We start from the raw sequence: 57671 nt of genomic DNA, 5'->3' as shown, positions 1-57671 counted from the left end.
CCGGCAATGACGCATCGGTTTCAGCGGCCCGGGCTTCACATTCCAGCCCGCAGCGATAATAACCGACCTTGAGGGTCTGCCAAAGATAGGTAACTATAAAACGGATAAGCCCCAATCGTTCATACTGCTCAACATGCTTGAGTTCATGCCGCAGCCAGCGCTGATTCTGTAAAAACTGCTGCCGGGTTACGCCGTGCAAATAAATACTATGGCCTATGACAATCGCTACCTGTTCACTCTTCAGCTTGAAAGCCGCCAGTCGGGCAATCAACGCTTTTTCCTTTATGGAATAATAGCTCATTGAATGGAATCGATAATTTCCTGGGCATGCTGCTTGTTTTTTGGCCGCAGGAAGATCTTCTCGATATACCCCTTTTCATCAATGAGAAAAGTCGTCCGGTGCACGCCCATAAACTGGTTGCCGAACATCTGCTTCGGTCCCCATACGCCGTACTTATCCAGAATCTTGTGTTTGGGATCAGCCAGCAGGGGAAAAGGCAGGTGGAACTTTTTGGCAAAGGCCTCATGCTCATACAACTCATCGGGACTGATACCGATAACCGCAATGTTATTTTTTTTCAGCAGACTGTAATTATCCCGCAGATTGCAGGCCTGCACGGTGCAGGTAGGTGTATCGTCCTGGGGATAAAAATACAGGGCGACTTTCCGGCCCAGAAAATCAGGTAAGGATATTTTATTGCCTTGCTGGTCGATGCCGGTAAATCCGGGCGCTTTTTTTCCAACTTCGAGATGTGTTGCCATAAAGAATCTTAATCGGGTCCGGTCGCGGCAGCCCGGGTTAAGTTGCTAAAATACTTTAAAATTAAAAACAAGCAAATTATCTGTTCATGAATCCTCCATCAGGCCTACCGGATGAATGTCCAGCTTTTCCGGGCAATATTGCCCGCAATATCCGTTACCGTTACAGTGAGGGTATGCTTTCCTGAACTGACCCGGTCGTCAAAATAGTAAACCCAGGTCCGGCCTTTGTCATTGGTAAACCGCAACCATTTACCATCCAGTTCGGCCCGGAAAGAAGCAATGCCATAATTGTCTTTGGGTGTGAGGCTGATCCTGCGGGACTTGCTGAGATCGACGACGGAACCGCTACCCAGTGAAGGTATGACGGGCGGTACATTGTCTATAACCGCTTCAAAACTTCCAAAATCGCGGAACTGGGCAGTCAGCCAGTCACCCCGCCATTCTGCTTTCCTGACCGAAGTATTTTTGACCGTTCTTTTAATCAGGATTTTATCCCGGTCGGAGGCGCTGATCGGCCGGTCGGGTTTAATACGGACTTCAAAATTGGCATGTACCGGAATCGAAGCAGCTCCGAGCTGATGTTTGGCAGAGACGGCATTCAGGGCCACTGAAGCCTTAGCGGCATAACCGGTGTTCATCCGGTCGTATAGGGCATTGACGGGCAGGTAGGCTTCAAAAGCTTCCCTGAATAGTTTATTGGGACGGTTGGGTATCCAGTCATAGTTTCTGGCTACCGGCGGTTGGCTGCCGTCCTGTTGCAGGTCAAAACGGATTACCGAAAGGTTGCCGCGGGTATCCCGGACTTCAATGCGCACTTCATGTACCAGGGTGTCTTCCAGTCTGATAAGCGCTTTCTCGCCCAGATCATGATAAACACCGCTGCGATCGCCGGGCAGGGCGGTGGTATGCTGCAGCCAACTTCCGCTGATGCTATGGGCCCTGTAGTCAATCTGCGCATTCATATAACGGGTATCGGAATAGGATACGCTGTCGATGTAAAAACTACTCAGTTCCCGGTCATCCACAAACAGGCGGGCGCTGTAAATGCCATCCTGATTGGTCGTGCCATTTCTGGTATCGTAAGCCTGGATGGCAAAACTGAGCCGGTCAAAATTCGTACGGATCCGGCCGCCGGAAACGCTGTAGCCCTCCTGATGCTTACTCAAACGGAACATTTTAGGTGACTGATCGAATACCGAATTACCCCGGTCGTACATCGCCAGTTGTACCAGGGTGGGCGGACGGTCATCGGCAATCGGAATGCCAAACAGTGAGGGATTGAGCCGGATACCTGTATGGGTATCAATGACTTCAAAATGCACGTGCGGGCCACCGGAGCCCCCCGTTGTGCCGCTATAGGAAATAAAATCTCCCTTTTTTACCGGGAACCGGCCGGCCGGTATGTCGAGATGGGTTTCCCAGGACTGATTCTTATACTGTTGCTCCGTCACATATTTTTCCAGGTCCGGTCTGAAATTATTCAGATGCCCGTAGAGGGACGACAGGCCATTGGGGTGGTTGATAATGATCCAGCGTCCCCAGCTCAAAGGTTCAATACCCACAAAGGCAATATAACCATCGGCGGCGGCCACCACCCGCTGATTCACGACCTGGTTGGTTCTCACATCGAGACCCATATGCCAGTGATTGTTGCGTAGCTCTCCCATATTGGCTACGATATCCGGCTTCAGTTCGGTACACCACCGAAAATAATGCTGGGGATAAACGGGTGGCTGATACAACTGGGCTCCGGACATAGAACACATTCCTGATAGAATCCACAAAAACAAATAGCGCTTGAACATGCTTCAAAAGTAATTAATCGAATTTTTATGCTGGTACCGGCAATTTTCGTCCCTTGAGCCGGTTCATGTTTTAGGGAAGCTAAAATGGCCGCGAAGGTTGTATCGCCATCCCAGGCGCCCCCGGCAGTAGTAGGGGTGGGATTAATTTTCAAAAAAACCTCCGATGACAGAATTTCTCTCCCGATTTTTGGGCTCAATCCCGTAATTTTGCGCAATTTGTTTTTAAAACAGCAAGGAAAAATTAAAAATGCCCAGAGATACATCTATCAAATCTATCCTGATTATCGGCTCCGGCCCCATTGTTATCGGTCAAGCTTGTGAATTTGACTATTCCGGCACCCAGGCTGCCCGCAGTATACGTGAAGAAGGCATCAGGGTCACCCTGATCAACAGCAACCCCGCCACCATAATGACCGACCCCATGATGGCCGACAAGGTTTACCTGTTGCCGCTGACACCCGAGAGTATTGAACAGATCCTGACCGAAGCCAGAGAAGCCGGCCATCCGATTGATGCCGTACTACCCACCATGGGGGGCCAGACCGCACTTAACCTGGCCAAGGAAGCTGAAGAGATGGGCATCTGGCAACAATTTAATGTACGTCTGATCGGCGTGGATATCAAAGCCATCGATAAGGCAGAAGACCGGGAGAAATTCCGGCAGTGGATGATTGAAATGGGGATCCAGGTGGCCCGCGCCAAAACCGCCAATTCCTTCCTGGAAGGCAAGGAATTTGCCCAGGAAATCGGATTTCCGCTGGTCATCCGCCCTTCATTTACCCTGGGTGGTACTGGTGGCGGTTTTGTCCATGACAAAGAGGAGCTGGATGAGGCCCTGAACAGGGGATTGCAGGCTTCCCCGATACACGAAGTGCTGGTGGAGCAGGCGGTGTTGGGCTGGAAAGAATTTGAACTGGAACTATTGCGCGACAGTGCGGATAATGTTTGTATTATCTGTACCGTAGAAAATTTTGATCCCATGGGCGTTCATACGGGCGATTCCATCACGGTTGCCCCTTCCATGACCCTGAGTGATACCGGTATGCAGCTGATGCGGGATACCGCTATTCGAATGATGCGTGACCTGGGTAATTTTGCCGGTGGCTGTAATGTACAGTTCTCGATGAACCCGGCGACCGAAGAAATCATCGCTATCGAAATCAATCCTCGGGTAAGCCGCTCTTCGGCCCTGGCCAGCAAGGCCACGGGATACCCGATTGCCAAGATCGCCGCCAAACTGGCGATTGGCTATAACCTGGATGAGCTGGAAAATCAGATTACCAAAAACACTTCCGCATATTTTGAACCGGCCCTGGATTATGTGATCGTGAAAATCCCCCGCTGGAACTTTGATAAATTTAAAGGCGCTGATGATACGCTGGGCCTGCAGATGAAAAGTGTGGGTGAAGTGATGGCCATTGGCCGCAGCTTCAATGAAGCCATTCAGAAAGCCTGTCAGAGCCTGGAAAACAATGCCATCGGCCTGGGTTATTATGGTAAAAGTCTGATGCATGCCGAAGAGTTACTGGAATATATCAAGACCCCGAAATGGGACCGGATTTTCCGGATAAAAGACGCCCTGATGGCAGGTATTTCCGTAGGAACGATTTCCAAGGCCACCAACGGCATTGACCGCTGGTTCCTTTCTGAAATCCAGAAATTATGTGTCATTGAAAAGAAACTGACCGAGCTTGGTGCTGAGGCGCTGACCGAACCCTTATTGCGGGAAGCCAAGGTCAATGGCTTCAGTGACGCGCAGATCGCGACGCTGACCGGCCTGGCCGAAGACGATATCTATAGGAAGCGGAAGGAACTGGGTATTACCCGGGTCTATAAAATGGTGGATACCTGCAGCGCGGAATTTGAAGCCAAGACCCCTTATTTCTACTCGACTTTCGAAACGCCGCTGAAAGCTTCGGCGGCCATTGTCCAAAATGAGGCGGATACCATCAACAAAGAAGGCGCCCGCAAGAAAATCATCGTGTTGGGCAGCGGTCCCAACCGGATCGGTCAGGGCATTGAATTTGACTATTGTTGCGTCCACGGACTGATGGCCATCAAGGAAAGTGGTTATGAAGCCATCATGATGAACTGTAACCCGGAAACCGTGAGCACTGATTTCGATATGGCTGATAAACTGTATTTCGAACCGGTTTACTGGGAACATGTCCGGGAACTCATTGAATATGAGCAACCTGCCGGTGTCATTGTACAGCTGGGCGGACAGACGGCCCTGAAACTGGCCGAAAAAATCAAGGATATGGGCGTGGCCATCATTGGTACTTCCTTCGACAATATGGATATTGCGGAGGATCGGGGACGCTTTAGTGATATGCTCAAGGAGCTGGACATTCCCTACCCTGATTACGGCACGGCCTGGGATGTGGATCAGGCAGTTGAAGTAGCCAACCGCGTAGGCTATCCGGTATTGGTGCGGCCTTCCTATGTACTGGGGGGGCAGCGGATGCGGATCGTCATCAATGATGATGAACTGGAAAAAGCAGTTGTCAGCCTGCTGAAACATATTCCTGGCAATAAGATCCTTATTGATCATTTTCTGGATCGTTGCCAGGAAGCGGAAGTGGATGCCATTTTCGACGGTACCCATTTTCATGTCATGGGCGTAATGGAACATATTGAACCTGCAGGTATACATAGCGGAGACAGTAATGCCGTATTGCCGGCCTTCAACCTTTCCCCGCTGGAAGTGACAACCATGGAGCATTATGCAGAAAAAATCGCCCGGGCCCTGGATATCCGCGGACTCATCAATATTCAGTTTGCGATCAAAGAGGGTACGGTTTATGTGATTGAAGCCAACCCGCGCGCCAGCCGCACGACCCCCTTCATCGCCAAAGCTTATCAGATCCCCTATCTGAATATTGCCACCAAAGTCATGCTGGGTGCGGCCCAACTCACTGATTTTACTTTTGAAAAGAAACTGAAAGGTTATGCCATCAAGGAACCCGTATTCAGTTTCAGTAAATTTCCCAATGTGAACAAGGAACTCGGTCCTGAAATGAAGAGTACGGGTGAAGCCATCCGCTTTATCAAAGACCTGAAAGATCCTTATTTCCGGCAACTGTATAAGGACCGCAGCATGTTCCTGAGTAAATAATTTTCCCGGCTGCCACCGAGTTGGCGATCCGGGAATACCTGTCCGCCATCACCTGCACCCACGCAGCGGTTGGCGGATTTTTACTGCCGTAATATTTGGGAATGGATGCTGCTGCGACGCCGATCAGGACCTTCTTGTCCAGTAGAGAAGTGGGCCTGTTGCAACGGGAGCTGGCAGGACAGGCCGGAAGCGTTTCCTTAGCGAAAGCCCCGAATTTGATTTTGTCACCGGTTTCAAGGCGCAGGGACCGGGGTCGGCCGCTGGTAGACCCGGACATAGTCGACCTCCATTTTCAATGGAAAATCACGGTCGTTCACCCCTTTCTGGCCACCCCAGTTACCGCCTACCGCAATATTGAGCAGCAGGTACATCCTGTTATCAAAGGGCCAGTGCGCATAGTCCTTGTGTTCGTTTACAAATTTGAAATATGGTTGGTTGTCCAGGGTCACTACGATGGAATCAGCGTTCCATTCCACTGCATACAAATGAAAATCACCGAACGGGTCTTCCAGCCGGGTGGTGGCGGTTTTCTGGGTACCTATTACATGATTATACGCCTTGCAATGAATCGAAGCATGCACCACGCCGGGATCATAGCCCACATGTTCCATGATATCAATCTCCCCGTCATCCGGCCAGGCTTTCATCGGATCGGCCAGCATCCAGATGGCCGGCCAGGAACCCAGGCCCGACGGAATTTTTGCCCGTACTTCAATCTTACCGTACTGCCAGGAGGCTTTGCCCCGGGTCACCAGACGCGCGGAACTGTATTGTGCACTGTCCCGGGTTTCTTTAAGGGCCTCAATAGTCAGTAGGCCGTCCTCTACCCTTACATTCGGGGCTTCCCGGGTGTAATACTGCAGTTCATTATTACCCCAGCCATCGGCATTGCCCAGGTCATAATCCCATTTACTGCTGTCGGGGGCGCCACTGTAATTGAACTCGTCGGCCCAGATCAGGGTCCAGGTCTCCTGTTGAGCCGCCGCCCGGAACGCCAGGCTGCCCATAAAAAAACAAAGAATTATATACTTCATACACCAATGATTTAGCTGACCCGCCATCCTTTCCATCGGGCCGGTGAAGACCAACTTTAAAACTATTGAAATTTTTCTCAAGTGAACAAAAAAAACAGGTTTATCTTCACCCCCATGGTACAGCATATCATTTTTGATTTTGGCGGCGTCATTTATAACATTGACTTTACACGCAGTTTTGCCGCTTTTGAGCAACTGGGTTTTACCGGTTTCCGGCAGCTGTATTCACAGCATAACGCTTCGGATCTGTTCCGCAAACTGGAAAAAGGTCTGATCGAACCAGCGGCTTTTTATCAGGAGCTCCGGGACCATACCGGTGTATCAGTGAGCGATGAACAACTACGGCATGCCTGGAATGCGCTGTTGATTGACTACCGTAATGCTACGCTGGATTACCTGGACCGGCTGCAAAAAGACTACCGGCTCTACCTGCTCAGCAATACCAACCGCATCCATTATGATCATTTTTCTGCGGAACTGCAGCGGCTGAAGGGCCGCAGTCTGGAATCCTATTTCAGCCGGGCCTGGTTTTCTCATGAAATCCATAAAAGAAAACCCGACACTGAAATTTACGAATGGGTGTTGGCTGATGCCGGTATTGACGCTGCAGACAGCCTCTTTATAGACGATACCAGCTCCAACCTGCCCCCTGCTGCCGCCCTGGGCATTCATACCCACCTACTGTTACCGGACCAGCGCATCGAGACCCTGGACCTGTCGGCTTACTGAAGCTGACCTAAAAAAAATCCCGGAACCTGGGGCCCGGGATCGATATCTTTTTTGCTGCGGATTAATGCCCGCCGGTTTCGCCTTTGGGTGGTTCCGCAACAGGCGCTTCTGCCGGATGATGGGCCGGAGGTGTCGTAATTTCCTTATAATAAGGATCATAGGTATTTCTCAGATCCCTGAAAGAATTACCGTCAATCAGGAAAGCGGTGATAAACCAGATGAACAACAGCAGCGGCGTGACAATGGTCAACCGGAAATTACGGATTTCATCGCCCAGGTGCATGAACACCGAAACGATATAATAGGCTTTGGCCAAGGTCAGGATACATACCGCACCTTTCAGGAATAATACCAGAAAATATGGCGGCACCCCTTTATGCAGGAAATAAATCGTAAAGCCGATGGCCAGCTCAATAATGGTAACAATGGATAAAATCCAGGTAGTCCGGAATACCCTTTTTCTGAAAGTGGCGTCATCCACATGATGATGCGCTTCCGCTACTTCGGGGTATGCGGCCGATGGGGAAATATCTTTTGTTGGATCGTAATGTTGCGACATAAATAATTTATTCAGTAGTACGGTAATTTAGATAAGATAGAAACAAAGGAATACAAATACCCAGACCAGATCCACAAAGTGCCAGTACAGACCGGCTTTCTCGATCATCAGGTAATGCCCTTTTCTTTCAAATACATTGCATGATGTCATGATCAGCATGACAATATTGATCACTACCCCGCTGAATACGTGGAATCCGTGGAATCCGGTAATGCCGTAGAAAAATCCGCCAAAGGCTGCAGGACCTTTTCCATGCACTTTAAAATCAGGACTGCTGCTCAGTATCTGAATCAGCTGGTCTTTGGGGGTATCCAGTAACTGCTGATGGCTCAGTGATGAAAGATGGTTGTGTTCCACCAAAGCGGCCAGGGTATTATTGGAAGTCTGCTGCAGCGCGGCAGTCAGTTCATGTCCGGTGATCGGAAATCCCCAGGGGTTGCGCACTGTAGTCTGGGCAATCAGTTCAATCTTACCATCTACCAGCGTGGGATGGGTGGCCGTCAGCAGGTGATGCCATTCCAGTGCCTGGCAACTCAGGAAGGCCAGACCACCGATAATGGTCCAGATCAGCCATTTCTGTACGTCTTTCTTGTTCCGGTTATGGCCCGCATGTACCGCCAGCACCATGGTGACCGAACTGATGATCAGAATAAAGGTCATGATACTCACGAAGATCAGCGGCAGGTTCGCATGACCTGCGCCGGGCAGGGCGTTAAAAACCACGTTGGGATCCGGCCAGTAGTTGGCACTGAACCTGATGGTGCCGTAGGAAATAAGGAACGCCCCGAAAGTAAAGGCATCACTCATTAAAAAATACCACATCATCACCTTTCCATACTCGATATTAAAAGGGCTTTTTCCCCCGCTCCACCATTTGGTCCGATGTGTTGTTATTGTTGCTTCATTTGCCATTCCTGTGAATATTAAAAATTTTAACCTACTATTAAAAAGAATATCATCAGATATACCCAAAGTATATCTACAAAATGCCAGTACAGACTCATGACCTCAATCGGTACAGGGCTGTACACTTTCACGCGCCCGATCAGTGAGCGGATCAGAATGATGGTCAGTGCCACCACACCACCCAGAATATGCAGGGCGTGCAGTCCGGTAATTGCATAAAAGAACTGTCCTGCTCCCGAAGAACCCTTAAACCGGATATTCTGCGCCCAGAGATCGGTAAAACCGATAATCTGACAGACCACAAATACCAGTCCCAGCACAAAAGTGGTGGTGATCCAGACGCGGTATTTTCGCATATCACGTTCCTTGAAGGAGCGGACCGCCAGTTGCATGGTCAGGCTGCTGACGATCATCACCACCGTAGACACCCAGAAGATATCCGGCAGCACAATATTTCTCCATCCGGTCAGATTACTCTTTACGATAAAAGCACTGGTCAGACCGGCGAACATCATGGTCACGCTGGCCATGGCCACCCACATCATAAATTTATGCGGGTGAATTCTTTTATGTTGATCATTACTCACAAGTTCCACTATCTAGCTTTTTTTATTACTGTTGTCCTCAACTTTTTGCCAGCAGCAACGCCAGCAATACGACCGGCAGGTACATATAACTGCCGAACATGACTTTACGGGCGCTGGGAATATCCATTTTCTGGTACAGTCCCACTGATCTGGCAATCATAAAAATATTGGCCGCCCCAATCAGTACCAGCGCCAGTATGCCCTTGATATCCTCAAAACTGCAGATACCGGTGAAAAAAGGTGCCAGGGTTATCGGTACCAGCAGCAGGGAATAGACAACCGCCTGCAAGGCTGTGAACCGGGTCGGTCCCTTATCACTCGGCAGCAATTTAAAACCGGCATTGCTGTAGTCCTTATGGGCTACCCAGGCTATGGCCCAGAAATGCGGAAACTGCCATAAAAACTGGATGCCAAACATCACCGCACCGCCCAGCCAGTCTATCTGCTGTCCCGGAACAAAGCCGGCCACCCAGCCGATCAGACAGGGCAGCGCACCAGGAAAAGCGCCTACCAGGACCGCTATCGAATTGACTTTCTTCAGCGGTGTATATACAAAAGCGTATAAAAACAAACTGAATGCCGCCAGTAGGGCCGCCGTCCAGTTGAAACAATACCCCAGTATAAACACCCCCAACGCTCCGGTAAGTACCGCAAAGCCCCAGCCCTGATCCACACTGATCCGGCCACTGGCAATCGGCCTGTTCGCTGTCCGCTTCATCATCGCATCGGTGTCCTTTTCCACTACCATATTGATGGTATTGGCACTTCCTGTCACCAACATCCCGCCTGCAAAGAGCAAAAGTATCCGCCACCAATCGATCAGTACTTCCGGCACCAGCAGGTAACTGATTACGCTGCTGAAAACCACCATGATACTCAAAGAAGGTTTTATGAGTTGAATATAATCTTTCAGTCCACCTTCCTGTTTCAATCTTATCTTTTTTTCATTGATCAATGTCACGTCGCTCAGGAAATTCGGGCCGGCTGCACCTTAATGGGCCGACTCGTCTTTTCTGATCGGCTCTGTCTGCGGGATAAAATCCCGGTCATCCTTACCGTAATCGTAGGGCCAGCGATGCACTTCCGGAATTTCTCCTTCCCAGTTACCATGTCCCGGATGAATGGGTGTCGTCCATTCCAGGGTATTGGCACCCCAGGGGTTCTGACTGCGTACCCGACGGCCTTTATAGATCGAATAGACATAATTAAAAACAAATAACAGCTGTACCGCAAATACCATCACGGTCACTACAGTGATCATGGCGTCCAGTCCGTGGAACTGGCTGAAACTGACCCAGCTGCTTTTATCCAGGTACCTTCTGGGCATACCTGCGAATCCCTGGTAGTGCATGGGCCAGAAGATCAGGTAGGCACCGATCAGGGTCACCCAGAAATGGATATAACCCAGGGTATTGTTCATGTACCGGCCAAACATTTTGGGGAACCAGTGATAGATACCGCAGAACATACCGAAAAAGGCCGATACCCCCATTACAATATGGAAATGCGCGATCACAAACATGGTATCATGCAGGTGAATATCGATGGTAGAGTTCCCCAGAAAGATACCCGTCAGCCCCCCGGAGATAAACATGCTCACAAATCCGATCGCGAACAGCATCCCTGGTGTGAAACGGATATTTCCTCGCCAGAGTGTCGTCAGCCAGTTAAAGACCTTGATCGCTGAAGGCACGGCAATCAGCAGGGTCAATAGCACGAAGACCGATCCCAGGAAGGGGTTCATCCCCGTCACAAACATATGGTGGGCCCAGACCAGGAAGGCCAGTACACAAATGGCACAGAGCGAGAAGATCATCGCGGTATAGCCAAAGATGGGTTTACGGGCATTGACCGACATGACTTCAGACACCAGTCCCATGGCGGGCAGGATAATAATATATACTTCGGGGTGCCCCAGGAACCAGAACAGGTGCTGGAACAGGATGGCATTACCCCCTTCATTCGACAGTGCCTGACCGGCTACATAAATATCACTCAGATAGAAACTGGTACCCAGGTGACGGTCAAACAACAACAGGATCAGACCAGACAGCAGTACCGGGAAGGACAGGGCGCCCAGAATGGCGGTAAACAACAGGGCCCAGATCGTAAGCGGGACCCGGGTCATCGACATCCCTTTGGTACGCATATTCAGAATGGTAGCGATATAATTGAGGTTACCCAGCAGACCGGATACCACGAACAGCGCAATCGAAATAATCCAGTAATCCATCCCCGCCTTCGAGCCTTCTGTAGCCTGGCCCAGGGCACTGAGTGGCGGATAGACCGTCCATCCCCCCGAGGCCGGACCGGTCTGCAGGAACAGCGAGGCCAGCATCACAATACCTGCCACGAAGAAAAACCAATAGGACAGCATATTCATCAACGGAGAAGCCATATCCCGCGCACCGACCTGCAATGGAATCAGCAGGTTGGCAAATGTACCACTCAGACCAGAGGTCAGTACAAAGAAGATCAGCACCGTACCGTGCATGGTGGTCAGTGCATAATAGAATTCAGGCTTGATTTTACCGCCCTCTGCCCAACGGCCGAATATGGTTTCCAGTATCGGAAAATTCTGATCAGGAAAACCCAGTTGCAACCGGAACAATACCGAAAACAGCCCCCCGATAATCGCCCAGATGATCCCGGTGATCAGGAATTGTTTGGCGATCATTTTATGATCCTGGCTGAAAATGTATTTGGTAATAAAAGTTTCCTTATGGTGGGCATGCACATGATGGCCTTCGTGATGACCCTGTGCTGCCACTTCTGATGGGGTATGTAAAATGTCGCTCATAATACTAATTTTTTTCTTGCACCTCTTTAATTAATTAATTCACACTGGCACTGTCAGCTCCTGCTGCCTGTACACTGTCTGTTGCGGGCGTGGCTGCAGTCGTACTGTCACTTGCCGGCGTCGCAGCGGGTGCTGCTGCTTCCTGAACGGCGCCATACTTGGGCTGCTGCGTTGCCATCCACTGATCATACTCTTCCTGGGTTTCCACAATGATCTCACCCCGCATACCGGTATGACCCGCACCACACATCTGATCACAGGCGATCTCATAGACGAATTTGTCATTTCCTGTCTCCTGGATCATTTGTTTGGTTGTTTTGATAGGCGTAAACCAAAGGGTGGTCGGCGTGCCGGGAACCGCATCCATCTTCAATCTGAAATGGGGCAGGCCCACACTGTGGATTACGTCTTTGGCGCCAATGATCAGCTTAACGGGTTTGTTCACCACCAGGTGCATCGGTGCACTGCTGATGACGATATCATCATGGGTGGCCGGATCTTCCCAGATCAGCCCCAAGGTATTATCCGCGCCGGGATCAATTTTCGTATAATGTTTCTTTCCAAAAATACCGTCCTTACCCGGATAGCGGAACTCCCACTGGAACTGACTGCCCACGATTTCGATCTTCATCGCATTCTCAGGCGCTTTGCCGGTAATCTGATACCAGTAGATCAACCCAAAAGTAACAAGTATCGTTAAGACGATAGCCGGAACCACGGTCCAGATCAGCTCCAGCTTATTATTATGCGGAAAATAATAGGCTTTCCGGCCTTCTCTTTCCTGATAACGGAATGAATACCAGAACAATAAAATCTGCGTTACGACAAATACCACACCGGTGGCAATCAGGGTATACTTCATCATCCGGTCGACCTTCAAACCATGATCGGAAGCCGCCGTACCGAATTTCAATACCTTGTCGCCCAGGGTATGATGCGTCCAATACACACCAAATAATCCTACAATCAGGAACAGCAGCAACAGAAAAGCATTTACCCTGTTGGATTGCCTGCGGGTTTTTTCCTCACCCCTGATGATGGAGACAAACTCCGTTGCACGCGCAATCTGGAAGGTGATGATAAAACCTAATATTAAAATCGATATTAATAAAAAAGTATGCATGATGTGTTTTGTTCTGTTATTGTTCTATTCTTTTCGTTCACCTGTTATCAATTGCTTATAACGTGGGTCGGTAAGGTTTTAGGTATGATGTATTACGGTTTCTTTGGAGAACGGGTGGTTCTTAACCGCCAGCGGATACTTGCTTAAGCTCCGTCCTACCACGTACATGATCAGCCCTACAAATAAAAGTGCCACGCCCATATCGGCCAGGATAAAGGGTACTTTGCCGGGAGAAATAGCCGGGAATACCATCTGATAAAAATTCAGCCAGTGACCGAACAGGACGATGATGGATACAAAAGTGATAATGGTATAATTACGTTTGGAATCCCGGCTCATCAGAATCAGGATGGGCCCCACAAAATTAATGGTCAGCATCATCCAGAAAATACCGGCATAAGCGCCTAGTGCGCGGGGTTTAAAATAAACCGTTTCTTCAGGAATATTCGCATACCAGATCAACATGAACTGGGCAAACCAGAGATAGGTCCAGAAGATAGAAAAAGCAAAGATAAACTTACCCAGATCATGCAGGTGCTCTTTATTGACCACCGGCAGGTACCCGGAATTCTTCAAAAAGACCACAAAGAGCGTAATCAGCGCCAGGCCGGCCACAAAAGTACTGGCAAAAGTATACCAGCTGTACATGGTACTGTACCAGTGTGCATCAATGCTCATCAGCCAGAGCCAGGGCAGGGAAGACATGATGGTCAGTGCAAATACGACAATATAAATCGCGGCCACCACGGTATTGTTCCATAAAAACTTTTTGCGTTCTGCCACGGTAGTGGGAGGGTTGGTATCCAGACTGCGGGAACGTTGCCTCATTTTCCAGCCCAGCAGGGACCAGAGTCCGATGGTCAGGACCGTTACCGTAAGATAGAAGCCTCTGTTCAGGAATCCGGCTTTCTGGCTCAATATGGGATCATGGGCAACATGGTCCGTGTCCAGCCAGTGATAAATATTATGTTGTCCGGAGAAAATGATGGCCATCAGAATGATTAAGGTAAGGAATCCGATCACCGGTACAGCCGCCGATACCGCTTCGGTAACCCGGCTGAAACTGATTTGCCAGCCCCCCCAGGAAAGGGTAGTGGCACACATGAAAAACATGGCGGCATTTACCACCAACAGAAAATAGACGCTGTTTTGCAGGAGACTGGCCCAGAAACGGGCATGCTGTGCATGGGCTTCCTCTTCGCTGGCCACTGCCCCATGTGTGGCAATGTACAAGGCAATTATGGCTACCACACCTATGCCCATCAGCGCATAGGATATCGTATTGTATTTTTTCGTTGGTGTAAACTGTTCTGTAACTGACATTCCCTGTATCTTTTAATAATCTGTTTTCAATTTAGTTTGCTGATGCGGTAGCGACGGTTGTTGTTGAATCCGCTGCGACTGCCGGCGCCTTGTCTGCGGCCGGCGCCGCACCGCCCTGCTGGGCCTTGATATAGGCCACAATTTCCCAGCGTTGTCTGGGGGAAAGCTGGGAAGCGTAACTACCCATCTGTCCCTTACCGTAAGTAATCGAATAAAACATGGTACCCGGCGCCATGGCGATCATTTCTGCATCCTTAAAATTCTTGGGCGCAGCGGTAAAAGGACCGTCACCGCCATTGAACAGCGGACCATTCCCGTCCAGGCTGGCCCCGTGACAGATGCCGCAGTTGACCAGGTAGAGCCTTTCTGTCTCCTTCATATCGATGGAAGCCAGGGCCGTATCCAGCGGATTCTTCAGCTGGGCAGACTGGGCATAACCGGCAGAATCAAAGGGTAAAGTAAAATGAAAGGCCAGGTCCTCATCACGGGCTACGGTACCGGCAACCGGCATGCGGTTATAATAAATCCCGGAATCCCTCAGCGCATCCGTCGGCTGATAGGTTTCGTAAGCCCGGCTGTAAAACATGTCCGGCATATAAGCGATCCCCGGATCGGTATCCGCACCGCAACCTGCTACCGCCAGACTGCCCAATACGACTGCCGTAAATGCCAGACCCGAGAATAAGTTTGTATGTTTTTTTATGGAACTATTTTTATTCATATTCATGATTCTTGAAAATCGATACTTGATTGTAGATACCCGCCCCTGTATTCGGATGGCCGCTGCTTTTATTTAAACTTCCGGGACCCGCTTGCCAAACCTTACTGTTTCCACATCGTAACGTCCGATCCACCAATCCGCTTCCCTGTGTTGCACTTCCACGCCTTCGGCACCCATACTTTGCAGAAAAGCGATGGCCTCTGCCTCATTGGTCTTGTCGGTGCACTCAATTGCCATCGTAAACGTATCATCGGTACTGCGGAGGTTAAAATGGTCCTTCTTTACAAAAGGCGCCAGCTGGCAGAGCCAGCAGAAAGTCAGCACCATACCCACCGCTGAAAACAACACCGTCAGCTCAAACATAATGGGTATCCAGGCGGGCAGCGAAAAATAAGGTTTACCCCCGAAATTGATCGGCCAGTCCGTCGTCAGCATCCAGGTAATAAAACCAATGGCGGTCGAGGTACCGGTAATGCCGTAAATAAAGCCGGCGATGTGCAGATCGGTATCCTTAAGACCCATCGCCTTATCCAGACCGTGTATGGGAAAGGGGGTATACACATCGTGTATTTTGTATCCTGCACGGCGTACTTTGGTCACCGCAGGAAACAACACCGCTTCCTCATAAAAATTACCTACAATAAATTTTTTAACGTTCATATTTATCTTGTTACTGGATTCAGCTTCGGAAAGATCTTTCACTGAACCTTATTTTTTCAATTGTTACCCCTGCCGCTGACAACCGGATTAATGGTGATCGTCATGGGCATTATGTTCAAATGCTTCGAAGCTTTCCGATTCCTGAACGGTCATATTTTCCTTAAAGCTGTCACCGCTTCTTTTCAGAATATGTTTGATCTCTGCAATGGCGATAACCGGGAAGAATTTAGAGAACAGGAAATAACAGGTAAAGAACAATCCGAAGGTACCCATATAAAAGCCGATCTCCCAGATGGTCGGTGTATAATAGGTACTCCAGGAGCTCGGCAGGTAATCCCGGTAAATCGAAGTCACGATGATCACGAAACGCTCAAACCACATACCAATATTCACCAGGATACTCATGAAGAAGGTAACCAGCAGGTTTCTTCTCAGTTTCCGGAACCAGAAAATCTGCGGAGACAGTACGTTACAACCCATCATCAGCCAGTAGCTCCATCCATATGGACTGCTGAGATTCAACCGGTTCTCTTTAAATGCGAACCATTCGTAAGGTACCGCACTGTACCAGGCGATAAAGAGCTCGGTCAGGTAGGCGATACCTACAATGGAACCTGTCAGTACGATTACCTTATTCATTACATCGATATGCTCGATGGTAATATATTGTTCCAGTCGTAATACTTTCCGGGTAATCAGCAGCAGGGTCTGTACCATGGCAAAACCACTGAATACCGCCCCGGCCACAAAATAAGGCGGGAAGATCGTCGTGTGCCAGCCCGGGATGACTGAAGTCGCAAAGTCAAAGGATACAATGGTATGCACCGAAAGTACCAGGGGAGTAGACAGACCCGCCAGGACCAGCGACAGGGCTTCGTGACGCTGCCAGTGCTTGGTGCTTCCCGTCCAGCCAAAGGAAGCTACGCCGTAAAAGAATTTTCTCCATTTCAGTTTGGCACGGTCCCGAAGGGTCGCCAGATCCGGTAACAGACCGCAGTACCAGAACAGCAGGGAGACCGTAAAATACGTTGAAATCGCAAATACGTCCCAGAGCAGCGGCGAGTTAAAGTTCACCCATAAAGGGCCCCGGGTGTTGGGATAAGGCATGACAAAGAACGCGTTCCATACCCGACCCATGTGCCAGATCGGAAACTGTCCCGCACACATAACGGCAAATATGGTCATCGCTTCCGCGGCACGGTTTACCCCGGTACGCCATCCCTGACGGAACAGCAACAGGATCGCGGAGATCAGGGTTCCGGCATGACCGATACCCACCCACCATACGAAGTTGGTGATATCCCATCCCCAACCAACGGTCTTGTTCAGGTTCCACTGTCCGATCCCGTAGGTCACATCCATGTAGATGGACACCACACCAAAACCTAATAAACCAAGCGAAATGATAAATCCCACCCACCAGAGTTTGCTGGGCGTAGCTTCCACGGGACGGCAGATATCCACCGTAACATCATGGTAGGTCTTGTTTCCCTCAACCAATGGGTCTCTTGCCTGTGATTCGTATCTGATTAATGACATAATTATTTATAAAAATTCTAAAAGGTCTGATTCAATATTTGGGTCCCGCCGAGCACGAAAGCTGCTTAATGATGACTTTCGGCAGCCGGGGCCGCTTCATGTCCTGCTTCGTGTCCTGCACCATGTCCCTCTTTCTCGATCACTTCTTCTGTATTTCTGACTTTGGCCAGGTAGCTGACATTCGGCAGCACGTGCAATTGTTCCAGAGAATAGAAAAGACGCAGCGGATTTTCCAGTCTTTCCCTGGTGATACGTGCGTCCTTGTCGCCGATATTACCGAATACGATCGCATCGGCATTACAAGCCTGCATACAGGCGGTTTTTGCTTCGCCATCCCGCAAAGGCCTGTTCTGTTTCTTGGCTTCCAGTTTGGCATGCTGGGTCCGCTGAATACAGAAAGAACATTTTTCCATCACACCTCTGGAACGTACCGTTACATCAGGATTCAATACCATACGGGTCAGTGGATCATTCATCTGGAAGACCACGTCGTCCAGTTTACCGACCAGTTGCTGATCCTGATTGTCCGGGAAGCTGTCGGCTCCGGTATAATCCAGCCAGTTGAACCGGCGGACCTTAAACGGACAGTTATTGGCACAATAACGGGTACCGATACAACGGTTATAGGCCATCTGGTTGATCCCTTCTTCGTTGTGGTTGGTAGCGGCTACGGGACAAACATTCTCACAGGGGGCATTATCACAATGCTGACACATCATGGGTTGAAATACCACGCCCTTCAGCTGATCGGGATGCTGCTCATCGCTCACAAAATACCGGTCGATTCGCAGCCAGTGCATATCATGGAAACGCGCCACTTCATTTTTACCAACGATGGGCACATTGTTTTCAATATGACAGGCCACCACGCAGGCGCCACAGCCATAACAGGCATTCATGTCCACATTCATGCCCCATTTCAACCCATTTTTCTCATGCTCCCCGTACAGGGTACCATTTTTCCTGTAATTCAGGTTATTGGCCTGAAAATCATTGGCATTCCGGCCATAGGCTTCCTCCAGATGATCCCGGAATTCCTTGATCTCATTGGGATATTTGTTGAAAGTTGCCAGCGTGGTTTCGCGCACCACTTCCACCCGTCCTTCATAAGAATTATGAATCTGGGTCTGCGCAATTTTTTCTTTTCTGCCCGCATCCGTAATCGTCACATTGGGTGCTACAAAACTGATATTGGCACCGCTCAGTGAGGTAAAGGGGAAGGCATTCTCGCCCACACCGGCCGCAGATCTTCCCAGGCTGTCCGCCCGGCCGTAACCCAGCGGCACGGCAATGGTATTGGCATTCATACCGGGAATAACCAGGATCGGCAGTTCCACACTGTATTTGCCACTTTGTATTTTAATAACCGGCTTCTGCGGATAATATTCGTAATCCATGTCCAGCTCAATACCCAGTTCCGCTGCTTTGGGAAGCGAAATCAGGGCATAGTTGCCCCAGGTCGCCCGGGTAATGGGATCAGGCAGTTCCTGCAGCCAGGGATTGGTGGCACCGGTACCGGTTCCCACACCCACATTGCGGTAAACGATCAGTTCATCCTTACCACCGGCAGGAAGGGCAGCTACTGCTGCGGCTGCGGTTGCTGCCGCTGCGCCTGAATAAGTACCGCCGGAACCGGCAGCCGTTTCCAGGACACCGTCCTGCAGGGCTTTCAGGTAAGCGGTTTCACCGCCCAGCCGGCCTTCCCAGAAAGTCTTCAGGTAATCATGATATTCTGCCGGATTGCCGCTCCATTTCAGTAAGGCATCCTGATAGGCCCTGGTTTTAAAGAGCGGGTTGATGGTCGGCTGTACAAAAGCATACACCCCCGTCTTGGGTTCTGCATCGCCCCAGCACTCCAGATAATGGTGGGTGGGCAGCAGGTATTTGCAAAGCTGGGTGGTTTCATCCAGTCTTTCAGTAAAGGAAACCGTAGTGGCCACCTTTTTCAGTGCCGCCACCACTCGGGCGCCGTTGAAATAGTCATATACCGGATTGGCCCCGTAAATCAGCAGGGCTTTCACCTGACCGCCTTCCATTTGGGTCAGCAGGTCTTCAAATTCTTTATTGATGGATTTGGACAAATTGGAAGTCCGGGTTAGGTCGATGGTATTGCCGTAAGCACCGATGGCACTGTTGATGGCGTTGACCAGGGTCTGGATCCGGGCGTCATTGGAACCACAAACCACCAGGCCTTTGCCGCCGGCGGCCTGGAGTTGCTGGGCGACTTTGGCAATCCCTGCGGATAAGCCGGCTTCCAGCTGGGGCGCTGTCACGCCACCGCCCACTGCCGCCAGTAAGGCCAGCGCTACCGCGCCGGTCTGGGACGCACGGTGGGTAAAGCGTTCATCAGCATTGGCACCCGTCATGCTCAGGAAGCTTTCAAACTGATAATGCTTACTCATTTTGGGTGCTTTCTCATCGATCTTCCTGCCCCTGGTATAACCTGCAGCCTGTTCGATAGGATGCAGCCAGGTACCCAGGAAATCCGCTCCCAGGCTCACGATGACGTCTGCGTTTTCAAATTTGTAAGTAGGAATCACCCGGCCAAATCCGCTGGCTTCATTGGCTTCCAGCAGGCCGCTGTAGCCCAGGCTGTCGTAGGACACTACCCGCAGCTTCGGAAATTTCGAAATGATATCCAGGGTGGATGGCGAATTGATGGTACTGGTCAGAAAAACCACTTCTGCCGCACTGTTCAGTTCGGCCTGTATGGTTTTATCCAGGTGCTCGTAAGTGCTCTCTTCAAATTTATCGCCCACTTTACGCTGCGGATGCCGCAGCCGGTGGGTATCATAAAGATCCAGTACGGAAGCCTGTACCGCGGCAGAAGTACCGCCTTTGGTATAAGCATACAGTTCATTGCCTTCGATCTTGATGGGACGACCATCCCGTACTTTGGCCACCACCGGCACAGCATCACCACCAAACACATAAGTAGTGGCATAATATTTTGCTTCGCCGGGAATAATATTATCGGGTTTTACCGCATAAGGTATCGCATCGCGGACTTTGGTCTTACAGCTGGCGGCCAGTGTGGCGGCTGCCGTACTGAAGCCGAGGTATTTCAGAAAGTCCCTGCGCGGGGCCTTGGCATCCAGTAAACCTTTATCATCGAAATTTTCAAACGGCAGTTCATCCTGAAACTCATCAGAAACTTTTTTGTCAAAACCTTCTGGATCATTGATCTGTCCGAATCCTTGCCAGTATTTATTACTCATATGCTCTCTAAATGTGCTGATTTGCTAATATGCTGATTTCCTGCGGCGGCCCTCTCTACAGACTTTCTTTACCACACCGCTTTCTTTCCTTTTCTTAATAGTGACATTTCTGACACTCCAGTCCACCGATATCTTTTACGGTGACACTGTCCATCTTGCCCGACTTGATATCATTATGGAATTTCTCGTAAATGCTGTAGAACTGATTACCGGTAGAGTCCGAAGTATTGAAATTTACTTTGGTCTGACGGTGACAGTTCACACACCAGCCCATGCTCAGTTGCTCAAACTGATAAACTTCATCCATGCCGGTGATTTCACCATGACAGGTCTGACACTGTACATTCCCCACTCTAACGTGCTGACTGTGATTAAAATACACATGGTCGGGCAGGTTGTGTATTTTCACCCATTCGATGGGCTTGGCTTTAGAACCATCCCAGGCATCGGCATTTGCCGGATCAAAGCCTGCATATTCATACAGTTTTTGAATTTCAGCCGTACCGTCTACTACTTTGCCATTTTTGTCTTTGAGTTCCGGTCCGTTGTATTTCTGAATGGTCTTATGACAGTTCATACATACATTCACTGAAGGAATAGCGGCGGTTTTGCTTTCCCAGGCATTGCCGTGGCAGTACAAACAGTTGATCTGATTGATGCCGGCATGTACTTTATGGGAATAAAAAATCGGTTGACGGGGCTCGTAATGTTTCTGGCGGTTGACATTGATCATTGCCGTAGTCGTAAAATAGCCGCCGACCAGGAACAGGACGATGGCAAAAATTGCCAGATAGGTTTTATTGCGGTATACCGGAAGAGAAGGAGCGGCTTTCACGCCCTCGGCATCCCGGGAAGCTTTCTGCAGGTTGTAATTGACGAAAATCAGGATCAGGGCAGCCAGGGCCAGGATCATTGATACCACGCCATACATAATATTACTGCCACTGGAGCCATGTCCTTCTGTAGGAGCAGCGCCACCAGCAGGAGCTGCCGCAGCATCCAGTTTTCCACTACCCTTGGCGTCTACATACTGGAGGATCGCGTCGATCTGTTCGTCAGTCAGGTCCGGGAAAGTCGACATCGTTGTGGGCTTCTTTTTGGACACTTCCACCGCCAGGGGATATCCCGAGGCAATCAGCTTGGCGTTGTTTCTGATCCACTCATGCAGTTTGTCCTTATCCGACCATTCCTGAACGCCTGTATACAGGGCGGGACCGGTCATATCGGACAACATATCCGGGGCGTGACAGCTCTGACATTTGGAAACAAATAATGACTTACCCTCCTGCACAGCATCCTGGGCAACCGCAGCATTGGCAAATACAACAAAAAATGCGATCAGGAGTAAGGTTAGCCGGTTATACAAATGTTTTCGATTATTCATAAAACTCTTAAAATCTAAAATGTGGATAAAAACCTCTGACAGACTGCAAAAATAAGGCGCGGCGTTAACATAACAGCAACAAAATGAAAATTTTTTAAAGCCGCTACCAGCCTGCGTTTCAGCCGATTTCCAGATGCAAAAATTGAAAGCCAAAAATTGTTTGTCATTGGAAAGTCATCTGATTCTGACCTCTTTAAGATGTTAACATCTCCGTTTTGAGGCCGGAATTAAAGAAAATCGGGTTGCGGGTATTTCGCCAAATAGCTTTTATATTGCAGCAGTGGACGGGAGGCTTTCAGAAAAAGGGAAACCAGCAGCCGCCAGTCTGTAGCGACTATATATATATATAATACATGAAGAGATTACATCTGGCCATCATGGCCAGCGGTGCGGGTTCCAATGCACAGAAAATTATCGATTTTTTCCGAAACAGCGAACTGGCAAAAATCAGCCTGATCGCCTGCAATAAACCCGGGGCCGGTGTGCTCGATATTGCCCGCAGGGAGGGTATTCCGGAACTGCTCCTGGAAAAAAACGCTTATAAAACGGACGGTTACGCTTCATTTTTACAGAAAAATGGCATAGATTTTATAATACTTGCCGGTTTTTTATGGAAAATCCCGATTCCCCTGATCGAAGCCTACCCCCAGAAAATCGTCAATATCCACCCCGCCCTCTTGCCCGCCTATGGGGGTAAAGGGATGTACGGCGCCCATGTCCACGAAGCGGTCATTCGCAACCGCGAAACCGAAACCGGCATCACCATCCATTATGTGGACGAACAATACGATCATGGTGCTGTTATATTTCAGGCCCGGTGCCCGGTGCTGCCCGGTGATGATCCGGAGACCCTGGCCGCCCGGATTCACGCACTGGAGCACCATCATTTTCCACAAGTAATCGGCGGCCTGATCAGCGGCATCCAGCGGGACCTGAAGGCCTGAAACGGACCGGTCATCCATTTTACCAAACTATTTAGAATTTCTTTACTTGTTTTGACCCTGTGAATCTATCATTTTGAAGCAGATCGGCATCATACTGGCATTTATTGCAGGGGGACTCAGTCAGCAGACAGCGGCCCAGCAGGTGACCCTGAAAGGAACCGTCTTCGACAGCACAGGCACTTATCCCATAGAATTGGTATCGGTCATCAGTTCTGATGGCAGCGGAACAGTCACCAACCGTTATGGTGATTATAACCTGACCGTTCATGAATCGGACTCCATCTGGTTCAGTTACCTGAATAAACCCACCCGGAAATTTGCCGTAAAAGATATCAAAACCCCCTTTTCCTTTGATATATCACTGCAGACCTATATTCCGATTCTGCCGGAAGCACGGGTCCGCAATCCCAATTACCGGCAGGATTCGCTGCAAAACCGTCAGGATTATGCCAAAGTTTTTAATTACCGCAAACCCGGACTGGGTACCGTGACCAATAATGACGGAACCGCCGGACTGGACCTGGACGGCATTATCAATTCATTCCGGTTCCGGAAAAACCGGCAGATGCAATCATTTCAGGATCGGCTGATTTCTGAAGAACGGGAATCCTATGTCCGGCATCGTTTCAGTAAGGCCCTGATCAGGCGCATCACCCAGGAAGACCGGGACAGTGTGATCAATCAGTTTATCCTGCAATACCTGCCATCCTACCTGTTTACCTCGATGGCCAACGATTATACCTTCCATAAATATATCAAGGACTCCTACGAAAGGTTTAAAACCGGCCAGCCTGCTTCCCCTCTCTGGCGGGAGGGTGCCACCGGAGAAGAGGTCATGGTGGATCCCCGGGAGCCCTGACCTGTCCTTCTGCCCCGGATCCGGACGATTTTTTAAAAAAAGAATAAATTGCATCCATGCAAAAATTCTGGCCTGTCCTGCCGCTGCTGCTTGCCTCCGGTCTGCTGCAGGCGCAAAGCTCCTGTGATCTGTTGATCAAAAACGGAAAAATTATTGACGGAACCGGCAATAACTGGTATTATGGAGATATCGCCGTTTCCGGGAGCCGGATACTGGCGATGGGTCCGGCGCTCCGGGTTGATGCCGCCCGTACCATTGATGCCAGTGGGCTGGTGGTGGCACCGGGTTTTATTGACGTACACACCCATATTGAAGGCGATGAAACCGCCAATCCCACGGCGGATAATTTTATTTATGACGGTGTTACCACCGTGGTTGCCGGAAATTGCGGTTCTTCCAATGTGGATCTGGGCCGTTATTTTTCCTGGATCGACTCGCTGAAACTCTCGGTAAATGTAGCGAGTCTGATCGGCCATAACAGTGTCCGCCGTAGCGTGATGGGCCGGGCCAACCGCCTGCCTTCTGCTGCAGAACAGCAACAAATGGAAGCCCTGGTCAGAAAAGCCATGCAGGACGGTGCCGTAGGTATGTCTACCGGACTGATATATATCCCGGGCACTTATGCGGCGACTGCTGAAATCACGGACCTGGCCAAAGTGGTGGCGGGTTACCACGGTGTTTACGCCTCCCATATGAGAAATGAAGGTGATAAAGTCAGCGAGGCGATAGCGGAAGCCATTGGGATTGGCCGCCAGGCCGGTCTTCCGGTAGAGATTTCACATTTTAAAGTCAGTGGGCAGCAGAACTGGGGGCGCAGTCGCCAAACCCTCGCTCAGGTGATTGCCGCCAGAAAAGAGGGCATCGATGTCACGATCGATCAGTATCCCTATACCGCTTCCAGTACCTCGATCAGTACTTTATTGCCCGATGCGATCCTGGCCGATGGCCAGGACAGTGTACGTGCCCGGCTGACCAATCCCCGGATCAAAAAAGCAGTGATCGATGATATGGTACGCCGCCTGAAGAAAAGGAAACTCAAACATTACAGTTACGCGGTAGTGGCTTATTACGGCGCCGATACTTCCTATAATGGAAAAAGCATTGAAACCATCAACCGCCTGCTGGGTCGCAAACACAAGGCCCGGGCCGAAGCCCAGACGATTATTGACATACAGCTGAACGGCGGGGCCAGCGGTGTATTTCATGGAATGGGCGAAGACGATGTCCGGCGCATCATGCAGTTTCCTTTCAATATGTTTGCCAGTGATGCTTCGATCCGGATATTTAATCAGGGTATGCCGCATCCCCGGGGCTATGGAACCAACGCCCGGGTCCTGGGTAAATATGTCCGGGAGCAACAGGTCCTGGGTCTGGAAGAAGCCATCCGCAGGATGACTTCGCTTCCGGCACAAAAATTTCAGCTGAAGGACCGGGGATTACTTCGGAAGGGCCTCGCAGCCGATATCGTCATCTTTGACCCCGCCACCGTCAGCGATCAGGCTAGTTTTGAAAAACCACATGCCTATTCGAAAGGGTTCCATTATGTGCTGGTCAACGGAAAGCTCACGGTGGACCAGGAACGGCATACAGGCGCCCGTGCCGGGCAACCCCTGTACGGGCCGGGAAAAAGTCTGCAACCCTGAAAAAAAGCTCATTCGAGTCCGCTGAGAACCAAACAGTTGTTAGCAAACCGTAGGCATTTACGCCGGCCCTGATGGGCCTTCTCGGCGTCTTTTCACAAATAAAAGTTAAACAGATTACGAATTATTCGTAGTTCGTTGCTACAACTTATATTGTGGTTCAAATTCTAATTATGAGACGACCATTCCGGATTGCCTATGGATTGCTGTTGCTTTTGCCTATATGCTTATCTGCCCAGAAAAATATTTACCTGAATCCCGATAATGCGATTGGCGCCAAGTCTTCGCTGTTCTTCAGTGCTGTGGACCTGATCCCACTGGAAACCTCCAAAGCCTGTTCCTTTACCAATATGAGTGGCTTTCTGGTGACTCCCAGGTATTATGTGGTGCTGGATGGCGGTAATAACCGGGTACTGCTATTCGACAGGCAGGGTAAATTCCGTCATGCATATACCCGCAAAAGATTTAAGCTGGCTACGATACAATACATTCCCTCCAAGGATGCCATCTTTATTACCAGCCGGAATAAAAACTATACGATACCGCAGGGCCGGGCCCAGAAAATGATGCAGGAAGCGGGTGATCAGACAGATTTTTCCAAATACACCGGCCTGGACCTGCTGTACCTGAATAGTGAACCGGCTTTCCGGACCGAATCCCTACCCGTACCCCGCTTCGCCCTGAACGGCCTGTATTATTTCAACGACCATTACCTGGTGAATATCGAACGTTATAATAAATACCTGAAAGACAGCGTGGGCTATCATTTACTGGAAACCAGGGGCAACCAGGTGGTACGACGTTTTTTTCCTTTTCTGAATATTGAAAAACTGCCGCCTTATTACGAAGGAATGGAGATTTCTTTTGATCCGGATCAGCAGGAAGGGGCACTGCTATTGCATAAGAACTACGACAATACCGTCTACCGGCTGACCAAAGACTCGCTGTCGGTAGCCTACCGGTTTATTTTTCCGGCCACACATACCATGCCGGCCGATTTTCAGTCCACCCTGTTCAAGAACAATATCGAGTACACCAATTATACCAAAAAAAACGGCAAGGCCATTGACGGCTTTTACAATATGATCCCGTTCAGGAACCTGTTTTTTTTCTCCACCAGTGATAACAATCGCGGAGGCCATTCCTATCTGTTCAATGACCGCAATAATATGCTCTATGACCGTTCTAAAATTAATACCGACAGTACGATCTACTTCCTGCCCAATAGCATTTTTTCCCGCATCATGGAATTCGATGATCAGTACCTGTACAGTGCGATCAGTACGGCTGACCTGCTGAAGGAAAAGGCCAATATGCTGGAAAAAAACGAGGTCCTGCCGGCGCCCATCCGAAAACTACTGGAAGGCCTGGATAAATACGATAATCAGGTCATCATTCAATTAAAAGTCAATTCTACAGACCTATGAGAAACCTAATGCTGCTGTTATTACTGTCACTGCCGGTGGCTTTGATGGCCCAAAAGAATACCGGCTCGGTAAAAGGCACTGTCTACGATTCAATTAATGATTATGCCCTGTCGGCGGCATCGGTTTCTGTATTTAAACAGGCGGATTCCACTGTTACCGATTTCCAGCTCAGTGACGAAAACGGCGCTTTTACTATTGCAGGACTGGCGTTAAAGACCCCGTTTTATTTTATTATTACCCACACCGGCTACCGGCCTTTTGTACGGGCTTTTGCGCTGGACAGCAGCCAGTTGCTTCTGGACCTAGGGAAAATCAATATGCAGGTCCGCGGCGCCGATGAATTGGAAGAAGTGGTGATCAAGGCCGTGCAACCCCTGCGAATGAATGGCGATACCCTGGAAATCAATCCGGACGCCTTCAAACTGGACTCCAATGCCGTAGTGGAAGACATGCTGATGCGGGTGCCCGGACTGACGGTCTGGGGCGACGGGACCATTACGATGAACGGCCGGCAACTGGAAAAAGTCTATGTGGACGGCAAGCCTTTCTTCGGCGGCGCCACCCAGACAGCCACCCAGAACCTGCCCAAAAATGCAATTGAAAAAATACAAATCTACCAGGAAAAAGATCTTTCCAAAGTCCAGAGCACCGATGAAAAGACAGACTCGCTCTATTCAATGAATATCAAACTCAAGGAGGATAAGAAAAAAGGAATATTCGGCAAGATTGGTGCCGGCTATGGCACGGACGAACATTATACGGGCGATGGGGTACTGCAGGCTTACGACAAGCGCAACCAGTTCGGCATTGCTGTCGGCATCAACAATATCAATAAGGAAGAAGGAACGGGAGAAAATGCTTTTGAGCAGAATACCTTCAAATCCAATTTCCGGATATTCTACGGCGGACGGGGCAACGCCAATGACGGGATTACCCGGCGCAGTTATGCCAATCTGAAGTGGCAGCACAGTTTTTCTGAATCGGAAAATTCTCAGTTTTACAACCGCCTGACAACGGATTACGGCTACCTGAATACCCGGCAGAATATGCTATCTGATATCACCAATATAAAAACCATCGACGATTATTCCCTGTCCAGTTACAGTCAGAATCAGAATCTCAGGACCAGTACGGATAATAATGTCAAGTTCATGTATGAAAACCGCAAACAGTTCGGTAATTTCCTGAACCTGACGGCCAATTATACCAATCAGTTTTCCACCAATGATGGCCGGTCCCAAACCGATGTATATAAAAATGACAGCCTGGCCACCAGTACGGCCATTAATACCAATCATTCCGAGACCAGCAATGACAACCTGAATGTGTTTGGATTTGTTCGTTCCAACGATGCGGGCCAATTGACCGATCCCCGGAAAAACTTCATGCTGTTTTTTAACGGAGGTTATAATAACTCCCGTACCAATAGCAGTACCCAGAGCAATTTTATTTCCCATATCGATTCGATCCCTTCGGATTTGATTGATCGCCGCTACCAACGCGACAACCAGAATTATAATTTTTCGATGGACTTTAATTATGATGGGTTCCGTCCCCTGATTTTCGGCATCTACAATTTCTTTAATATCGACATTGCGCTTTTAAACGAGTTCTCGGTCAGCAGCCAGAAATACAATTCCATGGTTACGGACTATGATACCCTGACCGGCCAGTACCTGCAGAATGCGCTGCTCACCAATGACAACCAGGCCCTGAACCTGAATTACCGACCGGGACTGGCCTTTCGTAAAAACTTCAGTAAAAATGTCTGGGAACGTTATTACTACTGGTTTTCCGCCGGACTGGAACTCAAACAGCAATTTCAGGGGTTACAGAATGAATCCAGTATCGGGGAACGTAACCTGGACCGGACATTCTCTGCCTTTACCCCTTCGCTGTACATGAATTTCAACTATGAAAAGCATAATGCTTTCAGGATTAATACCAATCTCTGGAGCAACCTGACGATGGATCCACCTTCCATTGATGAATTGTACCCGATTGTAGACAGTACCAACCGGTACAGCATCACGGCGGGCAACCCGAACCTCAAACCTTCTCACAGGCAATACCTGAACTGGCGGCTGGATATCAACCGCAATAAGCGGGGCAGTAAAAGCAATTACAGCGCCGGCATTAATCTGAACTTTAACAATACAACCGACGCCATCGGTGATAATACCGTCTACGACAGCAGTGGCCGCAGTGTCCGCTACCTGATCAATGTGGACCGGCAGACCAGCTGGAATGGCGGCTTCAATGCCCGGTTCTCGACAGAACTGAACAAAAGAAATACCCTGAGTTTCTCCTATAGAAATTCTCTGTCCCATAGTTCGCAACCGGGTTTTATCAATTACCAGGCGGCCATTGCCCGGAACAGAACGATTTCCAATACCCTGAGTGCCACGTACAGCCTGATCGACAAATTCAATATTACCCTGGGAGAAACCATTTCCCATAACAGCAGCCAGCAGCGGGGATTGAATTCGGCTCCGGCTGAAATCCGTAATTATACCAGTTCGGTCAATGCGAACTATTTTATTACCAAGGCGATCAGCCTGAACAGTTCGCTGAACTATCAGAATAATTTCGCCGCCAATGGCAATTCCGTTAAAGCCAGTATCTGGAATGCCAATGCCGTGTATCGGTTTATGCAGCAGAAAGCGGAATTGACTTTCACGGCATTCGACTTGTTGCATCAGAATAAAAACATCAGCAACTTTGTCGCAGAAAACTCAGCTACCACTACGATTACCAATGGGTTGCAACAATATTTTATGCTGACTTTTTCCTATTATCCCAGAAAATTCGGCAGCAATAATAACCGACGTCCGGCCAGGCCGGGAGGCATGATGATTATACGCAACTAGGCGGCCCATCAAAAATAAGTCTGCTGTACCTGAATTATAGCCGAATATCTTACTTTTAATTCCAAGAACAGTAAGTATGTACAGCAATGAACAAATGGCGGCCCTGCGGGACAGCACCCGTGTATTTTTATCCGCAAAATCCGAAGCCCCTGGTACGCCTCAGGCAGCAGAAGCCCTCCGGGAGGTCCTGCGCTTTCATGAGTACCGGTATTACAACCTCAATGATCCCCTGCTCGCCGACACCGAGTACGACCAGTTGTATAAATTACTGGAAGCCGCAGAAAACCAGCATCCTGAATGGATCACTCCCGATTCTCCCACCCAAAGAGTCGGAGAAACCCTTAGTGGTAATTTTAAGACAGTACCACACCTAGTGCCGATGCTCTCACTGGATAATTCCTATAATGCCGAAGATCTGCGGGATTTTGACCGCAAAGCCCGGCAGGGCGCGGGTCAGAAGCAGCTCATTTATTGCGTCGAACCAAAATTCGACGGTGGCAGTATTTCGCTGATTTACGAAAACGACCTGCTGGTACGCGGCGCTACCCGTGGTGACGGCATCGCCGGTGATGATATTACCACCAATTTGAAACAGATCCGCAGTCTGCCACTTTCGGCCCGGTTCAGCCGGTACGGATTGCAGCAGGTGGAAATCCGCGGCGAAGTGCTGATGAACAAAAGCAGTTTTGCCAGTTACAATGCCGGGCTGATCGAAAAAGGACTGGCGCCCCTGGCCAATCCCCGCAACGCGGCTTCGGGCACTTTACGGATCAAGGATCCCGGCGAAGTGCGCAAAAGAAACCTCGACGCCTTTGTCTATCATATCAGCGATTATACCCTGTTGCCAGGTCATGACACCCCCGCAGCACTCCTGGCCCATGACAGTGCTTTGAAATTATTATGGGAGCTGGGTTTCCGAAGTCCGGTCAAAGAAATGCGGACTTTCGACCATATCGATGCCTTGATTGCCTATTGCCTGGAATTTGAACAACAGCGGGATGAATTGCCTTATGAAATCGATGGCATGGTCATCAAGGTAAACCGCATCGACCTGCAGGAGCAGCTGGGTATGACTTCGCATCATCCCCGTTGGGCAATCGCCTTTAAATTTAAGGCCCGGCAGGCCACCAGTAAACTGCTGCACGTGGAATTTCAGGTGGGCCGTACCGGCTCCATTACGCCGGTTGCCAAAACCGAACCGGTATATATTGGTGGGGTGACTGTTAGTTCTGTCTCCCTGTTTAATGAGGATGTCATCCGCGAAAAAGATTTGATGATCGGCGACACCGTTCTGGTCGAAAGAGCCGGTGACGTGATCCCTTATATCGTCAAACCCCTGAGCGAACTGCGTACGGGCCAGGAACAAAAAATCAGTTTCCCGACCCGTTGTCCGGTATGTGACAGTCAGCTCTTTAAAGAGGAAGGTGAAGCCGTATGGCGTTGTGTGAACATAGAGTGCCCGGCACAGGTGGTGGAACGGATGATACATTATGGCAGCAAGGATGCCCTGGACATCAAGGGTTTTGGGGAAGCCAATATCCGCAAGTTTTATGAACTGGGCCTGCTCCGGGATATTCCCGGCATCTATACCCTGGATTTTGAAGCCATCGGCCGGCTCGAAGGTTTTGGGGCCAGGTCGGTAGAAAAACTCAGGGAAGCGATTGAACAAAGCAAGACGCAGCCCCTGCACCGCCTGATTTTCGCCCTGGGCATCCGCTTTGTCGGAGAGACAACCGCCAAGGTCCTGGCACGCCGGGTCGATCACCTGCTGGATCTGAAAAATTTCACGACAGAGGCGCTGCAGGCCCTGGAGGATATCGGTCCAAAAGTCGCCGGCAGCATCCGTCATTTTTTCAGCAATGAGGATAACCTGCAGATGCTTCAGCAACTGGAATCCCTCGGGGTACAATTACAGCAATCCGGGACAGCACCAGCCGGCGGCGGAGACTTCGAGGGGATCAGTTTCCTGTTTACCGGTACCCTGCCCACGCTCAAACGCAGTGATGCCAAAGCCATGGCAGAAGCCCGGGGTGCCAAGATACTCAGCGGTGTAAGTGCCAAACTCAATTACCTGGTGGTTGGCGCAGATGCCGGCAGTAAACTGGACAAAGCCAAAAAACTGGGCAGTGTGAAAATCATTGATGAAGCCAGTTTTCTGAAAATGATCGAAGGCTGATCCAAACAGTAGCGTCCTGCTTTCAACCCGGCCCTAGTCCGGGTATTGAGCCGGGTTAAGAATTATTCCGGCCAATCTCAAACTTCAAACATTCTTTTACATTTGTAGCATGAACAGAGTGGTGATTACCGGTATGGGCATCTATTCCTGTATCGGAAAAAACCTGGAGGAAGTCAGCGCCTCGCTTCGGGCAGGCCGGTCGGGTATTATTTTCGATCCCGTCCGGAAATCCTTTGGTTACCGGTCAGCACTGACCGGCTGGGTGGACCGTCCTTCCCTGAAAGGGCTGCTGGACCGGCGTTCCCGGATCATGCTGCCGGAAGAGGGAGAATATGCCTATATGGCCACCATCGAAGCACTTCAACAGGCGGGTATCGATGCCGATTATATCGCTGCCGTGCAGCCCGGCATCCTTTACGGCAACGACAGTTCTGCCAAAGCAGTGGTAGAATCCACCGATCTGATCCGCGAAAAAAAAGATACGATGCTGGTAGGGTCCGCAGCCGTTTTCCAGACCCTGAATTCCACCATCACCATGAACCTGGCGACCATCTTTAAGCTGAAGGGCATTAACCTGACGGTAAGTGCCGCCTGTGCCAGCGGTTCCCATGCCATCGGCCTGGCCTATATACTGATTAAAATGGGCCTGCAGGAATGTATTGTTGCGGGTGGCGCGCAGGAGATCAATCATCTTTCGATGGGAACTTTTGATGCCCTGGGTGCTTTTTCGGTCCGGGAAGATGCGCCCGAAAAAGCCAGCCGGCCCTTTGACCGGGACCGGGACGGACTGATTCCCAGTGGCGGCGGCGCTACTGTGGTACTCGAAAGTCTGGAATCTGCCCTGAAAAGGGGTGCGCCAATTATTGGTGAAATCATCGGATACGGATTCTCTTCCAATGGTGAACATATCAGCAACCCCACCACAGAAGGGCCTGCCAGATCACTGGCCATGGCATTGAAAGATGCCGGCCTTCAGGCGGCCGATATTGACTATATCAATGCCCATGCCACCAGCACCCCTGCCGGAGATGCCAGTGAAGCCCGCGCCATACAAACCCTGTTCGGCGATTGCAAAACACCCGTAAGTTCCACAAAATCAATGACGGGACATGAATGTTGGATGGCCGGCGCCAGTGAAATTATTTATAGTTCACTGATGATGCAGGAGGAATTTATTGCGCCCAATATCAATTTTGAACACCCGGACGAGGACAGCAGGCATCTCAACATTATAAAAAACACTACAAAAAAGAATATAAATGTATTTTTGTCAAATTCTTTCGGATTCGGAGGAACTAATTCTACCCTGATTGTTAAGCGGTGGGCATAAATTTTTAGAATAACTACAACCTGAAACAACCGATTTTATCTGAGTTGTAGCCTGGAAGAATGCTTCCGTGAAAAAAGTGGAAATTATGGAAATGAAGGACATTATTGAAAAAACTAACGCTTTTCTCGTTGATGAATTTGAAGCGGACCCGACACTGATACAACCAGAAGCCAGTCTCAAGGAAGTACTGGATCTGGACAGCCTGGACTATATTGATCTGGTCGTCGCTCTGGAGAGTAATTTTCATTTCAAAGTGCAACCCGGCGATTTTCTGCCACTGGTAAGTTTCGCGGACTTCTACCAATACATCCAGGCCCAGATCGAGAAAAAAGTGGTAGCTTAAGTCAGGCTCAGGCCACGGCCTCCAAAAAATTTCTGATTGTTTTCTTGTAATAGCCGCACGGCCAATGCGCCCGGGCCGGTTTGCCTTTAATTACCTACAATGAACTGCGGGCACAGCCGACACGCTTTCAGGGGCTCTTTTATGCTCAAAAAAACATGCCGGTCCAAAGACGGGACCGGCATGTTGATATGCTTAACTGTATCTATTACTGTAAGCGCCCTGATCAGGGCTTGATTACTTTGATGGTTTTGCTGTAACGATGGGTGCCGTCCTTGTCCACCTGTTTGATACGCAGGTAAAGGTCCTGGCTATAGTCAATGCTTTCCGCATCACCTTTGGTGCAGGACACCACCACTACACTGGTGCCGATCAAGATCAGCAGGCCCAACATCAGGCGACGACGGCCTTTGACGAAAGTGCCTGAAAGCAGTAGCAGCATTCCGCCGCCCAGCAGGGCCAAACCGGAAGCCGCCATTTTAAATTCATAACGAATGGCAGTATCAGAATTGCCTTCAGTAGCCTGGCTCTTTACCTGACCTATGCTGGTGAAATCCACCGCATTTTTTGACAATTCTATATCGAAATACGCATTATTGGTTTCGCTGAGGGTGGTCCATTTTACCTGTAACGCACTGCCGTCGAACAGTGCGGAGAGCCCGGATAAAGTTACCGGCAAAATCGTGGCATTGATGCCAAAATCAACACCATTAATATCGGTGCCGCTGATGGGTCCGATTTCAATGATCCCGCTGCGATTGGCCGGATTGGCCGTACCATTAAAATTGGTGCCCGTATAACCAAAATCATTCAGGGGTGCATCGGCTGCGCTGAGTTGTTCCCCTTCATATTTTTCCGTATTGGTCAGGATTACACGGTAGTTTCCGGTACTGATATTGTTGTCGGCCACAAAAAGCCTGTAGTCTCCGGTGGAGCTAACTGCCACTGAACTGACCAGATTGCCGGCCGGATCCACCAGGTTGGCCCAGAGCCCGTTGGCCATGCCCGGTTCGGTACCGTTCTTGACGGCATTGACATCATCATCTCTCCAGACCGATCCGTTAATCAGGATGGCTTTGGTAAAAAAGCCACCGCCGGCCATAAAGTCCAGGCCGTTGCCCGCATCAGGGGTATTCGTCGGATAATTGGCAATATTTAATAATTGTGCCGGGGTCAGGTTGACGTCGTTGGCATACACGCTGATTCCATAAACGATACTTCCCGCAGTCACACCCAGTTGATTTAGGGGCACAAAAACACCGCTAACCGTTTGTAGACCGATATTCTGACTGGGTTTAAGATCCGTATCAATACCTGCTGTCTTCTGCAAAACTATGGACGAAAAAGAGGTAGTTGAAGCACCCCAGGCGCTGGAAGCCACCGCCAGAGAACTCGTGAGCTGGGTGACGGTACTGCCCGAAAGACCGGTAATCGCAGAAAGTTTAAAATTATCATTACCCCCCCTTTCCATCAACAGAAAGCCCGAAGTGGCCATATTAACGCCAGCTGTATTGATGGGCTGATCCAGTATCAGGTCAAATCGTTCAATATTATTGGTCGTACTACTGATGCCGTTTACAAATACATTATCCGTACCCCTGTTGACGATATAACTGTTAGTCAGCTCCTCCATACTTCCTACATAATCCGGTCGCAGGTATATACTATTGCCTATAATGAAGGTCGGCGCTACTTCAAAAAGGGCGGTAGTCTTTTCAACCGCACTATTACGGTGAATGATCACCGAACTGAAAGGTTTGGCACCCGGTACCGCTTTGGTGACACTAAAGGTTTCCCCGTCGACCTGAAAGAGTTTGACGATTGTATTAAAGCCATCCGTTGAACCATCAGATTTTCCATAGTTCATCGTATAGTTAAATGTGGTCGGATAAGTACCCCCGTAACCAGTAATGGGATAGCTCACCTGAGGCGTTGTTACGGGCAGCTGGCCCATTAAAAAATTAACCGGCTTTTTCTGTGCCGTTACCGGCAGGGAAAATCCTAAACAGAATAGCAGTAGCAGTCTGGTAGTTTGAGTAGTCATAGTTTTTATTATTAAAAAATTAATTTTCCAATTATGCTGCTTCGCTAAAAAACACAAAACCCCCAATCGGGATGACAAGGGTCATCCTGGCTGGAGGGATTCAGGGCGGTTTTAACCGTTCCTGACGCGTTTCTTAACTTAAATAACTGAATTGAAAATTACCATAGGTCCAACATGTTAGGTAGCTATTGCAGTCATTCTTAATGCAAATGTAGAGTGATTATCCATAATAACTGAAGAAACCCAGTATTTTTTTTAGTAATTCCGGATGGAGGGACATGGTCCGAACTCATTGTAAAAGAAACAGTTCAATAGTTTCTCCGGCAAACGGCTTTTTAGAATTGCCCCGGTCAGCATAGAATGCATCCGCCAGGCCCTGCAACGGAAACTGTTTCCCTGGAATCGCTGCTACATTAACATAACAGCCCGGACCGAAATCTGCCGGAAGCAGCCCTGTCACAGCGCTGCGCCAGCGTTGAAATCCGAAATTATTTTTACCGTCCCGATTTTTCTACACTTAGTTTTAGGAAATTTGCCATTCAAACGAACATGAGCAACAGAATATACCGGAAAGTCGACAGTTACCGGCAATGCCCGGTTCGCTATTACTTTCAACTTATTGAACCTTAAAGCATGAATTCGAGTACCCTCAAAGAAAGAACGTATACCCTGGAAGAACTGGATGAGCTGGCCGCTTGGATGCTGGAGCAGCTGAAAGGAAAAAGGGTCTTCGCCTTTAATGGCAATATGGGGGCCGGTAAAACCACACTGATCACGGCACTCTGCCGCAAACTGGGTGTGACAGAGACCATCAGCAGTCCCACTTTTTCCATCATCAATGAATATGAATACAAAATGGGTAATGCTACCGATCTGATCTATCATATGGACCTGTACCGGCTCAAAGACCAGGAAGAAGCGATCACTGCAGGGATAGAAGATTGTCTGTACAGCGGTCACTATTGCTTTGTGGAATGGGCAGAAAGGGCACCCGAGTTATTTGGTGAGGGCACGGTCTGTATTTATCTCTACCACGATAGCGACAGTCGGACCCGTAGCTTGGAAATCGAGCAGAAATAAGTATTTTTGGCATCCTGATGCCATTGAATATTTTCTAGTCTTATTAAATATCGCTTATACCTTAACCCCGTCAGCACATGAGTAAAAAGCCTCTGATCAGTACCTCTTTCAATTACGAAACGCTGGAAGAAACCCTGGATATTAAAACGAAGGGTGGGGGAATGAGCATAGGGATACCCAGAGAGATCGCTTTTCAGGAAAACCGGGTGGCTTTAACCCCCGATGCAGTCAGCGTATTGGTCAGTAACGGACATCAGGTCACATTGGAGCACAATGCGGGCGATGCCGCCCATTTCCGGGACAAGGATTACAGCGATGCCGGCGCCCGGATCGTTTACAGCCGCGAAGAAGTCTTCAAAGCACCGATTCTGGTCAAAAGTGCACCGGTCATTGAAGAAGACCTGCCCCTGTTGCAAATGCACCAGTCAATTATTTCTCCGCTCCATATATCCATGCTGCGCCAGGAGGTCCTGCATACCATGATGCAGAAAAAAATTACTGCACTCTCCTTCGAAAGCCTGAAGGACAGCAGCAATTCTTATCCCATTGTGCATGGCATGAGTGAAATTGCCGGAAGTGCCGTGATGTTGATCGCAGCCCAGTATCTCAGCTCTGCCAATCACGGGAAGGGCGTATTACTGGGAGGCATTTCAGGCATTGCGCCGGCTAAAGTAATCATTCTAGGTGCCGGTATCGTCGGAGAATATGCCGCCAGGGCGGCCCTGGCACTGGGCGCATCAGTAAAAGTTTTTGATAATAGTATCAGCCGCCTGAAGCGCATGCAGAATGCCATTGGTCAGCGACTCTGGACTTCCGTTATCGAGCCCAAGCTGCTGGCCAAACAGCTGCGTACCTGTGAAGTGGCGGTCGGTGCCCTGTCGAATCTTAGCGGCAGAACCCCCATGGTCGTAACCGAGGAAATGGTCAGTGGCATGCGGCCGGGTGCGGTAATTATTGACGTGAGTATTGACCGGGGCGGCTGTTTTGAAACTTCGGAGGTCACCACGCATGAAGCACCTATATTTATTAAATACGGCGTTATCCATTACTGCGTACCCAATATCCCTTCCGGTTTTGCACGTACCGCCTCCCAGGCGATCAGCAATGTACTGATGCCCCTGTTGATTGATGCTGGTGATGAAGGTGGACTGGAAGATCTGATCTGGCAAAGGATCCATCTGCGCAACGGCATTTATCTGTTCAAGGGTTACCTGACAGATTTCTACCTGAGTCAGCGCTTCAACCTGAAATTTACGGATCTGAATCTGCTGATTGCCAGTCAACGTTAAAAAAACAACGGGTCACCTACATATCCTGTATAGACGTACCATGGAAAGAATCAGACAGATTTTTCAAACCCTGGTCGATATTTCTGATGCCGACTGGGAAAACTTTGCCTCCCGGCTCAGCTGTGAGGACTATGCCAAAAAATCCATTATACTTCCAAAAGGAAAAACAGAACGGCATCTTTCTTTCATAGAAAAAGGCATCCTGCGGTTTAATATACCAAAACCGGATTACGATTTCACTTTCGGATTCGCCTTTGAAAACAGCTTTGTCAGCGCCTACGATTCCTTTCTGCAGCAAGCGCCCTGTATGTATAATGTTGAAGCTATTACGGACACGGTGCTCTGGCGCATCAGTTATACCGACCTGAACCAGATTTACAGCGAAACTTCACTGGGCGACCGTATTGGCAGAAAGGTGGCAGAAAATCTGTACCGACGGAAAATGAAAAGGGAGTTGTCGCTTTTACAGGATGATGCGACCAAAAGATACCTGGACCTGCTCGAAGAACAACCGGAACTGGTTCGCCAGATTCCGCTCAAATACCTCGCTTCCTATATCGGCATTCGCCCGCAGTCGCTGAGCCGGATCAGAAAATCAATTAGTTAACATTTGTTCATTGTTTCAAGGAAGGGGCACTGCTAATTTTGATCCTAAAAAATGAAACCCTTTTTTCTACTACTTATCGTTTTTGTCCTGGTATTGGCAGCTACCAGAATTTTCAGGTCGGAATCTGACCTGATGCTTGCCGGGCGGTTGGCGCTATCGGCACTATTGCTGTTCACCGCGCTGGGTCATTTCCTGTATCCAAAAGGAATGGCGCTGATGCTGCCCGAATTTGTTCCTTTTCGCACGGCATTGATTTACGGGACCGGCATGATTGAAATTGCAGCCGCCCTGTGCATCTGGATTCCCGCCCTGCGGGTACTGACCGGCTGGTTGCTGCTGGTTTTCCTGGTCCTGATCCTGCCGGCCAATATCTATGCCGCCTTCCGGCAACTGAATTATCAGACCGGCCAATATAACGGACCCGGCCTCGCTTATCTTTGGTTCCGGATACCCTTCCAGTTGTTATTGCTGTGCTGGACTTATTATTTTGTCATCCGTTGACCCGGTTTCGGCAGCATTGAAATCGGCTCCAAAAGATCCCAACGGATGTGATTCCCGGCCAAGAGCTACTTGGTGGGCTGGCCAGTAACTCAATCAGCTTGTACCAAACAGGCTTGGTTAAAAAGCAAAGAAAAATTTGCGTAGTTAAATAACTACACATATATTTGTAGTCAAATAGCTACACAATGAAACTCAGAAGAGATGTATTTCAGGCCATTGCTGATCCTTCCCGCAGGGCGATCCTGCTATTGGTGGCCAGTCAGTCGATGACAGCAGGTGCGATTGCGGCGAGTTTTAATACCGCCCGGCCTACGATTTCCAAACACCTGCAGATCCTCACTGAATGTGAGTTGCTCCGCCCGGAGCCTTCCGGTCGTGAGATCCATTATCATTTAAATGCAAAGAAAATGAAAGCGATTGCCGATTTCATCGAGCCCTTCCGGAAGATTTGGGATGACCGGTTCAACAAGCTGGAATCCATCATGAAAAATTATCAACCCAAAAATTAAAAATGGAACTAAAAACAAAAATTCAGGCCGAAGAAGGCCGCCAGGAATTAATCATCACCCGGGAATTTGATCTGCCGGTGGAATTGCTGTTCAGGGCTTATGAAGACCCCCGGATACTGGAACAATGGATGGGTACCCAGGTGATTTGTCTGGAAAACCACCGGTATGGTCAGTGGCGCTATGAAACGGCTCATGAAGGCCAGGTCGTCTTTGCTGCCAGCGGTGTTATTCTGGAATTTGAAGCCTCCCGGAAGATCACCCGGACCTTTGAAATGGAAAACGGCCCACTGCCGGTGCAACTGGAATTCTTTGAGTTCGAGGCGCTGACGCCCAAGACCAGCAAATTGACGATGCAACTACTTTATAAATCGGTGGCTTTCCGTGACCAGCAGTTGCAGATGCCTTTTGCCAAAGGCCTGAGCTGGGCCCATGACCGGCTGGAAACGACCCTTAAAACCTTAAACCCATCTATATGAATCCGAAAACCCAAAAAATTATCTATTGGATTATTACCCTTTTTCTGTCGCTGGGAATGTTGGCCGGCGGTATTCAACAACTCCTTCAGATCGGTGGCTATAATGAGATCGTCAGCGGACTGGGTTATCCCTTGTACCTGCTGTCCATCCTGGGCGCCTGGAAGATATTAGGAGTGGTAACCATTCTGCTCCCTGGTTTCAAATTATTAAAGGAGTGGGCTTATGCCGGTTTTTTCTTCGTGATGTCCGGCGCTGCCCTGTCCCACCTGATTACGGGCGGCGCTCTGGCTGAAGCGGTACCCTCCCTCACCCTGCTGACGGCTACCGTACTTTCCTGGTACCTGCGCCCGGCCACCAGGAAGCTGGTGCTGCGTCCCGCCTGAATAAGATGCCGGGGGATCCGGAAGTTTTCGTAAGTTAGTCGGTAAGATATTTCATGAACGATACGATCAAACTTCTTCTTAAACTGATTTGGGTCCTGCTATTGCTCTACTGGGGCCTGGCGGCCTTCAACAGCCACAGGGCACGGCTGCAGGAGCCGGCGCTGAAACAGTTCCTCCTGTACTGGACGCCCCTGCTCATCGCCGCATTGTTGCTGGGTCCCGGAAAATGGTTTGGGCAGAGCTGGTTACGGGAAAATTTTGTCGCACACAATAATACCGCCGGGATCATTGGTTTGGGCCTGGCATTTACCGGGGCAGCCATTGCCTGCTGGTCGCGCTATCTGCTGGGACGCAACTGGAGTCTGTCGGTACAGCAGAAACAGGGGCATGAACTCATAGAGCAGGGACCTTACCGGCGGGTACGACACCCGGTTTACGCCGGATTATTGCTCCTATTCGCCGGCAATGGGATCATTGTCGGTGATTACCGGGCCATTCTCGCTGTCCTGTTGGTTTTTGTGACTTTTTGGTTCAAACTGAAGAAAGAAGAAAAATGGCTTACGGATATTTTTGGCAGCGCGTACATCCGTTACCAGCAGCGGACTTCGGCGTTGATACCTTACCTGCTATAAGCAGTGGGTTCTTTGCGCTCCATGAATTTATGATGACCTCTTTTGTTAGAATATTTTTACTGGCCCATGGGCTGCTCACCCTGGCTGCCGCCCTGGTACTGATTGTGACGCCGACATGGATTCCGGCCGCGGTCCATATCCGGCTGCAACCGGACCAGTATCTGATGAGTTATTTTCTGGCCGCTGCGGAATTGGCCATTGCCTGGCTTTCCTTCTATGCAGTCAGGATCCGGAATGCGGCTGCCCTGAAAGGTATTCTTTACAGTTTTATGATTTTTCATGGCAGTACGGCCATCCTGGAAGTTTACGCCTGCCTGCAGGGAGCCGACCCTGCGATTCTGGTAAATATGGGGATGCGGCTGTTGATCATCGGACTGATCTGGTACGGTTTGCACCAGATGGCGGGCAGAAAAAAAAACCGGAACAATAGAGAGGACTAGACCCTGGTCGTCCGATAATTTTAACCACTGATTTACCCTACTATGACCCTCGAAATCATACCTGAAACGCGGCAGGATCGGGAAGCGATCCATCAATTGCATTGTCTGGCCTTCGGACAACCGGCAGAAGCCCGGCTGGTGGACCTGCTGCGACAGGATGCCGGTTTTATCCCGCCCCTGTCACTGGTAGCAAAACAGGCAGGCCATATTCGGGGGCATCTGCTGTTTACCCGAATTATCGTAGTCGCAGACGACGGCAGGGAACGGGAATGCCTGACACTCGCACCGGTAGCGGTGCTACCGGATTTTCAGCGCCAGGGGATTGGCGGACAATTAATTTTTGAGGGACTGGAACGGGCAAAACAGTTGGGTCATCAATCGGTCATCGTACTGGGCCATCCCGAATATTACAGTCGCTTTGGCTTCAGGGAGGCCGCCCTTTGGCAGATAGAATGCCCCTATCCCGTAGCTTCGAAATATTTTATGGCCCTTGAACTGGTGCCGGGTGGTCTCAAAGATATTACCGGCCGGGTAAAATATCCTGCGGCATTTGACCAGCTCTAAGATAGCGGCTGTCCACTGCATTATTCGATACGGCCAAACTTGCCTGCCTGGTAGTCGCTGATCGCCTCAAAAATCTCTTCCTTACTATTCATGACAAAGGGCCCGTGGCTGACAATGGGCTCCTGGATCGGCAATCCGCTCATCAATAAGATCACGGCATCGGTATCAGCAGTGATTTCGATGGTTTCACCCTCCTGACGGAATAAAACAAAACTATGCGGTGCTGCCTCCTGCCCGTTCACCTGGATCCGGCCATCAATAACCAGCAGGCCGGTATGATGGGCGGCCGGGATATCGGCTGAGAGCCGGTGGTCTGCCTTCAGCTGTATGTCCCAGAGATCGATTGGTGTATAGGTTTCGGCCGGACCCTTCTGTCCATCAAAAGCTCCTGCGATTACACGAACCCGGCCCCCTCCATCGGGCAGGGTTACCTGGGGAATGGTTTCGGTCGTCAGCGCCTGATAATGGGGCGTCACATTTTTATCTTTCCGGGGCAGGTTGACCCAAAGCTGTACCATTTCAAAAAAACCACCTCGGGCCGCCCATTCCCGCTCGTGGAATTCCTTATGCAGAATGCCCGAACCGGCCGTCATCCACTGCACTTCACCGGGATGGATCACCCCGCTGTTGCCGGCACTGTCCTGGTGGGCCACACTGCCCTGATAAGCGATGGTAACGGTTTCAAATCCTTTGTGAGGGTGTACATCTACGCCACGGGGCTGGTCTGTGGGTTCGAAACGAAAGGCGGCAGCGAAATCCAGCACAAGAAAAGGACTCATCCGCTCCTGAGATATACCTGCACGAGGAATATAATTATAGACCCTGAATCCGTCGCCGACCATGCCCGCATGGCCAGGACGGCTAACGATTCTTTCAATTTTTTTTTCCATAACCTGAAAATTTAGCAGCAAAGCTAAAGCAGGTTTTGCGGCCGGCGAATAATCCAGATTAAGCCGGCGGGAACCGATGCTATCTGCGGCTTAGTGCTTTTTCATCGGCTGGCTGAGCATTTTGCTCAAAAACTCCGGTGTAATCCCGATATAAGAAGCGACGTATTTCTGGGGCAGGTTCTGAATCAGCGAAGGATAGCGTTTACAAAAATTGGTGTAGCGTTCGACCGCCGTAAGACTTAACGCATCCATCAGCCTTTGCTGGAAGGTTGCCAGTGAGCGTTCTGCCAGGATCCGGAAATAGCGGTCGAGCGTCGGCACGGTATCCAGCAGGTTCTCCAGGTCGGTCTGTCGAATCTGCAAAATGGTGCTTTCCTCTACGGCGTCGATATTCAATGTGGAAGGCTGATTATATTTAAGGGCCTGCATATCCGTAATCCACCACTCACAGGGCGCAAACTGCAGGATATGTTCCACACCGTTCTTATCAATGGCATAACTGCGTAAACATCCGCTGACCACAAAATTCAGGCTTTGCACCATGTCTCCTTCCTGCAGTAGATAATGTTTCTTTCGGATTTTCTTTTCCTTTAAAAAATTCGTAATCAATTTCTTGTCGGTGTCATTCAGGTAGACTTTCCGTTCTATATTCTGTATCAGAAGTTCGTATGCCATAAAGTTGATCTTCGGTTTAATTAGAAATTCAGGAGCCGGGTCAGGGTCTGTTCGAGTCGGGCATGCGCCATATAATTCGCTTCCAGTTCTTTATTAAAAGGAATCGGGCTGTCCAATCCCCCACAACGCATTACCGGCGCATCCAGCATCGTAAAACAATGGGTGGCAATCCAGGCCGCAATTTCAGCCCCCAGCCCCATAAACAGGCTGTCTTCATGCAGGATCAGTACCCGCCCCGTCTTTTGTACAGTCTGGCGAATGGCGTCATAATCCAAGGGTAACAGGGAACGCAGATCGATGATCTCCAGTGAAACTTCCGGATGCGCCGCTGCGTATTCCTCGGCCCAGAGGACCCCCATCCCATAAGTAATGACCGAGGCATCATCTCCGGAAATCAGTTTCCGCGCCCTGCCCATCGGCAAGCTATAGGCGGCTTCGGGAACAGCTGCGGAAAGGCTGCGGTACAGACCCTTATGTTCAAAAAACAGCACCGGTCCCGGGTCATTGATGGCCGCCATCAGCAGCCCTTTGGCATCCGCAGGATCGGAAGGATAAAGAATTTTTAGCCCCGGTACATGAGCGAACCAGGCTTCAGGACTCTGACTATGGAAAGGCCCGGCACCCATACCACCACCCGCCGGCATCCGGATGACCAGGTCTGCACGCTGCCCCCAGCGATAATGAATTTTTGCGAGGTTATTGACAATCTGGTTAAAGGCCATGGTAACAAAATCCGCAAACTGCATTTCTATTACAGCCTTATAGCCTTCCAGCGAAAGGCCCAGACCCAGCCCTACCACCGCACTTTCACAGATCGGTGTATTGCGGACCCTTTGTGGGCCAAATGCATCCAGAAAACCTTCGGTGACTTTGAAAGCGCCACCGTATTCCGCAATATCCTGACCCATCAGTATCAGGCGGGGATCGGCCTCCATGGCCTGATACAATCCCTGTCGAACGGCATCCACAAACCGAAGATCCTGGGTGGGTCCGCTAACAGGCGGTTCGGATCCGGCAGCGCTGTCGACCGGTGCGTAAACATCACCCAACTCCTGCTCCGTATCCACCCGGATCGGCGAAGCTTTTTTAGACGCTTCCTCCAGTTCCGCATCGACCCGGCGACTGAGTTCCTTGCGGATCGATTTGCTGTCGACATCACGAAGCAGCCCCAGTTCTTCGAGGTATTGTTCGTAACGGTTCACCGGATCCCGGGCACGCCAGTACTGCAGCAGTTCCGCCGGGACATATTTCGTGCCGCTGGCTTCCTCATGCCCCCGCATTCTGAATGTCCGGCATTCCACCAGGTAAGGCTGTTGGTGCCGCAGACAATAATCGCGCACGCCGGTAAGGGTATCGATCACGGTCAGTATATTGTTGCCGTCAATCGTAACGCCTTCCATACCGTAGCCCTTGGCTTTATCTGACAGCTGTTCACAACGATACTGCTGCTCCACAGGGGTACTCAGGCCATAACCGTTATTCTCAATCAGAAATATGACCGGCAATCCCCAGACTGCCGCCAAATTCATCGCTTCATGAAAATCACCTTCGCTGGTACCCCCTTCACCACTGAACGCCAGCGCCACCTGTTGCCGACCCGAAATTCGGGCTGCCAGCGCGGTACCACAAGCCAGGGCCAGCTGGGGGCCCAAATGAGAAATCATACCGCATATATGGTGTTCCGTACTGCCGAAATGGAAACTGCGTTCCCGGCCTTTACTGAACCCGCCCGGATCGCCCTGCCATTGGAGAAACAGCCGGTGGAGTGGGATGTCCCGGGTTGTAAATACCCCCAGGTTCCGGTGTAGCGGAAAAATCCACTCCTCCGGGTTCAGGGCCAGGGTCGCACCAACTGCAATGGCTTCCTGACCCATGCCACTGAACCATTTGCTGATCCGACCCTGACGCAGCAATAACAGCATCTTTTCTTCTATAAGACGCGGGTATAACAGCCTTTTATAGATCTGCAGCAACTGTTCATCCGATAAATTTTTCCGGTCGAAAAGCATAACACAAACCTAACCAATTCAGGTGAGAATCAGCAGTACCAGGATCAGGACATGCGGGTTTAATAGTAAGGGCGGATCATTAAGTACACCGTCACACCGCTAAGGGCGACATAGAGCCAAAGGGGCCAGGTATAACGGGCCATTTTCTTGTGCTTTTCATAGGAACCGGTCAGACCCCGATAGACCGTAAACAGAATAAACGGCAGGATGCCGCCTGCCAAAGGGATGTGGGTAAACAGGACGATATAATACAGGGTTCTGGCGGTCCCTGTACCGCCAAACCGGGTATCGCCGGCAAATAGGTGGTGACAGATATAACTGATCAGGAATAAAAAAGAAAGCACCATCGCCGTCAGCATAATTCTCTTGTGCAGGGCATACCGGTGCTGCTTAACCGCAACCAGCGCGGCAACCAGCAACAGGGCTACTGTGCCATTGAGTATCGCATTGACGGCGGCAAAAATATGCACATCAAATCCCAGGTCTGTCTGCAGGTGCACCCGGCCCAGCGCCCCGATGACCAAAAACACAATCACCGAAAAAGATAGAATCAGCCAACGGGCTTTTTTATCATTTTTCTTCCAGACGGGCTGTAGCATTTTCTTTCTTTTTAAATAATATCATAAATAACCCAACAATGATGGCGGTTACCAGAAAAGCGATGGCCAGGGTTTTGACCGGCAGGCCGCTTTTCTTCGTCCGGTCCTTTTCCAGGGTCAGCAATACCGCATCTCTGGAAATACGTTTCAGGTCGGTGGAATCCAGTCCATGATAGTAGCCCCTGATCTGACGTTGGCCATCGATGAGAACAAAATGATCGGTATGGATAAAAGAGCTGTCCACACCTTTTCCGTCCACCAGCGCCAGTTTCATGTCCTTTAATGCCAGATCGTAAATCACTTTCTTATCTCCGGTAAGCAGGTCCCACTGTTCGGGATCCACCTGGAACCGATCAGCCCATTTCTTCAGTGCTGCCACCGAATCCCGCTCAGGATCGACCGAAAATGATAAAAAATGGACATTATGGTTGGTTTTATCACCCACCCGTTGAGCATTCACGATCGCTTCCTGCAGGGTACGCATATTGGTAGTCAATGCGGGACAAATCGTGGGGCAATGGGTAAAAAAGAAATCCGCTATGATAATTTTTCCTTTGTAATCGCTCAATCTGACCGGTTTACCCATCTGATTGACCAGGGCGATATCCGGCAACTGATGCCAGACGGTATCAGTGACTTTTTTACCGTTCTCGGTTCTAACCTTTACACTGTCTGCAAAATAATGTGCAGGCATCGACAGGGCCTCATCACTCATTGACCTGATGATCAGGTAACAGATAATCGGTAGTAAGGATGCCAATAAGACTGCATATAGACCTTTCTTGCTCAAGTTTATTTTTTATATTTACCGGACAGTTTACAGCTTTTGCATCCGGCTGTATTCTGTCGATGCAGAAATTTTTTGCAAAACTCGTGAATTTAAGCTTTGGAAAGGCAAGTTTCGGGGTTTTTCTTAAAATCCCTGCAGCAATGGTTCACAATGCACTTTAAATCATTCCATAAAAATCCTAATACACATGCATGTAAAAATCTCCTTTGCGTTTCTAATACTCACCCTGACCGCGCTGGGCGGCTGTAAACAGGATCATAAAGCACAACCCCTGGTTACCGGTGATCCGGTAGAAACCAAACCACCAAACAGTGATTATACGCCTGCATTTGCGGGTCAGACCCGGATTGGGAGTATTACAACAGAAACGCCGCTGGATATAAAGATCCTCTCTGAGGAACTGGTCAACCCCTGGGGTATAGCCGTATTACCCGACGGTCGGCTGCTGATTACCGAAAAAGGTGGTACCATGCGTATAGCCACCACCGAAGGTGCTGTTGGTGCCCCGATCACCGGTCTGCCGGAAGTAAATTCCAATGGCCAGGGCGGCCTGCTGGGCCTGACCATTGATCCTGATTATTTATCCAACCGGATGGTCTATTGGGTTTTTTCGGAGAACTATGATAACGGCACCCTTACTGCCGTGGCCAAAGGCCGGCTCTCCGAAGATGAGACCAAAATTGAAAATCCTGTGGTTATTTACCGGGCCACACCCGCCTTTAAGGGAACCCTGCATTATGGCGGCAGGATACTTTTTGATCAGAAGGGAAATTTGTTTGTCAGCACCGGGGAACGCTCTGATCTGGCAACCCGACCTAAGGCACAGGACCTGAGTACCGGACTGGGAAAAATTGTACATATCACCAAAGACGGCCAACCGGTCGCAGGCAACCCTTTTATCAATACAGTCAATGCGATGCCAGAGAACTATTCCTATGGTCACCGCAATGTCCAGGGGCTGGCCCTGCATCCTGAAACCGGCGACCTCTGGGAAACGGAATTCGGACCCAGGGGCGGCGATGAAGTCAACCGGGTAGAAGCAGGGAAAAACTATGGTTGGGCTACGATCACTTACGGGCTGGAGTATAGTGGTGAAAAAGTAGGCGAGGGGATTACCCAGCAGGATGGCCTGGAACAACCCGTGTATTACTGGGATCCGGTCATTTCACCCAGTGGGATTACTTTCTATGCCGGGGACGATATTCCGGAATGGGAAAATGATCTTTTTATCGGCGCCTTAAGTGGCTCCCATATCTGCCGTCTAAAAATCAGGGACAATAAGGTCGTGGGCGAGGAAAGGCTACTGGCCGATCAGCAACAACGGTTCCGAGATATCATACAGGGAAAAGATGGTGCGCTCTATGCTGTTTGTGACGGGGTGCATGGACGCTTATACCGCATTGGTAAAAAATAGGGAAGTATTGAACCAGCTTATTTTCATGGCTTCCGATTTACAACCACACATTTTTTACTTAGGCGGTCCGGATTTCCGGGCCGCTTTTTTGTGAAGCAGTAGCGAACTCCTGGCCCGCTGCAGTTTCTGAGCGATACTGTTTTTCGAGCCCGGCAAACAGCTGCAGCAGGGCCCTTTTATGCTGAAAATAAGCCATGGATAACAGTAAGGGAAAGGAAACTATGGCGTTATTTAAAAGCTGCACGGCTTCATTATGATAGGTAGTTCCTGAAAAATAGACCCTAGATTCCGTCATGTACTTCTCCAGGGTTGCCAGCACCTCCCTGATCCTGGCATTTTCGGGCTGGACCTTCGGTACCAGGTCCCGGATCAGTTCCCTGAAAAGCTGTTCCTGCTCCTTCAGAGAGACTAGATATTGCTGGATGACCTCAAAACTGTTTTCTTCAAACATGAATTCGGCGGCGGCGTTCAGGCTTTGGTATTTTTCCGCTATTTGCGCATAGTTTTTATCCAATTCCTGCAACTCCTTATAGCACTGGTCGAACTCGGCACGGCGCTGTTGCGCATCAGCCAGGTACTGAAAATAGCGGTAAATCCCAAGATCGTTATCCTGAATCCTTTGAACCGTCTGCTTCAGTTCGGCTTCCAGTTGAAGGATGACTGCAGCTGCTTCGCTGCCCCGGTATTTTTGACCGTCATAATCAAAACTTTTAACTTCAATTTGCTTATTCACAATTTGCTCCAATGTGGCAATATCTCCTTGTAATGAAATTGCGGTATATATCGTTTCAATCATTTCCGGTCCAAATAGCGTTTCGAAACCGGGAGAATCGGCAACCGTCTCCGCCGGGGTAATATCAAGCTGAACGTCTGGATGCTTGTCATTATAATAGGCATTAAAAATCGGGTCAAAAGTCTGCTCCAGCTGATCATTCCGGAATGCAGTTTCAAAATTGGCGTCAGTGATCTCCTGGACGGGCTGCTCGAAACTGACCTGCGCGAATATGTCTGCTGTTAATTGCTCCTGCCATTGCTCCGCTTCCTTAAAAACGGTAATTGCTGCCGCATTGTTCTCCGTTGCTGCATCAATACCAAGCGATTCCAGGTGGGCGATCCGCTGGTGTAAACTGGGATGGGACGCCCATTGATCCTTGATATTCAGTTTTGACTTGTTATAACGGTTTACATCTTCAAGCCCCACGACCGGCAGGCCGAAAGCCTGTGGCAACTGATGCCTGTTGGCTATAAACTGCAATACAAAACTGTGCTGGTGGTATAGATTTCGGGTGATGCAGCCTTCACTGATACGTATCGTATAAAATTCCAGTAGCTGGTCAAAAGAAGTCGTTGATAGTGTGGAACGGAGCAGTGATCGTATCAATGCTTTCGGACCTGCTATATGGGCCGCAGTTTGATCGGCATGATATTCCATTTCACGGGATAAGGCCAGATAACTGACATTCAACATGCCGTATACTTTTCTCAGCACCCATTGGATGCCGGAGACAATCTTCAGGCCTATTTCCATTATCAATGCAATAATCCCCCCATACTGGTCCACTGCGTTACCAACCGGTTATAGCCTTCATTTTCAAAAAGCATATCGTGAATGATCCTGTTCATATGATGAACATAGGAACCAACGCGCATGGAGCCCTGGGAAAAATGGCCGAATTCATGCGCCAGAATGGCCCGAAGTTCCGTTACCGTCGAAGTATTGATCAGCCCCATGCCGATGATCAGATTTTTCTTATCGGGCATAAACATAGACCAGAATCCGGAATTGAAAAATACAGCGGCATTGACATCCGCAGAGAGAAATAACTTATGAGGACGCGAAGTGCCGACTTCGTCGGCGACCGAATTAATAAACGTCATAAGATCCGGCGCCTGATTGGCAGTTACTTCGAAACGCATTCCTGCCCTTCGGTGGTCAGTTTTAAACGCAAATTTGATCAGAAAAAAGAACACCAGCAAGCCCATTCCTGCCAAACCCAGACCTGCCAGCAGGGTAAAAATTCCGGGGTAGGCTAAAACCAGGCAGTAGCCCCCGTAACAACATAAGGCCGCCAGTGCTATGCCGCATAAAATCAGCGACAAATAAACACCAACAAAAAACAAGACTGCTGTTATGGCCCTCAGCGCAAGCCGCCTGAACCGGGTTGAAATTTTTATCATAAACCGTTGTTTTGAATATGGCAATACGCCCTTCCTGTCCGGCCCGGCTTTTTCGAGTCAGGGCAGCTGTCCCGACAACTCAAAATGAGATAAACGCAGGCTGCATTACCTTCCAGGTTGCTTATTTTTCTGCCGCCTCCTGTTGTTTTTTGACCGATACACTATCGCCCACCATCACGATTGTCATCTTGTCCACCGGCAGGTATTTTTTGGCAAGCGCCGAAACCTGGCCGGGCGTGACGGCATAGATATTTTTTACCTGGTTGTTCAGGTAACTGTCATCGAGACCGTAGAGATCCATGAAATTGAGCTGTCCGATAATACCGGATGGTGTGGAATTCTGCAGTACAAAAATGCCGGCCATATACCGTTGAATGCCCAAAAGTTCCGATTGACCGGGGGCCTCGGTGGCCAGCAGGTTGATTTCTTTTTTAATTTCCCGGATGGCATCGATGGTATGTTCGCTGGTTACATCTGCGGTTTCATTCCAGGCAGCAGCCGTCGGATGCAGGGAAAGCCCGCTACCCGGAGAATACGTATAACCCTTGTCTTCACGAATATTGCTGGTAATCCGGGACGCAAAAGACCCGCCCAGCAGGGCATTCGTTACAGTCATTGCCAGGTAGTCCGGGTCCGAAGGTCCGATCGAGGGAAGCCCCATAATGATGGTTGTCTGGGGTGCATTGTCCCTATTGATCAGTGTGACGCCGGCCTGTGCTGTTTGTTTGTTGGATGGGTATAAGGGTTCTTTGCCCGGCTTCCAGTCCTTAAAAGAATTCTGGATGGCGGTGCCGGTTGCCTTTTCATCAAACTGGCCGGCTACATAGAGCACCGCTCGTCTGGCACCCAGCTCCTGCTCGTAAAAGTGACGGATATCTTCGATCGTATAACTGTCAATCATCGCTTCTGTCGGGTAGGTGACCGCATAGGGTGTATTGGCAAAAACCAGTTTATTAAATTGTTCAGAGGCAATAGAGCGGGGGCGGGTTTTCGACAGAGCGAGATTTCGCTTTAAATCTGCTTTCAGCCGGGGCAGTTCGGAAACAGGCAACAGGGGGTGCATGACCATATCCGCCAGCAGGGCCGTCAATTCAGGCGCAAACTCCGCAAGCGCATCTCCGTAAATTGTGAGCTGATCCGATCCCACACTAATTCCGACAGCACCGCCCATCGACGCCGCTTTAACCGCCAGTTCACGGGCGCTCAGACTCCTGGTACCCTCATTCATCAACCGTCCCAGCAAATCCGAAAGCCATATCTGATTTGCGCCTTCATGAACATTTCCGGTCTTAACGATGAGTCGTATGGATACTTTGGGAATTGCTCCGTAAGGAACCAGGACACTGCGCATGCCATTGGGCAGGCTGGCTGTATTCTTGGCAGGCAATTTAAAATCTTTTGGGGTGCCCCCTTCAGGTGGTGTCTGTTTCTGGGCAACGGCAGTAAGGGTAAGGAGCATCCCTGTTATCCCAAATATCATTTGCTGTAAAAACTGCTTCATATCTAATTTTTTATTTGTCCGGATTTGTAGAAGATCGGGGGCTGGTTAAGTCTCAGCCGGTTTCGGCAGGAAATCATTTAGACGCCTTGGGGTCCACTACCAGTATGGTCCGGTTGGCCGGACTCAGGTATTTGGCAGCAGTTTGACGAATCATCTCCGGCGTGACCTGTTTAAAATCCTGTTCCAGGTGATTAATCCTTTCGGGCGCATCATCGAATAAAGCAAAACAGGCCAACAGATCAACTTTCCCCAATCCGAAACTTCCACCAATCAGATCGTACAGGTCGGAACGCAATTTGATCAGTGCCAGATCCAGATCAGCCTGGCTGGTTTGCTGCAAATCGGCTACCGCTTTATCAAAAACGGCAACGATTGAATCTGCCGTTATCGTCGTATCATAAATACAGTCCGCCATCCATACCATGGGCCCGTTATAATTAAACATATTACCGAGGTAATTGATACCCCCGCTGATGTTGGCAGTATAGCCTTTTTCCTGTACCAGGTATTGATATAATTTACTGTCCTTTCCCTGAACCAGCATCTGATCGATCAGCCCCATGGCATAATATTCCGGTGTATTACGGGCCGGCATCTTATAAGCAACTGCGACAGCCGGCTTATTCGCCAGACTGTCAGCTTTCACAAATCGTTGTTCCTGCTCTTGTGGAGGTTCTGATATATCAGGCTTTTCAACCGCTTTTCCCGCTGGAATGGCGGCAAAATATTGATCAATCCATTTTTTGGCATCAGCGATCTCAAAATCACCCGCTACCACAAGCGCGGCATTATTGGGTGCATAATAAGTCGTAAAGAACTGCTGTACATCTTCCAGATTCGCGGCATCCAGATCTTTAAGATCTCCATAAAAATTATGCGCATTATGCCAGTTCTTATTAGCGTACTGTGGCATATCCAGCCAGGGGAAGCCGCCATAGGGCTGATTGAGTACATTCACTTTTACTTCATTCTTTACCACGCCCTGCTGATTGGTCAGGTTCTCCTGGGTAATATCCAGTCCCCGCATGCGGTCGGCTTCGGCCCAGAGGCCGGTTTCCAGTTTATGTGCCGGCAGCGCCTCAAAGTAATTGGTAAAATCAAAGCGGGTAGAGCCATTGAGGATGCCTCCATTTTGCTGTACCAGTTTGATAAATTCCATCTTGCCGAGGTTTTTGGACCCCTGGAACATCATGTGCTCAAAAAGATGGGCAAAACCCGTCCGGTTCCGGGGTTCTATCCGAAATCCGATATTATAATAAACTCCGATGACCGCAATGGGTGCGGTATGGTCCGGCGACAGGATGACTTTCAGCCCGTTCTGTAACTTATAATATTCGACGGGAACTTTTAATTGTTGCGCGTCCGCATTTGTGACAGCCATCAGCAGTAACAGGGCGATACACAGGCGGTGGCGCAGTAGTTCAATCTTTTTCATAAAACACTTTTTAAGCAAAGCAGGACCGTGCTGATCATGGAAATTACATCAACTAAGATAAGCATATTCCATTAAAAACTTAGAATCATCGAAGGCCAAAGCAAGACTTGCATCCGAAACTATCCAACCGTCCGGGAAAGAAAATAAGGGTCCGTAAACAGGAAAATCATTCTGCCGCCTAGCGCTGCCAGCTCAGGTTGGCGGATTGCAGGTCCCCGGAATTGCGACCTACCATAATTTCAAAATCACCGGGTTCCCAATCATATTGTAATGTACTGTTGTAAAATTTCAGGTCCTCCGTTGTAACGGTAAAACGAACCGTCTTTTGCTCGCCCTTCTTTAAAAAGACCTTCTGAAAATCTTTGAGTTCTTTTACCGGACGGCTGACAGAACCGACCAGGTCACGAATATATAACTGAACAACTTCAGCACCATCATAGGGCCCATCATTGGTCAACCCGATAGTTACAGTCAGCTGCTGATCGCCTTTCAGGGCCTGACTGCTCAGCTTCATATCCCCGTAGGTAAAATGACTGTAACTTAATCCGTATCCAAAAGGATAGAGCGGCTCATTGGTGACATCCAGATAATTGGATCTGAATTTCTGAAACCATTTGCCTTTTTCTAATGGCCGGCCGGTATTCAGGTGGGCATAGTACAGGGGAATCTGTCCAACCTTTTGAGGAAAACTCATGGTCAGCCGGCCCGAGGGATTTACGGCACCAAAAAGCAGGTCGGCAATGGCCGATCCGGCTTCTGAACCACCGAACCAGACGTTCAGGATGGCGGGCAGGTGCTGCTGTTCCCAACCCAGGGTCAGGGGCCTTCCGGTAAACAATACGAGGACGACAGGCTTTCCGGTGGCCAGCAACTGTTGCAGAAAATCCCGCTGAATCTGAGGAATGTCCAGGGAAGTACGACTACTGCTTTCTCCGGTAAATTCAGCCGATTCCCCCATGGCCGCCACAATCACATCCGCACGCGCCGCGATATCCAAAGCTTCCCGGGCCATGGTTTCGGGACTGCGGGGATCCCGGTTCAAAGTTTTACCGAACATGGTCGCTCTTTCCTCCAGCGCACTGTCAGCGGTCAGATTGCAACCCTTGGCATACAGCAGCTGACCCTGATTTCCCAATGCGGCTTTAAGGCCTGCCAGCAGGGAAACAGACTGATCCTGACGGGTAGCCACACTCCAGGTGCCCGCCATATTATTGGCGGCATCAGCCAGGGGGCCCACCAGTGCAATGGTACCGGATTTCTTCAAGGGCAAGGGTGCGGGGACTCCCGCTGCTGTATCCCCGTTTTTGAGCAGTACAAAACTTTCCGCAGCGATCTTCCTGGCTTCCTGCCGGTGTGCCGGCGTAAAGATTTCGGTGCGGGCCCGCTGCAGGTTGCAATACTTGTAGGGATCTTTAAAAAGGCCCAACCGGTATTTGGCTTCCAGGATCCGGCGGCAGGCTGCATCAATTGCTGCCAGACTGATCTTTTTCTCGGCCAGCGATTGCTGCAGGGTTTTCAGGAACCCTTCCCCAACCATATCCATATCGATGCCGGCTTTGAGTGCCAGTGCGGAAACGGTCTGAAGATCGCCCATTCCATGATCAATCATTTCATTGATGCCGGTATAATCCGTAACGATAAACCCTTTAAATTTCCATTGATTCCGTAACACTTCGGTCAGCAACCAGCGGTTGCCGGTGGCCGGTATCCCATCCACGACATTGAAAGAAGCCATTACGGAGCCGGCGCCGGCGTCGACGGCTGCCTTATAGGGCGGAAAATATTCATTATACATTCTGAGATGGCTCATGTCAACCGTATTATAATCCCGACCGCCTTCCGCCGCACCATATAGAGCAAAATGTTTCACACAGGCCAGAATCTGATCCGGTCGGGTCAGGTCGCCCTGATAACCCCGGACCATTGCCTGTGCAATCTGCGATCCCAGATAAGGATCTTCGCCACTGCCTTCCGAAACCCGGCCCCAGCGGGGATCCCTGGAAATATCTACCATCGGGCTGAAAGTCCAGCTGATTCCATCTGCACTGGCTTCTATCGCCGCAATACGGGCAGATCGCTCAATAGCTTTCATATCCCAGGTACAGGAAAGGCCCAATGGAATCGGAAATGTGGTTTCATAGCCATGAATAACGTCCATACCGAAGAGCAATGGAATTTTCAGCCTGCTCTCTTCCACCGCAATCTGCTGCATGGCACGTATTTTCGCAACCCCTTTAATATTGAACAAGCCGCCGACCCTGCCTTTTTTGACATTCTGTCCGATATCCGAATTGGTGGCGGTCCCGGTGGTAAATTCACCCGCACTGGGCAGGTTCAACTGGCCAATTTTCTCTTCCAGGGTCATCCGGGCCATCAGTTGGCTGATAAAGGACGACATTCCGGCCGCTGTTTGCTGACCGGTACTCAGCCCTGTCATAAAAACGATCAGGCCCCAGGAAATAAGCAATCTTCTGATCATAACTGGATGTTTTTTTGTGAAAGAAATTGTATCACCTGACATTCCTGGCCATGGTTATTCGGGCCGAAGCAGGTGCGGTTCCAGCGCCTTCTTCCAGATCGAATATCCCTTGGCGTTCATATGTAATTTATCTTCAATAAATATGTCCTCCCGAATCCGCCCCCCGGTATCAAACATCAGTGCATAGACGTCCACAAATGTTGCATGACCATCGGATTTCAGCAGCCGGGCAATGCCTTCATTCGCTGCCCGGAATGCCGGCCATAAATGTTTTCGGCTGATGCTGGGTTTAATAGCAACATACAATAACGGGATACGGGGATATTTATCCCTAATAAAGCCGAGCAGTACCTTAAAGCGGTCCACAACGGTCTCCACACTGGGATGATCCCCTGCAGCCAGGTCATTTTCTCCGCAATAAATAACGATCTGACGGGGCGCATAAGGATAGATAATATCATAGCGGTAACAGATCAGATCCAGTAGTCTGGACCCCCCGAAGCCGCGATTCAGAATATGATAGCCCGGAAAATAATCATTCACGTCGGTCCATTTGGTAAAGGAGGAACTCCCGATAAACAGTATCTGTCCGGACGGCGGAAATGCGGTGCTGTCGGCGGTTTTAAAATGCTGAATATCCTTCCAGAAATCAAAGGGTGGGCTGTCCTGCGCCATGGCGGTCCAGTAGCAAAAAAACGAAAACATCAACAGTAAAACTTTCTTCATATCTATCTTTATTAATCGTTGCTATTTCAACATTGAAACCGGGAAGGAGCCCCGTTTGCCTTATCCACCTGTCAGCACCTACAGGGATTTCGTCTCCAGCTTTTCCAGAAACATCCGGTCCATACGCGGTCGGCTGGCATACAGGACATTCTCATGCAGCTCATACTGACTGATCACATTAGAAGGTTCGACATGGCCGATAATATAACTGTTCCAAAACCCATTCTTCTGTTTAGATAAAACGGCGTAATAACCATCAGCTGAAAAATGCCAAAGCTCCGGTTCTCCATTTTCTGAGCCGCCAAAAAAGGAATACCAGCCGGCATTCACCTTTTTGAATATCGTCCTTTTCTGAAATTTTTTTAGTTGCAGATCACTGCTATAACTGTATCCTTCCATACCATACTGCCGGTCAGCCGCCTTAGAACTGGCAAAAATAGTAATCCGGGCTTCTGCGGTGTCGATCAACAGACAGGGCAACATGTCCTTGACGCAATCAGCCGAGGTATAGAGTTTTGTATCCAGCACCTGTCTTTTACGGCCCAGCGTCCGGCGCGTAACCAGTGCCAGAGAAGTGCGGTAATACCGGGTGCCAT

Annotated in this window: 50 protein-coding genes (2 of these 50 running past the window's edge); 21 read left to right on the top strand and 29 right to left on the bottom strand. The window is 49.7% G+C overall.

Going from position 1 to position 57671, the window contains the following annotated elements; all coding sequences use genetic code 11:
• From ACYVI9_RS09140 to ACYVI9_RS09130, 3 genes are all read right to left on the bottom strand, one after another.
• On the bottom strand, window positions 1–301 hold the 5' portion of the coding sequence (locus ACYVI9_RS09140; protein WP_460763649.1) for a DUF4157 domain-containing protein. It extends 26 nt beyond the left edge of the window; only the first 301 of its 327 coding nucleotides appear in the window; its start codon is at window positions 299–301; the stop codon falls past the left edge of the window.
• Window positions 298–762 (bottom strand): thioredoxin-dependent thiol peroxidase, encoded by a 465-nt coding sequence (gene bcp / locus ACYVI9_RS09135; protein ID WP_460763647.1) that lies wholly within the window; start codon window positions 760–762, stop codon window positions 298–300. Before bcp ends, ACYVI9_RS09140 begins: the two co-directional genes overlap by 4 nt.
• Before the next feature lie 104 nt (window positions 763–866).
• Complete coding sequence (locus ACYVI9_RS09130; protein WP_460763644.1) at window positions 867–2519, bottom strand: peptidoglycan DD-metalloendopeptidase family protein; 1653 nt, start codon at window positions 2517–2519, stop codon at window positions 867–869.
• 295 nt (window positions 2520–2814) lie between these two features.
• Here ACYVI9_RS09130 and carB point away from each other — a divergent pair, with 295 nt between their 5' ends.
• Window positions 2815–5685 carry a carbamoyl-phosphate synthase large subunit gene (carB, locus tag ACYVI9_RS09125; protein WP_460763642.1) on the top strand — a complete coding sequence of 957 codons (2871 nt, stop codon included), beginning with the start codon at window positions 2815–2817 and terminating at the stop codon, window positions 5683–5685.
• Between the two features lie 233 nt (window positions 5686–5918).
• Here carB and ACYVI9_RS09120 read toward each other — a convergent pair whose 3' ends face one another.
• Window positions 5919–6719 carry a glycoside hydrolase family 16 protein gene (locus tag ACYVI9_RS09120; protein WP_460763639.1) on the bottom strand — a complete coding sequence of 267 codons (801 nt, stop codon included), beginning with the start codon at window positions 6717–6719 and terminating at the stop codon, window positions 5919–5921.
• Between the two features lie 81 nt (window positions 6720–6800).
• On the opposite strand from ACYVI9_RS09120, the gene ACYVI9_RS09115 reads away from it, so the two are divergent.
• Entirely contained in the window at window positions 6801–7448 is a 648-nt protein-coding gene (locus tag ACYVI9_RS09115) for an HAD family hydrolase (protein WP_460763637.1), read from the top strand.
• Window positions 7449–7509: 61 nt separating this feature from the next.
• Here ACYVI9_RS09115 and ACYVI9_RS09110 read toward each other — a convergent pair whose 3' ends face one another.
• The 12 genes from ACYVI9_RS09110 to ACYVI9_RS09055 all read right to left on the bottom strand — a co-directional run bounded on the left by ACYVI9_RS09110 (window position 7510) and on the right by ACYVI9_RS09055 (window position 22268).
• A complete protein-coding gene (locus tag ACYVI9_RS09110) occupies window positions 7510–8007 on the bottom strand; it encodes a cytochrome C oxidase subunit IV family protein (protein WP_460763635.1) in 498 nt (165 codons plus the stop codon).
• Between the two features lie 27 nt (window positions 8008–8034).
• The gene (locus ACYVI9_RS09105) at window positions 8035–8919 is read right to left on the bottom strand and encodes a cytochrome c oxidase subunit 3 (protein ID WP_460763632.1); all 885 of its coding nucleotides are present in this window, start codon (window positions 8917–8919) and stop codon (window positions 8035–8037) included.
• 20 nt (window positions 8920–8939) lie between these two features.
• Window positions 8940–9509 carry a cytochrome c oxidase subunit 3 gene (locus ACYVI9_RS09100; protein WP_460763630.1) on the bottom strand — a complete coding sequence of 190 codons (570 nt, stop codon included), beginning with the start codon at window positions 9507–9509 and terminating at the stop codon, window positions 8940–8942.
• A gap of 28 nt (window positions 9510–9537) precedes the next feature.
• A complete protein-coding gene (gene cyoE / locus ACYVI9_RS09095; RefSeq protein ID WP_460763627.1) occupies window positions 9538–10431 on the bottom strand; it encodes a heme o synthase in 894 nt (297 codons plus the stop codon).
• A gap of 60 nt (window positions 10432–10491) precedes the next feature.
• Entirely contained in the window at window positions 10492–12300 is a 1809-nt protein-coding gene (locus tag ACYVI9_RS09090) for a cytochrome c oxidase subunit I (protein ID WP_460763624.1), read from the bottom strand.
• Window positions 12301–12334: 34 nt separating this feature from the next.
• Window positions 12335–13423, bottom strand: a complete 1089-nt coding sequence (locus ACYVI9_RS09085) for a cytochrome c oxidase subunit II (protein ID WP_460763621.1) — start codon at window positions 13421–13423, stop codon at window positions 12335–12337.
• Between the two features lie 78 nt (window positions 13424–13501).
• Window positions 13502–14746 carry a quinol:cytochrome C oxidoreductase gene (locus ACYVI9_RS09080; RefSeq protein WP_460763618.1) on the bottom strand — a complete coding sequence of 415 codons (1245 nt, stop codon included), beginning with the start codon at window positions 14744–14746 and terminating at the stop codon, window positions 13502–13504.
• A gap of 31 nt (window positions 14747–14777) precedes the next feature.
• The gene (locus ACYVI9_RS09075; RefSeq protein WP_460763615.1) at window positions 14778–15467 is read right to left on the bottom strand and encodes a c-type cytochrome; all 690 of its coding nucleotides are present in this window, start codon (window positions 15465–15467) and stop codon (window positions 14778–14780) included.
• A gap of 72 nt (window positions 15468–15539) precedes the next feature.
• The gene (locus tag ACYVI9_RS09070) at window positions 15540–16127 is read right to left on the bottom strand and encodes a DUF3341 domain-containing protein (RefSeq protein ID WP_460763612.1); all 588 of its coding nucleotides are present in this window, start codon (window positions 16125–16127) and stop codon (window positions 15540–15542) included.
• 87 nt (window positions 16128–16214) lie between these two features.
• Window positions 16215–17666 carry an NrfD/PsrC family molybdoenzyme membrane anchor subunit gene (nrfD, locus tag ACYVI9_RS09065; protein ID WP_460763609.1) on the bottom strand — a complete coding sequence of 484 codons (1452 nt, stop codon included), beginning with the start codon at window positions 17664–17666 and terminating at the stop codon, window positions 16215–16217.
• A 65-nt stretch (window positions 17667–17731) separates the two neighbouring features.
• Complete coding sequence (locus ACYVI9_RS09060) at window positions 17732–20884, bottom strand: TAT-variant-translocated molybdopterin oxidoreductase (protein ID WP_460763606.1); 3153 nt, start codon at window positions 20882–20884, stop codon at window positions 17732–17734.
• 94 nt (window positions 20885–20978) lie between these two features.
• Window positions 20979–22268 carry a c-type cytochrome gene (locus ACYVI9_RS09055; protein WP_460763603.1) on the bottom strand — a complete coding sequence of 430 codons (1290 nt, stop codon included), beginning with the start codon at window positions 22266–22268 and terminating at the stop codon, window positions 20979–20981.
• Between the two features lie 353 nt (window positions 22269–22621).
• Between ACYVI9_RS09055 and purN the strand changes: the two genes are divergently transcribed.
• The 8 genes from purN (at window position 22622) to ACYVI9_RS09015 (ending at window position 33857) form a co-directional block, all read left to right on the top strand.
• Complete coding sequence (gene purN / locus ACYVI9_RS09050) at window positions 22622–23212, top strand: phosphoribosylglycinamide formyltransferase (RefSeq protein ID WP_460763601.1); 591 nt, start codon at window positions 22622–22624, stop codon at window positions 23210–23212.
• Window positions 23213–23285: 73 nt separating this feature from the next.
• Window positions 23286–24071, top strand: a complete 786-nt coding sequence (locus ACYVI9_RS09045; RefSeq protein ID WP_460763599.1) for a hypothetical protein — start codon at window positions 23286–23288, stop codon at window positions 24069–24071.
• Between the two features lie 56 nt (window positions 24072–24127).
• Window positions 24128–25714 (top strand): N-acyl-D-amino-acid deacylase family protein, encoded by a 1587-nt coding sequence (locus ACYVI9_RS09040; protein WP_460763596.1) that lies wholly within the window; start codon window positions 24128–24130, stop codon window positions 25712–25714.
• Window positions 25715–25884: 170 nt separating this feature from the next.
• Window positions 25885–27138 (top strand): 6-bladed beta-propeller, encoded by a 1254-nt coding sequence (locus tag ACYVI9_RS09035; RefSeq protein WP_460763594.1) that lies wholly within the window; start codon window positions 25885–25887, stop codon window positions 27136–27138.
• On the top strand, window positions 27135–30008 hold the full coding sequence (locus tag ACYVI9_RS09030) for a TonB-dependent receptor (protein ID WP_460763591.1): 2874 nt from the start codon (window positions 27135–27137) through the stop codon (window positions 30006–30008). The genes ACYVI9_RS09035 and ACYVI9_RS09030 overlap by 4 nt, the downstream gene beginning before the upstream one ends.
• Before the next feature lie 76 nt (window positions 30009–30084).
• Complete coding sequence (gene ligA / locus ACYVI9_RS09025; protein WP_460763589.1) at window positions 30085–32184, top strand: NAD-dependent DNA ligase LigA; 2100 nt, start codon at window positions 30085–30087, stop codon at window positions 32182–32184.
• 109 nt (window positions 32185–32293) lie between these two features.
• On the top strand, window positions 32294–33514 hold the full coding sequence (locus tag ACYVI9_RS09020; protein ID WP_460763586.1) for a beta-ketoacyl-[acyl-carrier-protein] synthase family protein: 1221 nt from the start codon (window positions 32294–32296) through the stop codon (window positions 33512–33514).
• An 85-nt stretch (window positions 33515–33599) separates the two neighbouring features.
• The gene (locus ACYVI9_RS09015) at window positions 33600–33857 is read left to right on the top strand and encodes a phosphopantetheine-binding protein (RefSeq protein ID WP_460763583.1); all 258 of its coding nucleotides are present in this window, start codon (window positions 33600–33602) and stop codon (window positions 33855–33857) included.
• A 223-nt stretch (window positions 33858–34080) separates the two neighbouring features.
• Here the strand turns inward: ACYVI9_RS09015 and ACYVI9_RS09010 are convergent, their stop codons facing one another.
• Entirely contained in the window at window positions 34081–35898 is a 1818-nt protein-coding gene (locus ACYVI9_RS09010) for a hypothetical protein (RefSeq protein ID WP_460763580.1), read from the bottom strand.
• Window positions 35899–36531: 633 nt separating this feature from the next.
• Between ACYVI9_RS09010 and tsaE the strand changes: the two genes are divergently transcribed.
• The 10 genes from tsaE (at window position 36532) to ACYVI9_RS08960 (ending at window position 42379) form a co-directional block, all read left to right on the top strand.
• On the top strand, window positions 36532–36978 hold the full coding sequence (tsaE, locus tag ACYVI9_RS09005; RefSeq protein ID WP_460763578.1) for a tRNA (adenosine(37)-N6)-threonylcarbamoyltransferase complex ATPase subunit type 1 TsaE: 447 nt from the start codon (window positions 36532–36534) through the stop codon (window positions 36976–36978).
• A 77-nt stretch (window positions 36979–37055) separates the two neighbouring features.
• On the top strand, window positions 37056–38267 hold the full coding sequence (locus tag ACYVI9_RS09000; RefSeq protein WP_460763575.1) for an alanine dehydrogenase: 1212 nt from the start codon (window positions 37056–37058) through the stop codon (window positions 38265–38267).
• Window positions 38268–38307: 40 nt separating this feature from the next.
• Window positions 38308–38874 (top strand): Crp/Fnr family transcriptional regulator, encoded by a 567-nt coding sequence (locus ACYVI9_RS08995; RefSeq protein ID WP_460763573.1) that lies wholly within the window; start codon window positions 38308–38310, stop codon window positions 38872–38874.
• Between the two features lie 51 nt (window positions 38875–38925).
• Window positions 38926–39375 carry a DoxX family protein gene (locus tag ACYVI9_RS08990; RefSeq protein WP_460763570.1) on the top strand — a complete coding sequence of 150 codons (450 nt, stop codon included), beginning with the start codon at window positions 38926–38928 and terminating at the stop codon, window positions 39373–39375.
• 185 nt (window positions 39376–39560) lie between these two features.
• A complete protein-coding gene (locus ACYVI9_RS08985; protein ID WP_460763567.1) occupies window positions 39561–39884 on the top strand; it encodes an ArsR/SmtB family transcription factor in 324 nt (107 codons plus the stop codon).
• Window positions 39885–39886: 2 nt separating this feature from the next.
• Window positions 39887–40360: an SRPBCC domain-containing protein gene (locus tag ACYVI9_RS08980; RefSeq protein WP_460763564.1), complete on the top strand. Its 474-nt coding sequence runs from the start codon at window positions 39887–39889 to the stop codon at window positions 40358–40360.
• Window positions 40357–40743 (top strand): DoxX family protein, encoded by a 387-nt coding sequence (locus ACYVI9_RS08975; protein ID WP_460763562.1) that lies wholly within the window; start codon window positions 40357–40359, stop codon window positions 40741–40743. The genes ACYVI9_RS08980 and ACYVI9_RS08975 overlap by 4 nt, the downstream gene beginning before the upstream one ends.
• A 53-nt stretch (window positions 40744–40796) precedes the next feature.
• On the top strand, window positions 40797–41375 hold the full coding sequence (locus ACYVI9_RS08970) for a methyltransferase family protein (RefSeq protein ID WP_460763559.1): 579 nt from the start codon (window positions 40797–40799) through the stop codon (window positions 41373–41375).
• A 29-nt stretch (window positions 41376–41404) separates the two neighbouring features.
• Window positions 41405–41815 carry a hypothetical protein gene (locus tag ACYVI9_RS08965; protein WP_460763556.1) on the top strand — a complete coding sequence of 137 codons (411 nt, stop codon included), beginning with the start codon at window positions 41405–41407 and terminating at the stop codon, window positions 41813–41815.
• A 42-nt stretch (window positions 41816–41857) separates the two neighbouring features.
• Entirely contained in the window at window positions 41858–42379 is a 522-nt protein-coding gene (locus ACYVI9_RS08960) for a GNAT family N-acetyltransferase (protein WP_460763554.1), read from the top strand.
• A gap of 20 nt (window positions 42380–42399) precedes the next feature.
• Here ACYVI9_RS08960 and ACYVI9_RS08955 read toward each other — a convergent pair whose 3' ends face one another.
• The 5 genes from ACYVI9_RS08955 to ACYVI9_RS08935 all read right to left on the bottom strand — a co-directional run bounded on the left by ACYVI9_RS08955 (window position 42400) and on the right by ACYVI9_RS08935 (window position 47342).
• Window positions 42400–43269: a pirin family protein gene (locus ACYVI9_RS08955; protein ID WP_460763551.1), complete on the bottom strand. Its 870-nt coding sequence runs from the start codon at window positions 43267–43269 to the stop codon at window positions 42400–42402.
• Between the two features lie 90 nt (window positions 43270–43359).
• Window positions 43360–43944: a Crp/Fnr family transcriptional regulator gene (locus ACYVI9_RS08950; RefSeq protein ID WP_460763549.1), complete on the bottom strand. Its 585-nt coding sequence runs from the start codon at window positions 43942–43944 to the stop codon at window positions 43360–43362.
• A gap of 20 nt (window positions 43945–43964) precedes the next feature.
• Window positions 43965–45917: an alpha-ketoacid dehydrogenase subunit alpha/beta gene (locus ACYVI9_RS08945; protein ID WP_460763546.1), complete on the bottom strand. Its 1953-nt coding sequence runs from the start codon at window positions 45915–45917 to the stop codon at window positions 43965–43967.
• Window positions 45918–46012: 95 nt separating this feature from the next.
• Entirely contained in the window at window positions 46013–46552 is a 540-nt protein-coding gene (locus tag ACYVI9_RS08940; protein ID WP_460763543.1) for a DUF420 domain-containing protein, read from the bottom strand.
• Window positions 46524–47342, bottom strand: a complete 819-nt coding sequence (locus tag ACYVI9_RS08935) for an SCO family protein (protein ID WP_460763540.1) — start codon at window positions 47340–47342, stop codon at window positions 46524–46526. Before ACYVI9_RS08935 ends, ACYVI9_RS08940 begins: the two co-directional genes overlap by 29 nt.
• A gap of 187 nt (window positions 47343–47529) precedes the next feature.
• On the opposite strand from ACYVI9_RS08935, the gene ACYVI9_RS08930 reads away from it, so the two are divergent.
• Window positions 47530–48756 carry a PQQ-dependent sugar dehydrogenase gene (locus ACYVI9_RS08930; protein ID WP_460763538.1) on the top strand — a complete coding sequence of 409 codons (1227 nt, stop codon included), beginning with the start codon at window positions 47530–47532 and terminating at the stop codon, window positions 48754–48756.
• A 58-nt stretch (window positions 48757–48814) separates the two neighbouring features.
• On the opposite strand, the gene ACYVI9_RS08925 is transcribed toward ACYVI9_RS08930, so the two are convergent.
• From ACYVI9_RS08925 to ACYVI9_RS08895, 7 genes are all read right to left on the bottom strand, one after another.
• A complete protein-coding gene (locus ACYVI9_RS08925; RefSeq protein ID WP_460763535.1) occupies window positions 48815–50284 on the bottom strand; it encodes a M48 family metalloprotease in 1470 nt (489 codons plus the stop codon).
• Window positions 50285–50286: 2 nt separating this feature from the next.
• Window positions 50287–50934 carry a M48 family metallopeptidase gene (locus tag ACYVI9_RS08920; RefSeq protein WP_460763532.1) on the bottom strand — a complete coding sequence of 216 codons (648 nt, stop codon included), beginning with the start codon at window positions 50932–50934 and terminating at the stop codon, window positions 50287–50289.
• 121 nt (window positions 50935–51055) lie between these two features.
• Window positions 51056–52435 carry a M16 family metallopeptidase gene (locus tag ACYVI9_RS08915; RefSeq protein ID WP_460763529.1) on the bottom strand — a complete coding sequence of 460 codons (1380 nt, stop codon included), beginning with the start codon at window positions 52433–52435 and terminating at the stop codon, window positions 51056–51058.
• A gap of 73 nt (window positions 52436–52508) precedes the next feature.
• Window positions 52509–53870, bottom strand: a complete 1362-nt coding sequence (locus ACYVI9_RS08910; RefSeq protein ID WP_460763526.1) for a M16 family metallopeptidase — start codon at window positions 53868–53870, stop codon at window positions 52509–52511.
• A gap of 178 nt (window positions 53871–54048) precedes the next feature.
• Window positions 54049–56349, bottom strand: a complete 2301-nt coding sequence (bglX, locus tag ACYVI9_RS08905) for a beta-glucosidase BglX (protein WP_460763523.1) — start codon at window positions 56347–56349, stop codon at window positions 54049–54051.
• Window positions 56350–56403: 54 nt separating this feature from the next.
• Complete coding sequence (locus ACYVI9_RS08900) at window positions 56404–57075, bottom strand: GDSL-type esterase/lipase family protein (RefSeq protein ID WP_460763521.1); 672 nt, start codon at window positions 57073–57075, stop codon at window positions 56404–56406.
• Window positions 57076–57153: 78 nt separating this feature from the next.
• Window positions 57154–57671, bottom strand: partial view of a hypothetical protein gene (locus ACYVI9_RS08895; protein WP_460763518.1) — the 3' portion only. 163 nt of this gene lie beyond the right edge of the window; 518 of the gene's 681 nt are visible here — the last part of the coding sequence; its start codon lies beyond the right edge, outside the window — the gene reads right to left on this strand; it ends in the stop codon at window positions 57154–57156.

The organism is Niabella terrae (assembly GCF_054783135.1).
This window is presented reverse-complemented; position numbering and strand designations above follow the sequence as displayed.

Bases quoted from the DNA above. Each gene is read 5' to 3' on its own strand.
- ACYVI9_RS09120 (WP_460763639.1), bottom strand. From the start codon at position 6,719: ATGAAGTATATAATTCTTTGTTTTTTTATGGGCAGCCTGGCGTTCCGG.
- ACYVI9_RS08990 (WP_460763570.1), top strand. From the start codon at position 38,926: ATGAAACCCTTTTTTCTACTACTTATCGTTTTTGTCCTGGTATTGGCA.
- ACYVI9_RS08930 (WP_460763538.1), top strand. From the start codon at position 47,530: ATGCATGTAAAAATCTCCTTTGCGTTTCTAATACTCACCCTGACCGCG.
- ACYVI9_RS08950 (WP_460763549.1), bottom strand. From the start codon at position 43,944: ATGGCATACGAACTTCTGATACAGAATATAGAACGGAAAGTCTACCTG.
- ACYVI9_RS09055 (WP_460763603.1), bottom strand. From the start codon at position 22,268: ATGAATAATCGAAAACATTTGTATAACCGGCTAACCTTACTCCTGATC.
- ACYVI9_RS09075 (WP_460763615.1), bottom strand. From the start codon at position 15,467: ATGAATAAAAATAGTTCCATAAAAAAACATACAAACTTATTCTCGGGT.
- ACYVI9_RS09080 (WP_460763618.1), bottom strand. From the start codon at position 14,746: ATGTCAGTTACAGAACAGTTTACACCAACGAAAAAATACAATACGATA.
- ACYVI9_RS09110 (WP_460763635.1), bottom strand. From the start codon at position 8,007: ATGTCGCAACATTACGATCCAACAAAAGATATTTCCCCATCGGCCGCA.
- bglX (WP_460763523.1), bottom strand. From the start codon at position 56,349: ATGATCAGAAGATTGCTTATTTCCTGGGGCCTGATCGTTTTTATGACA.
- ACYVI9_RS09010 (WP_460763580.1), bottom strand. From the start codon at position 35,898: ATGACTACTCAAACTACCAGACTGCTACTGCTATTCTGTTTAGGATTT.
- ACYVI9_RS08915 (WP_460763529.1), bottom strand. From the start codon at position 52,435: ATGAAGCAGTTTTTACAGCAAATGATATTTGGGATAACAGGGATGCTC.
- ACYVI9_RS08995 (WP_460763573.1), top strand. From the start codon at position 38,308: ATGGAAAGAATCAGACAGATTTTTCAAACCCTGGTCGATATTTCTGAT.
- ACYVI9_RS09035 (WP_460763594.1), top strand. From the start codon at position 25,885: ATGAGACGACCATTCCGGATTGCCTATGGATTGCTGTTGCTTTTGCCT.
- ACYVI9_RS08955 (WP_460763551.1), bottom strand. From the start codon at position 43,269: ATGGAAAAAAAAATTGAAAGAATCGTTAGCCGTCCTGGCCATGCGGGC.
- ACYVI9_RS08925 (WP_460763535.1), bottom strand. From the start codon at position 50,284: ATGGAAATAGGCCTGAAGATTGTCTCCGGCATCCAATGGGTGCTGAGA.
- ACYVI9_RS09090 (WP_460763624.1), bottom strand. From the start codon at position 12,300: ATGAGCGACATTTTACATACCCCATCAGAAGTGGCAGCACAGGGTCAT.
- ACYVI9_RS09015 (WP_460763583.1), top strand. From the start codon at position 33,600: ATGGAAATGAAGGACATTATTGAAAAAACTAACGCTTTTCTCGTTGAT.
- ACYVI9_RS08910 (WP_460763526.1), bottom strand. From the start codon at position 53,870: ATGAAAAAGATTGAACTACTGCGCCACCGCCTGTGTATCGCCCTGTTA.
- purN (WP_460763601.1), top strand. From the start codon at position 22,622: ATGAAGAGATTACATCTGGCCATCATGGCCAGCGGTGCGGGTTCCAAT.
- ACYVI9_RS09020 (WP_460763586.1), top strand. From the start codon at position 32,294: ATGAACAGAGTGGTGATTACCGGTATGGGCATCTATTCCTGTATCGGA.
- ACYVI9_RS09130 (WP_460763644.1), bottom strand. From the start codon at position 2,519: ATGTCCGGAGCCCAGTTGTATCAGCCACCCGTTTATCCCCAGCATTAT.
- ACYVI9_RS09070 (WP_460763612.1), bottom strand. From the start codon at position 16,127: ATGAACGTTAAAAAATTTATTGTAGGTAATTTTTATGAGGAAGCGGTG.
- ACYVI9_RS08940 (WP_460763543.1), bottom strand. From the start codon at position 46,552: ATGCTACAGCCCGTCTGGAAGAAAAATGATAAAAAAGCCCGTTGGCTG.
- ACYVI9_RS08900 (WP_460763521.1), bottom strand. From the start codon at position 57,075: ATGAAGAAAGTTTTACTGTTGATGTTTTCGTTTTTTTGCTACTGGACC.
- ACYVI9_RS08960 (WP_460763554.1), top strand. From the start codon at position 41,858: ATGACCCTCGAAATCATACCTGAAACGCGGCAGGATCGGGAAGCGATC.
- nrfD (WP_460763609.1), bottom strand. From the start codon at position 17,666: ATGTCATTAATCAGATACGAATCACAGGCAAGAGACCCATTGGTTGAG.
- ACYVI9_RS08975 (WP_460763562.1), top strand. From the start codon at position 40,357: ATGAATCCGAAAACCCAAAAAATTATCTATTGGATTATTACCCTTTTT.
- carB (WP_460763642.1), top strand. From the start codon at position 2,815: ATGCCCAGAGATACATCTATCAAATCTATCCTGATTATCGGCTCCGGC.
- tsaE (WP_460763578.1), top strand. From the start codon at position 36,532: ATGAATTCGAGTACCCTCAAAGAAAGAACGTATACCCTGGAAGAACTG.
- ACYVI9_RS08965 (WP_460763556.1), top strand. From the start codon at position 41,405: ATGATGACCTCTTTTGTTAGAATATTTTTACTGGCCCATGGGCTGCTC.
- ACYVI9_RS09060 (WP_460763606.1), bottom strand. From the start codon at position 20,884: ATGAGTAATAAATACTGGCAAGGATTCGGACAGATCAATGATCCAGAA.
- ACYVI9_RS09030 (WP_460763591.1), top strand. From the start codon at position 27,135: ATGAGAAACCTAATGCTGCTGTTATTACTGTCACTGCCGGTGGCTTTG.
- ACYVI9_RS08920 (WP_460763532.1), bottom strand. From the start codon at position 50,934: ATGATAAAAATTTCAACCCGGTTCAGGCGGCTTGCGCTGAGGGCCATA.
- bcp (WP_460763647.1), bottom strand. From the start codon at position 762: ATGGCAACACATCTCGAAGTTGGAAAAAAAGCGCCCGGATTTACCGGC.
- ACYVI9_RS09040 (WP_460763596.1), top strand. From the start codon at position 24,128: ATGCAAAAATTCTGGCCTGTCCTGCCGCTGCTGCTTGCCTCCGGTCTG.
- ACYVI9_RS08970 (WP_460763559.1), top strand. From the start codon at position 40,797: ATGAACGATACGATCAAACTTCTTCTTAAACTGATTTGGGTCCTGCTA.
- ACYVI9_RS09000 (WP_460763575.1), top strand. From the start codon at position 37,056: ATGAGTAAAAAGCCTCTGATCAGTACCTCTTTCAATTACGAAACGCTG.
- ACYVI9_RS09105 (WP_460763632.1), bottom strand. From the start codon at position 8,919: ATGGCAAATGAAGCAACAATAACAACACATCGGACCAAATGGTGGAGC.
- ACYVI9_RS09085 (WP_460763621.1), bottom strand. From the start codon at position 13,423: ATGCATACTTTTTTATTAATATCGATTTTAATATTAGGTTTTATCATC.
- ACYVI9_RS08980 (WP_460763564.1), top strand. From the start codon at position 39,887: ATGGAACTAAAAACAAAAATTCAGGCCGAAGAAGGCCGCCAGGAATTA.
- ACYVI9_RS08985 (WP_460763567.1), top strand. From the start codon at position 39,561: ATGAAACTCAGAAGAGATGTATTTCAGGCCATTGCTGATCCTTCCCGC.
- ligA (WP_460763589.1), top strand. From the start codon at position 30,085: ATGTACAGCAATGAACAAATGGCGGCCCTGCGGGACAGCACCCGTGTA.